The organism is Jannaschia sp. 2305UL9-9 (genome assembly GCF_041403465.1).
Taxonomy (GTDB): Bacteria; Pseudomonadota; Alphaproteobacteria; order Rhodobacterales; family Rhodobacteraceae; genus Jannaschia.
The window spans coordinates 169,263-225,350 of record NZ_JBGEHM010000002.1 but is presented as its reverse complement, the minus strand read 5'-3'; the positions used below and the strand labels follow the sequence as shown (position 1 = coordinate 225,350).

At 65.7% G+C, this 56,088-nt stretch carries 57 protein-coding genes (2 of these 57 running past the window's edge); 32 read left to right on the top strand and 25 right to left on the bottom strand.

Annotated features, from left to right (window positions below; all coding sequences use genetic code 11):
• From secA to V6N07_RS08900, 3 genes are all read left to right on the top strand, one after another.
• Positions 1-93: the 3' end of a preprotein translocase subunit SecA gene (gene secA / locus V6N07_RS08910; protein WP_371155740.1), read on the top strand. It extends 2,640 nt beyond the left edge of the window; 93 of the gene's 2,733 nt are visible here — the last part of the coding sequence; its start codon lies beyond the left edge, outside the window; its stop codon occupies positions 91-93.
• Positions 94-246: 153 nt separating this feature from the next.
• Positions 247-1,371, top strand: coding sequence for a hypothetical protein (locus V6N07_RS08905; protein WP_371155738.1), 1,125 nt, complete (start codon positions 247-249; stop codon positions 1,369-1,371).
• Between the two features lie 135 nt (positions 1,372-1,506).
• Positions 1,507-2,499 carry a DUF1835 domain-containing protein gene (locus tag V6N07_RS08900; protein WP_371155736.1) on the top strand — a complete coding sequence of 331 codons (993 nt, stop codon included), beginning with the start codon at positions 1,507-1,509 and terminating at the stop codon, positions 2,497-2,499.
• A 78-nt stretch (positions 2,500-2,577) separates the two neighbouring features.
• Here V6N07_RS08900 and leuC read toward each other — a convergent pair whose 3' ends face one another.
• Positions 2,578-3,981, bottom strand: coding sequence for a 3-isopropylmalate dehydratase large subunit (gene leuC, locus V6N07_RS08895; protein ID WP_371155735.1), 1,404 nt, complete (start codon positions 3,979-3,981; stop codon positions 2,578-2,580).
• Between the two features lie 261 nt (positions 3,982-4,242).
• Positions 4,243-4,752: a VPLPA-CTERM sorting domain-containing protein gene (locus V6N07_RS08890; RefSeq protein WP_371155733.1), complete on the bottom strand. Its 510-nt coding sequence runs from the start codon at positions 4,750-4,752 to the stop codon at positions 4,243-4,245.
• Between the two features lie 349 nt (positions 4,753-5,101).
• On the opposite strand from V6N07_RS08890, the gene V6N07_RS08885 reads away from it, so the two are divergent.
• The 8 genes from V6N07_RS08885 (at position 5,102) to V6N07_RS08850 (ending at position 12,660) form a co-directional block, all read left to right on the top strand.
• On the top strand, positions 5,102-6,436 hold the full coding sequence (locus V6N07_RS08885) for a mechanosensitive ion channel family protein (RefSeq protein ID WP_371155731.1): 1,335 nt from the start codon (positions 5,102-5,104) through the stop codon (positions 6,434-6,436).
• Between the two features lie 234 nt (positions 6,437-6,670).
• Positions 6,671-7,105 (top strand): ribosome silencing factor, encoded by a 435-nt coding sequence (rsfS, locus tag V6N07_RS08880; RefSeq protein ID WP_371155730.1) that lies wholly within the window; start codon positions 6,671-6,673, stop codon positions 7,103-7,105.
• A gap of 1 nt (position 7,106) precedes the next feature.
• Positions 7,107-7,565: a 23S rRNA (pseudouridine(1915)-N(3))-methyltransferase RlmH gene (rlmH, locus tag V6N07_RS08875; protein WP_371155728.1), complete on the top strand. Its 459-nt coding sequence runs from the start codon at positions 7,107-7,109 to the stop codon at positions 7,563-7,565.
• Between the two features lie 40 nt (positions 7,566-7,605).
• A complete protein-coding gene (gene gpmI, locus V6N07_RS08870) occupies positions 7,606-9,117 on the top strand; it encodes a 2,3-bisphosphoglycerate-independent phosphoglycerate mutase (protein ID WP_371155726.1) in 1,512 nt (503 codons plus the stop codon).
• Entirely contained in the window at positions 9,114-10,229 is a 1,116-nt protein-coding gene (locus V6N07_RS08865) for a murein hydrolase activator EnvC (RefSeq protein WP_371155725.1), read from the top strand. The genes gpmI and V6N07_RS08865 overlap by 4 nt, the downstream gene beginning before the upstream one ends.
• 9 nt (positions 10,230-10,238) lie before the next feature.
• Entirely contained in the window at positions 10,239-11,579 is a 1,341-nt protein-coding gene (locus tag V6N07_RS08860) for a S41 family peptidase (RefSeq protein ID WP_371155723.1), read from the top strand.
• A 42-nt stretch (positions 11,580-11,621) separates the two neighbouring features.
• Entirely contained in the window at positions 11,622-12,098 is a 477-nt protein-coding gene (locus tag V6N07_RS08855; RefSeq protein WP_371155721.1) for an RNA pyrophosphohydrolase, read from the top strand.
• Positions 12,099-12,168: 70 nt separating this feature from the next.
• Positions 12,169-12,660: a hypothetical protein gene (locus V6N07_RS08850; protein ID WP_371155719.1), complete on the top strand. Its 492-nt coding sequence runs from the start codon at positions 12,169-12,171 to the stop codon at positions 12,658-12,660.
• 22 nt (positions 12,661-12,682) lie between these two features.
• Here the strand turns inward: V6N07_RS08850 and V6N07_RS08845 are convergent, their stop codons facing one another.
• Entirely contained in the window at positions 12,683-13,936 is a 1,254-nt protein-coding gene (locus V6N07_RS08845) for an MFS transporter (protein ID WP_371155717.1), read from the bottom strand.
• Positions 13,937-14,066: 130 nt separating this feature from the next.
• Here V6N07_RS08845 and zapE point away from each other — a divergent pair, with 130 nt between their 5' ends.
• Positions 14,067-15,110, top strand: a complete 1,044-nt coding sequence (zapE, locus tag V6N07_RS08840) for a cell division protein ZapE (RefSeq protein WP_371155715.1) — start codon at positions 14,067-14,069, stop codon at positions 15,108-15,110.
• Between the two features lie 30 nt (positions 15,111-15,140).
• Here the strand turns inward: zapE and V6N07_RS08835 are convergent, their stop codons facing one another.
• From V6N07_RS08835 to V6N07_RS08820, 4 genes are all read right to left on the bottom strand, one after another.
• Entirely contained in the window at positions 15,141-15,665 is a 525-nt protein-coding gene (locus V6N07_RS08835) for a hypothetical protein (RefSeq protein WP_371155714.1), read from the bottom strand.
• A gap of 51 nt (positions 15,666-15,716) precedes the next feature.
• The gene (locus tag V6N07_RS08830; protein ID WP_371155712.1) at positions 15,717-16,982 is read right to left on the bottom strand and encodes a folylpolyglutamate synthase/dihydrofolate synthase family protein; all 1,266 of its coding nucleotides are present in this window, start codon (positions 16,980-16,982) and stop codon (positions 15,717-15,719) included.
• The gene (gene accD / locus V6N07_RS08825; RefSeq protein ID WP_371155710.1) at positions 16,979-17,971 is read right to left on the bottom strand and encodes an acetyl-CoA carboxylase, carboxyltransferase subunit beta; all 993 of its coding nucleotides are present in this window, start codon (positions 17,969-17,971) and stop codon (positions 16,979-16,981) included. The genes V6N07_RS08830 and accD overlap by 4 nt, the downstream gene beginning before the upstream one ends.
• Before the next feature lie 77 nt (positions 17,972-18,048).
• Complete coding sequence (locus V6N07_RS08820; RefSeq protein WP_371155709.1) at positions 18,049-18,951, bottom strand: lysostaphin resistance A-like protein; 903 nt, start codon at positions 18,949-18,951, stop codon at positions 18,049-18,051.
• Between the two features lie 118 nt (positions 18,952-19,069).
• Between V6N07_RS08820 and ilvD the strand changes: the two genes are divergently transcribed.
• The 4 genes from ilvD (at position 19,070) to V6N07_RS08800 (ending at position 24,671) form a co-directional block, all read left to right on the top strand.
• Entirely contained in the window at positions 19,070-20,803 is a 1,734-nt protein-coding gene (ilvD, locus tag V6N07_RS08815) for a dihydroxy-acid dehydratase (RefSeq protein WP_371155708.1), read from the top strand.
• Between the two features lie 9 nt (positions 20,804-20,812).
• Complete coding sequence (locus V6N07_RS08810) at positions 20,813-21,448, top strand: DUF6478 family protein (RefSeq protein WP_371155706.1); 636 nt, start codon at positions 20,813-20,815, stop codon at positions 21,446-21,448.
• A gap of 117 nt (positions 21,449-21,565) precedes the next feature.
• Positions 21,566-23,596, top strand: a complete 2,031-nt coding sequence (locus tag V6N07_RS08805; protein ID WP_371155704.1) for an FAD-dependent oxidoreductase — start codon at positions 21,566-21,568, stop codon at positions 23,594-23,596.
• Between the two features lie 169 nt (positions 23,597-23,765).
• Positions 23,766-24,671: a LysR family transcriptional regulator gene (locus V6N07_RS08800; protein WP_371155702.1), complete on the top strand. Its 906-nt coding sequence runs from the start codon at positions 23,766-23,768 to the stop codon at positions 24,669-24,671.
• Positions 24,672-24,739: 68 nt separating this feature from the next.
• On the opposite strand, the gene V6N07_RS08795 is transcribed toward V6N07_RS08800, so the two are convergent.
• Genes V6N07_RS08795 through V6N07_RS08780 form a run of 4 tightly spaced genes read right to left on the bottom strand, consistent with a single transcriptional unit; the run spans position 24,740 to position 27,694 of the window.
• Positions 24,740-25,675: an OmpA family protein gene (locus tag V6N07_RS08795; protein WP_371155700.1), complete on the bottom strand. Its 936-nt coding sequence runs from the start codon at positions 25,673-25,675 to the stop codon at positions 24,740-24,742.
• Between the two features lie 8 nt (positions 25,676-25,683).
• A complete protein-coding gene (locus tag V6N07_RS08790) occupies positions 25,684-26,250 on the bottom strand; it encodes a peroxidase-related enzyme (RefSeq protein WP_371155699.1) in 567 nt (188 codons plus the stop codon).
• Positions 26,247-26,963 carry a GNAT family N-acetyltransferase gene (locus V6N07_RS08785; protein ID WP_371155698.1) on the bottom strand — a complete coding sequence of 239 codons (717 nt, stop codon included), beginning with the start codon at positions 26,961-26,963 and terminating at the stop codon, positions 26,247-26,249. Before V6N07_RS08785 ends, V6N07_RS08790 begins: the two co-directional genes overlap by 4 nt.
• Entirely contained in the window at positions 26,960-27,694 is a 735-nt protein-coding gene (locus V6N07_RS08780) for a competence/damage-inducible protein A (RefSeq protein WP_371155696.1), read from the bottom strand. The genes V6N07_RS08785 and V6N07_RS08780 overlap by 4 nt, the downstream gene beginning before the upstream one ends.
• Before the next feature lie 108 nt (positions 27,695-27,802).
• On the opposite strand from V6N07_RS08780, the gene sfsA reads away from it, so the two are divergent.
• Genes sfsA through radC form a run of 3 tightly spaced genes read left to right on the top strand, consistent with a single transcriptional unit; the run spans position 27,803 to position 30,240 of the window.
• Entirely contained in the window at positions 27,803-28,510 is a 708-nt protein-coding gene (sfsA, locus tag V6N07_RS08775; protein WP_371155694.1) for a DNA/RNA nuclease SfsA, read from the top strand.
• Between the two features lie 50 nt (positions 28,511-28,560).
• Complete coding sequence (gene map, locus V6N07_RS08770; RefSeq protein WP_371155693.1) at positions 28,561-29,370, top strand: type I methionyl aminopeptidase; 810 nt, start codon at positions 28,561-28,563, stop codon at positions 29,368-29,370.
• A gap of 60 nt (positions 29,371-29,430) precedes the next feature.
• Positions 29,431-30,240 (top strand): DNA repair protein RadC, encoded by an 810-nt coding sequence (gene radC, locus V6N07_RS08765; protein ID WP_371155691.1) that lies wholly within the window; start codon positions 29,431-29,433, stop codon positions 30,238-30,240.
• Here the strand turns inward: radC and V6N07_RS08760 are convergent.
• The 4 genes from V6N07_RS08760 to mbfA all read right to left on the bottom strand — a co-directional run bounded on the left by V6N07_RS08760 (position 30,237) and on the right by mbfA (position 33,697).
• The gene (locus V6N07_RS08760; protein WP_371155689.1) at positions 30,237-30,860 is read right to left on the bottom strand and encodes an HAD family hydrolase; all 624 of its coding nucleotides are present in this window, start codon (positions 30,858-30,860) and stop codon (positions 30,237-30,239) included. The two genes, radC and V6N07_RS08760, sit on opposite strands and share 4 nt — an antisense overlap.
• Positions 30,857-31,663, bottom strand: coding sequence for an S-formylglutathione hydrolase (gene fghA, locus V6N07_RS08755; protein WP_371155687.1), 807 nt, complete (start codon positions 31,661-31,663; stop codon positions 30,857-30,859). The genes V6N07_RS08760 and fghA overlap by 4 nt, the downstream gene beginning before the upstream one ends.
• Positions 31,664-32,599, bottom strand: a complete 936-nt coding sequence (locus V6N07_RS08750; protein ID WP_371155685.1) for an AEC family transporter — start codon at positions 32,597-32,599, stop codon at positions 31,664-31,666.
• Between the two features lie 123 nt (positions 32,600-32,722).
• Complete coding sequence (gene mbfA, locus V6N07_RS08745) at positions 32,723-33,697, bottom strand: iron exporter MbfA (RefSeq protein WP_371155683.1); 975 nt, start codon at positions 33,695-33,697, stop codon at positions 32,723-32,725.
• 152 nt (positions 33,698-33,849) lie between these two features.
• Here mbfA and V6N07_RS08740 point away from each other — a divergent pair, with 152 nt between their 5' ends.
• Together V6N07_RS08740 and V6N07_RS08735 are read left to right on the top strand one after the other, a co-directional pair.
• Complete coding sequence (locus V6N07_RS08740; protein ID WP_371155681.1) at positions 33,850-34,155, top strand: hypothetical protein; 306 nt, start codon at positions 33,850-33,852, stop codon at positions 34,153-34,155.
• A gap of 140 nt (positions 34,156-34,295) precedes the next feature.
• Positions 34,296-34,922 carry a TetR/AcrR family transcriptional regulator gene (locus V6N07_RS08735; RefSeq protein WP_371155680.1) on the top strand — a complete coding sequence of 209 codons (627 nt, stop codon included), beginning with the start codon at positions 34,296-34,298 and terminating at the stop codon, positions 34,920-34,922.
• 9 nt (positions 34,923-34,931) lie between these two features.
• Here the strand turns inward: V6N07_RS08735 and ubiG are convergent, their stop codons facing one another.
• Positions 34,932-35,672 (bottom strand): bifunctional 2-polyprenyl-6-hydroxyphenol methylase/3-demethylubiquinol 3-O-methyltransferase UbiG, encoded by a 741-nt coding sequence (gene ubiG, locus V6N07_RS08730; protein WP_371155679.1) that lies wholly within the window; start codon positions 35,670-35,672, stop codon positions 34,932-34,934.
• Positions 35,673-35,735: 63 nt separating this feature from the next.
• On the opposite strand from ubiG, the gene pip reads away from it, so the two are divergent.
• On the top strand, positions 35,736-36,731 hold the full coding sequence (pip, locus tag V6N07_RS08725; RefSeq protein ID WP_371155678.1) for a prolyl aminopeptidase: 996 nt from the start codon (positions 35,736-35,738) through the stop codon (positions 36,729-36,731).
• 49 nt (positions 36,732-36,780) lie between these two features.
• On the opposite strand, the gene V6N07_RS08720 is transcribed toward pip, so the two are convergent.
• The gene (locus V6N07_RS08720; RefSeq protein ID WP_371155676.1) at positions 36,781-37,890 is read right to left on the bottom strand and encodes a polysaccharide biosynthesis/export family protein; all 1,110 of its coding nucleotides are present in this window, start codon (positions 37,888-37,890) and stop codon (positions 36,781-36,783) included.
• Positions 37,891-38,254: 364 nt separating this feature from the next.
• Here V6N07_RS08720 and V6N07_RS08715 point away from each other — a divergent pair, with 364 nt between their 5' ends.
• From V6N07_RS08715 to V6N07_RS08685, 7 genes are all read left to right on the top strand, one after another.
• Positions 38,255-40,162: a polysaccharide biosynthesis protein gene (locus tag V6N07_RS08715; RefSeq protein WP_371155675.1), complete on the top strand. Its 1,908-nt coding sequence runs from the start codon at positions 38,255-38,257 to the stop codon at positions 40,160-40,162.
• A 98-nt stretch (positions 40,163-40,260) separates the two neighbouring features.
• A complete protein-coding gene (locus V6N07_RS08710) occupies positions 40,261-40,956 on the top strand; it encodes a fumarylacetoacetate hydrolase family protein (protein ID WP_371155673.1) in 696 nt (231 codons plus the stop codon).
• A 429-nt stretch (positions 40,957-41,385) separates the two neighbouring features.
• On the top strand, positions 41,386-42,627 hold the full coding sequence (locus V6N07_RS08705) for a glycosyltransferase family 4 protein (RefSeq protein ID WP_371155671.1): 1,242 nt from the start codon (positions 41,386-41,388) through the stop codon (positions 42,625-42,627).
• Between the two features lie 49 nt (positions 42,628-42,676).
• On the top strand, positions 42,677-43,621 hold the full coding sequence (locus V6N07_RS08700) for an SIS domain-containing protein (protein ID WP_371155669.1): 945 nt from the start codon (positions 42,677-42,679) through the stop codon (positions 43,619-43,621).
• A gap of 13 nt (positions 43,622-43,634) precedes the next feature.
• On the top strand, positions 43,635-44,417 hold the full coding sequence (locus V6N07_RS08695) for a 3-deoxy-manno-octulosonate cytidylyltransferase (protein ID WP_371155667.1): 783 nt from the start codon (positions 43,635-43,637) through the stop codon (positions 44,415-44,417).
• Positions 44,417-45,253 carry a 3-deoxy-8-phosphooctulonate synthase gene (kdsA, locus tag V6N07_RS08690; RefSeq protein WP_371155666.1) on the top strand — a complete coding sequence of 279 codons (837 nt, stop codon included), beginning with the start codon at positions 44,417-44,419 and terminating at the stop codon, positions 45,251-45,253. Before V6N07_RS08695 ends, kdsA begins: the two co-directional genes overlap by 1 nt.
• A gap of 113 nt (positions 45,254-45,366) precedes the next feature.
• Positions 45,367-45,966 carry a DedA family protein gene (locus tag V6N07_RS08685; protein ID WP_371155665.1) on the top strand — a complete coding sequence of 200 codons (600 nt, stop codon included), beginning with the start codon at positions 45,367-45,369 and terminating at the stop codon, positions 45,964-45,966.
• Here the strand turns inward: V6N07_RS08685 and V6N07_RS08680 are convergent.
• Both V6N07_RS08680 and V6N07_RS08675 read right to left on the bottom strand, forming a co-directional pair.
• Positions 45,955-47,100, bottom strand: coding sequence for an alkane 1-monooxygenase (locus V6N07_RS08680; RefSeq protein WP_371155663.1), 1,146 nt, complete (start codon positions 47,098-47,100; stop codon positions 45,955-45,957). The genes V6N07_RS08685 and V6N07_RS08680 overlap by 12 nt on opposite strands.
• Before the next feature lie 54 nt (positions 47,101-47,154).
• Complete coding sequence (locus V6N07_RS08675; protein WP_371155662.1) at positions 47,155-48,186, bottom strand: A/G-specific adenine glycosylase; 1,032 nt, start codon at positions 48,184-48,186, stop codon at positions 47,155-47,157.
• A gap of 71 nt (positions 48,187-48,257) precedes the next feature.
• Here V6N07_RS08675 and V6N07_RS08670 point away from each other — a divergent pair, with 71 nt between their 5' ends.
• Together V6N07_RS08670 and V6N07_RS08665 are read left to right on the top strand one after the other, a co-directional pair.
• Positions 48,258-48,785 (top strand): DUF721 domain-containing protein, encoded by a 528-nt coding sequence (locus tag V6N07_RS08670; protein ID WP_371155660.1) that lies wholly within the window; start codon positions 48,258-48,260, stop codon positions 48,783-48,785.
• 19 nt (positions 48,786-48,804) lie between these two features.
• Complete coding sequence (locus tag V6N07_RS08665) at positions 48,805-49,422, top strand: thioredoxin domain-containing protein (RefSeq protein WP_371156795.1); 618 nt, start codon at positions 48,805-48,807, stop codon at positions 49,420-49,422.
• On the opposite strand, the gene lpxK is transcribed toward V6N07_RS08665, so the two are convergent.
• The 6 genes from lpxK to V6N07_RS08635 form a co-directional block, all read right to left on the bottom strand.
• Positions 49,419-50,387 carry a tetraacyldisaccharide 4'-kinase gene (lpxK, locus tag V6N07_RS08660; protein ID WP_371155658.1) on the bottom strand — a complete coding sequence of 323 codons (969 nt, stop codon included), beginning with the start codon at positions 50,385-50,387 and terminating at the stop codon, positions 49,419-49,421. The genes V6N07_RS08665 and lpxK overlap by 4 nt on opposite strands.
• Positions 50,387-51,673 (bottom strand): 3-deoxy-D-manno-octulosonic acid transferase, encoded by a 1,287-nt coding sequence (locus V6N07_RS08655; protein ID WP_371155656.1) that lies wholly within the window; start codon positions 51,671-51,673, stop codon positions 50,387-50,389. Before V6N07_RS08655 ends, lpxK begins: the two co-directional genes overlap by 1 nt.
• Before the next feature lie 5 nt (positions 51,674-51,678).
• Positions 51,679-51,921 (bottom strand): DUF4170 domain-containing protein, encoded by a 243-nt coding sequence (locus V6N07_RS08650; protein WP_371155654.1) that lies wholly within the window; start codon positions 51,919-51,921, stop codon positions 51,679-51,681.
• A gap of 85 nt (positions 51,922-52,006) precedes the next feature.
• Complete coding sequence (locus V6N07_RS08645) at positions 52,007-52,792, bottom strand: 3'(2'),5'-bisphosphate nucleotidase CysQ (protein ID WP_371155653.1); 786 nt, start codon at positions 52,790-52,792, stop codon at positions 52,007-52,009.
• Positions 52,779-54,131, bottom strand: coding sequence for a TldD/PmbA family protein (locus V6N07_RS08640; protein WP_371155652.1), 1,353 nt, complete (start codon positions 54,129-54,131; stop codon positions 52,779-52,781). Before V6N07_RS08640 ends, V6N07_RS08645 begins: the two co-directional genes overlap by 14 nt.
• A 226-nt stretch (positions 54,132-54,357) precedes the next feature.
• Positions 54,358-55,833, bottom strand: coding sequence for a hypothetical protein (locus tag V6N07_RS08635; RefSeq protein WP_371155651.1), 1,476 nt, complete (start codon positions 55,831-55,833; stop codon positions 54,358-54,360).
• 73 nt (positions 55,834-55,906) lie between these two features.
• Between V6N07_RS08635 and V6N07_RS08630 the strand changes: the two genes are divergently transcribed.
• Positions 55,907-56,088: the 5' end (the start) of an SDR family oxidoreductase gene (locus V6N07_RS08630; RefSeq protein WP_371155650.1), read on the top strand. 571 nt of this gene lie beyond the right edge of the window; only the first 182 of its 753 coding nucleotides appear in the window; the start codon lies at positions 55,907-55,909; the stop codon falls past the right edge of the window.

Here is a 56,088-nt window from a genome sequence, read left to right as displayed (position 1 = left end):
GATGATCCGACGACATGGGGCTCACCGGGTCGAAACGACCTTTGCCCTTGTGGGTCCGGCAAGAAGTTCAAGCACTGTCACGGCGCCTACTGATCCGGCGCGCCGATACGATGCCCTTGCCCTCGGCGGCGGGGGCATCAACCAATTCTACACATAATCGTCCGTATCTCGGCAGGGCGCTTCCCAAGATTTGCCTTGTTTCAGGGGCACGTCTCGGGAAACGATCTGTTCCCAAGGACGGTAGAAATGAGTGACGCATCCGAGACAGCCGCAGATCAGGCCCAACGCCCGATGGGGCCTGCAGCCAAGCGCCGTGCACAGCGGGCCGCCGCCAAGGCCCCGCAATCCATCACGGGTAAACTGGCCGCGCGCTTTCGCAGGCCGGACGTGCGTCGGCGGATGGCGATGATCACATTGCTGGCGATGGGGTCCGTCGTCGCTTGGAACCTGTTTGGGCAGAACGGGCCGACAGACGTCGCCCGCGGCCTGTCCGAGGTGACGGATGCCGCGATGGCGTCCCGCGGTCCGGACACGCAGATGGCCGGGGTTGCCGCGATGGTCGCCACGGGCACGCCGACCCCCGGCACCGACGCCGAAACCGTTCTGTCTGCGCCGCAGGAACCGATTGCCGTCGCAGCCCTTGAAACGCCGTCCATTCGCACGCTGACTGATGTCCGAGAGACGCAGGCCACCACGGGCGAGGGGCCCTGTGCCGTTTCGGTTCAGGCAATGCCACTGGCCGCCGCGACGATCGCCCTTGAAATCGCATCGCCCTGCGATGCCGGCGCTCGCGTCGATATCATTCAGGACGATCTTCAGGTTGCCATCGCGCTGGATGACGCGGGTCTTGCGACCGTCGAGGTGCCGTCCCTGTCCGATACACCTTCGGTCGCCGTTCTGGTCGAAGCGCGGGATCCGGTCGTCATCCAGTCGGAGACGGTCGATTTCGACCGCTACCATCGCGCCGTCCTGTTCTGGCAGGATGACGCCGGTCTTGAACTGCATGCCTTCGAGGGCGACGCCACCTACGGAGAGGAAGGGCACGTCGGCCCGTCCGGGGATCGCACGATTGCTCACGCGCTGAGCGGGAACGGGGGCTTTCTGACGACCGTTGGCGACCCCACGCTCGATGAAAGCCGTGCCGCGATGATCTATACGGTTCCTGCGGGCATGTCCGTCGACCTGAGCATCGAGGCCGCCGTGACCGAAACGAATTGCGAAAAGACGGTCTATGGCGGCACCATCCAGACGGGTCCGGGTATTGCCGCCATCACGCAGGACGTCACCCTGACGATGCCGACCTGCGAGGCCGTGGGCGACTACATCCTTCTGGGCAGCCTGCTGCGGCCGATCGCCGTGGCATCGAACTGATCGCCGCCCCGCACCGGGACTGAACGGGGCGCGGTGGTCCCCCGGGGCCGCGCGCCCCCATATCGCCGGATGCGTTGACGCAGCAGACCCGGCCAGCCTAGCGTCCCTCGGCAACGGGGTAATCGGGGTGCGCGCATGGCCGATCTGCATATCACGAACGGCGACGGCGCAGCCGGGATCCTGCGTCAAACGGGGCTGTGCGACAGGATCCTTCCGTGGCGCGACCCCATGCACCACGGCCCCTTTCCCGCCGGTCTGCCCCTGCCAGAGGCCAGCAAGCTGCGCGCGCGCTATCTTGCCGGTCCACAGGACGACGCGGCACAGGCCCAGTTCGAGGCGCGGGATGCAATCGTTCAGGGGATCGGCAGGGCGGATCATGTCATCCTGTGGTTCGAACATGACCTGCTGGACCAGTTGCAGATCCTGCAGATTCTCGACCATCTGTCAGCGGCCCCTCCAACCCGGTTGGAATTGATCTGTATCGACCGCTTTCCGGGGGTCGCAGCGTTCCGGGGCATCGGACAGCTGAGCGCGCCGCAGATGGCGTCCCTTTATGATGACCGACAGGCGATAACGGGCGACATGCTGGACCTTGCCCGATCGGGGTGGGCCGCGTTCCGATCGGCAGACCCTCGCGATCTGTTGGCGTTCACAAGGGGCGATCTTGCCGTGTTTCCGTTTCTGGCGCCGGCCCTTCTGCGCCATCTGGAGGATTACCCGGACCGGCAAACGGGCCTGACCCGGACCGAATGGCAGCTTCTGACACTGGTGGCGGGGGGCGTGCACGGGCCCCACGACCTGTTCGTGCGAAATATGGAAAGGGAAGAGGTGCTCTATATCGGGGACTGGACCACCTATGCCGTCCTGAGCCGTCTGTGCGACGCGGGCCTGTTGAGGTCTGCGCCCCATCCCTTCCGCTCGCCGCCGATGGATGACGTGGATGCGGCAACCTTTGCCGGACAGCGGCTGAACCTGACGGACGCGGGTCGGTCCATCCTGTCCGGAGACAGCGACGCGTTCACCCTGCTGCGCCGCGACGATTGGCTGGGCGGCGTCAGATTGCGATCGGAGCGGCCGATGTGGACGTGGGATGCGGGTGTCGGAACCCTTGCCCTGCGGGGCGGATAGCCGAAGGGGATATTCCGAACGCAAACGGCCCCGCGAAAAGCGGGGCCGTCGTGGTCGATACGCGATGAACCTTGCGCGTCACATCATGTCGCGCACATCCGTCAAGTGGCCCGTGACGGCGGCGGCGGCGGCCATCGCAGGCGACATCAGGTGCGTGCGACCGCCCTTGCCCTGACGGCCTTCGAAGTTGCGGTTCGACGTCGCGGCACAGCGTTCGCCGGGGGCCAGCTGATCGGGGTTCATGGCAAGACACATGGAACAACCGGCCATGCGCCACTCGAAGCCCGCTTCCTTGAAGATGTCAGCGAGGCCCTCTTCCTCGGCCTGGGCGCGCACGAGGCCCGAACCGGGTACGACCATGGCCCGCTTCACCGCGATCTTCTTGCCTTTCAGGATTGCGGCCGCAGCCCGCAGATCCTCGATCCGGCCATTGGTGCAGGAACCGATGAACACCGTGTCGATGGCGACCTCCGACAGGGGCGTGCCCGATGTCAGGCCCATGTAGTCGAGGGACCGCTTGGCCGCGTCGACCTTGCCGCCCTTGAAGTCGGCGGGGTCGGGGACGGTCGCAGTGATCGGCAGGACATCCTCGGGCGAGGTGCCCCATGTCACGACCGGGGCGATATCCTCGGCGGCGATGGTCACGACCATGTCCCAATGGGCATCATCGTCGGAATAGAGCGTTTTCCACCAGTTCAGCGCGGCCTCCCACTGGGCGCCCTTCGGCGCGTGGGGGCGGCCTTTGCAGTACTCGAAGGTCTTTTCGTCCGGCGCGATCAGGCCGGCACGCGCGCCCCCCTCGATCGCCATGTTGCAAACGGTCATCCGACCTTCCATCGACAGGTCGCGGATCGCTTCGCCGCAATATTCGATGACATAGCCGGTGCCACCGGCGGTGCCGGTCTTGCCGATCACGGACAGGGTGATGTCCTTGGCCGTCACACCGGGGCGTAGCTTGCCGGTGATCTCGACCTTCATGTTCTTGGATTTCTTCTGGATCAGGGTCTGGGTCGCCAGAACATGCTCCACCTCGGAGGTGCCGATGCCGTGGGCCAGCGCGCCGAAGGCACCATGCGTCGCCGTGTGGCTGTCACCGCAGACGACGGTCATGCCGGGCAGGGTCCAGCCCTGCTCGGGGCCGACGATGTGCACGATGCCCTGCCGGACGTCGGAGACTGGGTAGTAGTGGATGCCGAAGTCCTTGGCGTTCTTGTCCAGCGCCTCGACCTGCACGCGGCTGTCCTCGGTCATCGTGGCGGCGTTCGCACGGTCCAGCGTGGTCGGCACGTTGTGGTCGGGCACGGCGATGGTCTTGTCGGGCGCGCGCACGGTGCGGCCCGTCATGCGCAGGCCCTCGAAGGCCTGCGGGCTGGTCACTTCGTGAACCAGGTGGCGGTCGATATACAGCAGGCAGGTGCCGTCCTCGGCTTCGTGCGCCAGGTGGGCGTCCCAGATCTTGTCGTAGAGTGTCTTGGCGTTCATGTCGTGAAATCCTTCGTGGAAGAGCAGGGCAGGGGGGCAGACCTGCCGTCAAACCGCCTCTTCGTAGGCACGCCCGAAGAACCGCCAGGGCAGCAGGTCTTGATCGCTCAGGTCGTGAACGCGTGGCATGGCGCGGTGTCTAATTAGCGGCGCTGTCTTTCGCAAGACCCGCGGGGCAGCACCAAAACGTGAAGGGCCGCCTCGATTTCTCGAAGCGGCCCACCGTTCCGTTCCGGTCCCCTGTCGGGGGCCGTATGGGCCTCAGGCGGCCTTCTTGCGACGACGGGCCAGGCCCAGACCGCCCAGGGCCGTCAGCAGCAGGGCCGCACCGGCCGGCAGCGGAACTGCCGCGACGTTGAATGCCAGGCTGCCCGACACCGGCGAGGCGCTGTCGAAGAAGCCGATGCCATAGGTGCCGGCCTGCAGATCGGAGAACAGGACGCCAGACGAAGTGCTTGCCGTGATCAGGTCGCAATTTCCGGGGCTGCCCCAGACCGCGGAGTCACATGCGGTGGTGGACGTGGTCAGGCGCCCCAACGGACCGTCGAGGTAATAGCCGGTCTGTTCGCTGCCGGTGCCGCTGTAGGACGTCAACGAGAAGTCAAATGCAGTGTTCACGATGAACGTCGTTTCCGCAGAGGCGGGCGTTCCGTTCCAGCTGAACGTGAGGTCGAAGCCATCGGCCGTCGCGGTTTGAGCGACCGTGGTGGCGGCGCTGGCCATGGCCGGCAGTGCGACAGCCAATGCTGCGGCGACTGCAAGTTTCTTCATGAATGACATGTTCCAAGTCCTTTCGGGTTGCCGAATAAGGCTTTTTTAAGACTTTATTAACTTTGAGTCAATCCGACCGCTGCTGGCCAAGGCCATGTTTTCCGATTTCGGGAATCCTGCAAATGTCTCGAATAGAACGGAAATACGCTCTCTGCCCGCCCGCCGCAGGCGAGTCGGCGTGCATTCCGTCTCTTGCCTTGAGGTCCCGCCCGGCCTTGCAATGGCTTGTGCCCGATCTGCCATTGTCGCAGCAGAATCGCCTGGCGCGACATGATTGCGCTTTGCCGATTGGTGTTGCGGCCCTGTCCGGCTGTTGTGTCCGGCAGGCAATCCATCCCATAAGTTTTTAATGGAAGAGGATATTCTCGAAAGTCTGCCGCTGCGCGACGAGCTCCTGCTGATTTGGGCGCAGATCTCGAACTATGCGACCGAGATGCTGCAACCGGGATGGAAGTTGTGGCAGGTCCTGATCGTTCTTGGCCTGATGGCCTTTGCGTGGGTGTTGCGCCGTATAGCGGCCGACCGCATGACAGAATGGATGCGCGCGCAGACCGGGCGGCCAAAGTGGCAGTTGCGGGCGCTCGTGATCCTGCGCAATCGGCTGGGCCTGATCTTCTTCGCCGCCCTCGCCTGGGCGGTCTATCTGACGATGCAGGAAACGACCTGGCCATCGCGCAGCTACCTCGTTGGTCTTGCGGCGACCATGGGCACGGCGTGGATGGTGGTCAGTTTCGTGGCCCGCTTCGTGCGAAATCCCTTTCTGCGCAAACTGGTGACCTGGGGCCTGTGGGGCTATGTGACGGTCTTCTACCTCGGGATCTGGGATGAAACCCGCGCCACCCTCGATGCGCTGGCGGTCGATTTCGGGGCGTTCCGCCTGTCGGTTCTGGGCATTCTGACGGCCTGTGTCGTGATCGGCATCCTGTTCGCGGGCGCGCGCTTCGTGTCTACCACCACGGCCGCCCGCATTCAGAAGAACGAGGACATCAGCCCGTCGATGCGGGTGCTCGTCATCAAGTTGATGCAGGCGATCCTCTATGCCGGGGCGTTCTTTCTCGGGTTGAAGGCCGTCGGCTTCGATCTGACGGGGCTGGCCGTCCTGTCCGGCGCGATCGGCGTCGGGCTGGGCTTCGGGCTGCAGAAGGTGGTGTCGAACCTCGTGTCCGGCGTGATCATCCTGCTGGACAAGTCCATCAAGCCGGGGGACGTCATCTCGCTGGGCGAGACATTCGGCTGGATCAACTCGCTGACCGCGCGCTACGTGTCGATCACGACGCGGGACGGCAAGGAATACCTGATCCCGAACGAGGATCTGATCACGGGCCAGGTGGTGAACTGGTCCCATTCCAACAGTTTCGTGCGCCTCGACATCCATTTCGGCACGGCCTACGGCGACGACCCCCATCTCGTGCGGCGCGTCGCGGTCGAGGCCGCAAGCAGCGTGGACCGGGTTCTGTCGATAAAATCGCCGGTTTGTCACATCGTCGGGTTCGGGGACAGTTCGGTCGACTACATCCTGCGCTTCTGGATCAGCGATCCCACCGGGGGGCTGACCAATATTCGCGGCAATGTCTTTCTGGCCCTATGGGACAGCTTCAAGGAGCATGGGATCTCCATCCCCTTCCCGCAGCGTGAGGTGCGCCACCTGAACGACCCGTCGCAGGCGGGACATGGCGAGGATTGATTCATCGTTCGCGCCGGAGCCGCCGCACCCATCCGGCACGGATCGGCCCCAACCGACCGCGCGCCTCGTCCGGGCCCGGATTGGCGGGTTCCTGCCATGTTGTCCCGAGCCGGATGTCAAACACCGTGTCACAGGTGATTGACGTAAGCCGGCGCAGACCCCATCTGGCCCTTTCGCGGCGTTGCTGGACGCACCGCCTGATGATACCCTAAACTACCAATCGGAGGTCGCACCTTGCGCCCCACTCACATTTCGGAGGATCGGACGCTGGCTGCCGACACCATCACGGGCCAAGGGGCCCAGGATACTTCGCTCGGACAGGCCGGGCGCACGAACGAGATTCTGGACCTGATCCTGACATCTCTGGACGCCGACAAAGCAGAGGACATCGTGCAGATCGATCTGCGCGGCAAATCCTCGGTGGCCGACTGGATGGTCGTCTGCTCTGGTCGGTCTACCCGTCAGGTCGGGGCGATTGCCGAAAAGATGGCCGAAAAACTCAAGGACGTTCTTGGACGTTCTGCCCGGACAGAAGGCAAGTCGCAAGGCGACTGGGTGCTGCTGGATGCGGGTGACGTGATCGTCCACATCTTCCGCCCCGAAGTTCGGGAATTCTACCAACTTGAAAAGATGTGGCAGGATCCGGGCGCGGAACCTCAGCCTCACTAGGGTGAAGATTACGCTCATCGCCGTCGGGCGCCTGCGCAAGGGGCCCGAAAAGACACTGGTCGACGCGTATCTGGACAGGTTTGCCAAGACGGGGCGCGGGCTGGGCCTGCCCCCGGTTGCCTTGACCGAGGTCGAGGGCCGCGGTGCCCTGTCCGAGGCGGATGCCATTGTCCGCGCCCTGCCGGACGGGGCCGCTGTCGTCATGCTGGACGAGCGGGGGCAGATGCTCAGCTCACCCGATCTGGCCAGCCGCCTCGGCGCATGGCGGGATCAGGCAAGGGACATCGCCTTCGTGATCGGCGGGGCGGATGGCCTTGATGCGGCCCTGCGTGACCGGGCCGACCTTGCGATCAGTTTCGGGGCGATGGTCTGGCCGCATATGCTGGTGCGGGTCATGCTGACCGAACAACTCTACCGTGCGGCCAGTATCCTTGCCGGCTCCCCCTACCATCGGGCGTGATCGCATCCTAAGACGGGGGCAACGCGTTCGGAGGTCAGACATGAACAAGAAACCCGTCATCCTGTGCATCCTCGACGGCTGGGGCATTTCGGACCGGCCAGAGCAATCGGCGCCCGATTGCGCGCATACCCCCAATTTCGACCGGCTGATGGCGGAATGCCCGAACGCCACGCTGACGACCTTCGGCCCGGATGTTGGCCTGCCCGAGGGGCAGATGGGCAATTCCGAGGTGGGACACATGAACATCGGCGCCGGACGCGTCGTGCGCATGGATCTGGGCCTGATCGATCACGCCATCGAAACCGACACCTTCAAGGATGAAGCCGCGCTGACCGACTGGATCGGCACCTTGCGCGAAACGGGTGGCACCGCGCATCTGATCGGTGTCATCTCCGACGGCGGGGTGCATGGCCATATCGCGCATGTTCTTGCCGCCTGCCGTGCCGTGGCCGCCGCCGATGTTCCCGTCGTGCTGCATGCGATCACCGACGGGCGCGACGTGGCACCACGCTCCGCGGAAGGTTTCGTCGACACGCTGATGGCCGAACTGCCCGATGGTGTCACCGTCGGCACCCTGACGGGGCGGTACTTTGCCATGGACCGCGACAACCGCTGGGACCGGGTGCAGCGCGCATGGGCCGCGATGGTCTGGGGCGAGGGCGAGGTGTCGACCGACCCGCAGGCCGCCGTGACGGCCGCGCGCGACCGCGACGAAAGCGATGAGTTCATCCAGCCCACGGTTCTTGGCGACTACGAAGGGATGAAGGACGGCGACGGCGTCTTCTGCCTGAACTTCCGGGCCGACCGTGCGCGAGAGATCCTGTCCGCCCTTGCCGCGCCCGATTTCGACGGGTTCGACGTCGCGGCCCGGCCCGACCTGCACATGCTGGGGATGGTCGACTACTCGGTGCAGCACAACGCCTTCATGACCGCCGTTTTCCCAAAGAAGACGGTCGAGAACACGCTGGGTCACTGGGTTGCCGAACAGGGCCTGACCCAGTTCCACCTCGCCGAAACCGAGAAGTATCCGCATGTCACCTTCTTCCTGAATGGCGGCAAGGAGGATCCGGAGACGGGCGAGGATCGCCACATGCCGAAATCCCCCGACGTCGCCACCTATGACCTGCAACCCGAGATGTCGGCCGCCGAGGTGACGGAGCATTTCGTGGCCGCCATCGAGAAGGGCTATGACCTGATCGTGGTGAATTATGCCAACCCCGACATGGTCGGCCACACCGGCGATCTGCGCGCCGCTTCCGCCGCCTGCGAGGCAGTGGATGCGGGCCTTGGCGCGGTGATGGCCGCGCTGGACGGGACGGATGGTGCGATGATCGTCTGTGCCGACCATGGAAACTGCGAGACGATGATCGACCCGGAGACCGGCAAGGCGCATACCGCCCACACCCTGAACCCGGTTCCGGTCATCCTGCTGGGTGGTCCCGAGGGCGCGACCTTGCGCGACGGGCGTCTGGCCGACCTTGCACCCACGCTGTTGCAATTGATGGGCGTCGCCCCGCCGCCGCAGATGACGGGACAGACCCTCATCACATGACCGCACGCGCCGCATTTGGATGGCTGCTTGCGGCCGGGCTGACCGTGGCCGGGATGGCCGGGGCACAGGATGCGGGGGCGACCGCCCGCCGTGCGGCGGCCCTGCTGGCCGATGCCGCGACACAGCTGGACCGCGCCGACGACGCCAGCGATCGGGTCCGCGCCCTGACGGCCGTGGTGCGCGCCTACGAAGAGGGTCTTGCCGCCCTGCGCGACGGTCTGCGTCAGGTCATCATACGGGAACGCGCGTTGTCCGCCGATCTGGATGCGCGCGAGGATGAGATCGCACGGTTGCTTGGCGTGTTGACCAGCATCGAACGCGCACCCGCGCCCCTGCTGCTGCTGCATCCCTCCGGGGCGCTGGGCACGGCGCGCGCCTCGATGATGCTGGGACAGGTCGCTCCCGCCCTTCAGCAGGAGGCAGACGGCCTGCGCAGCGACATTGCCGACCTGACGGAATTGCGCCTGCTGGAGGAAGCCGCCGCCCAATCCCTTGCGGAAGGGTTGCTTGGTATCCAGGCCGCGCGCCTTGCCCTGTCCGAGGCGATTTCGGACCGGACGGACCTGCCGCGCCGCCTGACGGAGGACAGCGCGCAGATCGCGGCGCTCCTGAACCGCGTCGATACGCTGGAGGCCTTTGCGGACGGTCTGGGCCAGATGCCGGCGGCGGCGGGGCAGGCCATTCTGGACCTGCCCTTGCCATTGCCCGTGGCCGGCACGGTGCTGCGCGGGTTCAACCGGCCCGACGCCGCCGGGATTGCGCGCCCGGGCCTTGTGGTGGCGGCCACGCCGGGTGCGCTGGTTTCGGCCCCTGCGGCGGGCACCATTCGATATGCCGGACCCTTGTTGGATTACGGAAACGTGATTATTCAGGAGCCACGGTCAGGCGTGATGATGATATTTGCCGGTATCGCAGAGATTTACGTGGAGATTGGGGATGTTGTCGTGGCTGGCGCCCCCTTGGGCCTGATGGGCGGGACACAGCCGACCACGGTGGATTTCCTGCGCGACAGCGCCGCAGGAGGTGGCACATCGCGAACGGAAACGCTTTATGTAGAGGTGAGAGAGGCCGGCAGGCCCGTGGACCCGATCGCCTGGTTCGCCGAAGAGTAGGAAAAAGAGATGAAAAATTTCGCCATGGCCGCCGCGGGCGGTGTCATCGCCGGTATTGTGGCCACCACCCAGGTTGCGGGACCGCTGCTGGCGCAGGAAGCCAGCGAATCCAACGTCTACGAGCAACTGGACCTGTTCGGCATCGTATTCGAGCGCATTCGCAACCAATACGTCGAGGACGTGGACGAGGGCGAACTGATCGAAGCGGCCATCAACGGCATGCTGACCTCGCTCGACCCGCATTCGTCCTACCTGCCGCCGCGCGACTTCGAGGACATGCAGGTCGACACGCGGGGTGAATTCGGCGGCCTCGGCATCGAGGTCACGCAGGAGGAAGGCTACGTCAAGGTCATCACCCCCATGGACGGCACCCCCGCCTTCGAGGCCGGTGTCGAAGCGGGCGACTTCATCACCGCTGTCGACGGTGAGAACCTGCTGGGCCTGACGCTGGAGGAAGCGGTCGAACTGATGCGCGGTCCGATCGGGTCCGAGATCCTCGTGACCGTCGTGCGCGAAGGTCTGGAAGAGCCGCTGGACATCGCGATCACCCGCGACACCATCAAGCTGACGGCCGCACGCGTGCGACAGGAAGGCGACAGCATCGTCATCCGCGTGTCGACCTTCAACGACCAGACCATTCCCAATGTGATGTCCGGTCTCGAGACGACGCTGGAAGAAGTCGGCGGCCTGTCCGAGGTGAACGGCATCGTCCTCGACCTGCGCAACAACCCCGGCGGCCTTCTCAACGCCGGCGTCGATCTGGCCGATGCGTTCCTCGAACAGGGAGAGATCGTCTCGACCCGTGGGCGTGAATCCGGCAACGGCGACCGCTTTGGCGCCAGCGCGGGTGACGTGATCGAGGGTCTGCCGATGGTTGTCCTGATCAACGGCGGCTCCGCCTCCGCGTCGGAGATCGTTGCGGGCGCCCTGCAGGATCACCGCCGCGCCGTCGTCGTGGGCACCAAATCCTTCGGCAAGGGCAGCGTCCAGACCATCATGCCGGTGCAGGGCGATGGCGCGATCCGCCTGACGACCTCGCGCTACTACACGCCGTCGGGTCGGTCGATCCAGGCGCTCGGCATCTCGCCCGACATCGTCGTGGTTCAGCCCCCCCGCGTGCCGGAGCTGGAGGGAGAGGAGGAGGACACCGCCGCACGTCCCCGCCGCTCCGAGTCCAGCCTGCGCGGATCGCTCGACAACGACAGCCTGACCGACGACCAGCAGGAGCAGATCCGGCTGGAGCAGGAGGCCGCCGTCAAGGCCGCCGAACTGCGGGACGAGGATTACCAGCTGGCCTATGCCATCGACATCCTCAAGGGTCTGTCCGCCATCGACGTTGGCGGCGAATAAGGAGTGGCGGGCGGGCCTTCGTGCCCGCCTGCGGACATGCCCATGACACCTGATCAGATCGCCACACTGCCGTATCGCCCCTGTGCGGGCGTCTGCCTGATCAATCCGTCGGGGTTGATCTGGGCGGGGGAGCGGCTGGATTTCCCCGGTGCATGGCAGATGCCCCAGGGCGGGATCGACAAGGGGGAAGATCCGCAGGACGCCGCCTTTCGCGAGCTGACGGAGGAGACGGGCCTGCCCGCCTCTGCCGTGACGCTGGTATCGCGCCTGCCAGAGGCGGTGCCCTACGATCTGCCTTCCGATCTGGTCGGCAAGATGTGGAAGGGACGCTACCGCGGGCAGATGCAGGACTGGTTCCTGATGCGGTATGACGGCCCCGACAGCGCCGTAGACCTTGACCACCACGTGCGCGAATTCTCGCGCTGGTCATGGATGTCCGGGCAACAGGTTCTGGACAGCATCGTTCCGTTCAAGCGGGACATCTACCACCACGTCCTTGGCCATTTCGAGTTGCTGTAGCGGCTGTTATTGCCTGTCAGCCCCCCCGGAGGGCAGGGTTAGGGGATCTTTCGCCAACTCCGGAGGCGCCATGACCGCCCCTTTCGCCAGCCGTATCCATCTCGCGCTTGCGGTGCTTGCCGCGGGCATCGCCCAGCCTGCCTCCGCCCTGTCCTGTCTGAGCCCGACTGTTCAGACCAGCTTTGCCGCAGCTGACGATAGCGACGCGACTTATGTCATGGGAGTCGGGCGTCTGACCCCGGTGCCCGGCCAACGGATTCCGGCCGCCCCGGACAATCCGAACCATCGTGTGGGCTATAGCCTTGAAGCGACGTTCGAGGGGCATCTCGCCACGCGGAACGGGTTCGACCACGCCTATGCCGGGCCGGTCACGGTCGATGTGACCTGTGTCGCCGCCTGGTGCGGTCAGATCCCCGTCGGAGCGCATCTGCTGTTCCTCGAAAGGACCGCGGAGGGTGATCGGTTGACGGCGGGGCCGTGCCCCCGGTTCGCCTTGCCATCCACGCCAAGGAACCGGTCCGATGCGCTCTCATGCCTGGCTCGTGGGTGTGTCGCGCCCTAGGGCAGGCACGAAGATCTGCCGCCTATGCCCCGATGCGCACGCCCGTAAGACGCTTGCCCAGCGGCACCTCGTTGATCGGCAGGTGGACGATGGCCGACAGCAGGCCGACACCGACACCGACCCACCAGACCGCGACATAGGACCCGGTGCTGTCATACAGCGACCCGCCCAGCCAGACGCCGATGAACGACCCCAGCTGATGCGAAAAGAAGACGAGGCCATAGAGCGTGCCCATGTAGCGCAGACCGTAGATATGCGCGACAAGGCCGGAGGTCAGCGGCACGGTGGCCAGCCAGAGCGACCCCATCGCGACCGAGAACAGGATGACCGACAGGGGGGTGATCGGCATCATGATGAAGGCTGCGGCGACGATGGTTCGGCCAAGATAGATTCCGGCCAGCAGGTACTTGCGTGAATACCGCTTGCCCAGCCATCCGGCGTACAGCGTGCCCGCGATATTTGCCAACCCGATCAGCGAGATAGACACCGCGCCAAGTGCCGACGTCGTCGTGATGCCCATGGAATGAAGGGTGCTGCCGGGATCGATCGGGCCGCACATTTCGGTGACCAGCGCGGGGAAATGCGCCGTGATGAAGGCCAGCTGATAGCCGCAGGAAAAGAACCCGACGAAGATCAGCGCATAGGAGGGATCCCGTAAAGCGCGGCCGAGGATCGTGCCCATCGACTCCTCCAGTTCGGCTTTGCTGGCGGCAGGGGCCCGCATCATCGGCAGGGCGAACAGCGACAGGGCGACGACGCCGGCGAAGATCATGAACACCTCCTGCCATGAATACATCGACAGCAGGAATTCCGCCGCCGGCGCGCCAAAGACCTGACCCAGCGATCCGGCGGCCGTCGCGATGCCCAGTGCCATCGAGCGGTTCTCGTCCGACGCGGCGCGCCCGACGATGGCAAGGATTACGCCGAACCCCATCCCCGCGATGCCGAAGCCCACGAGGATCGACAGGGCCTGATGCCCGAAGGGCGTGACCGCCCCCGCCGACAGCAGCAGACCCGCAGCGTAGCAGATCACGCCCGCGATGATTGCCTTGCGATCCCCGAAGCGGTCCGCGATGGCGCCGAAGATCGGCTGTCCGATGCCCCAGGCCAGGTTCTGAATCGCAATGGCAAGGCTGAACTCCGCCCGGGGCCAGCCGAACTCCGTCGCGATGGGAAGCTGGAACACCCCATAGCTGGCGCGGATGGCAAAGCCGATCATCAGGACGATGCAGCCGGAGACGAGAACGGGTGTCACGAGACGGGAGCTGTGGGTCATGCAGACAGATGCGGCGATCCGCCTGTCCGCGTCAATTCAGCGTTTCTGAGGCGAGCCATGCATTTTCTTGATCGGTCCCCCTCCGCATCCCCCTTGCCACTGGGGACGTCTGCCGTGAAGGGTGCTGCCCATGACCCTGCATGACCTTTACGACGCGCGTGTCGCCGACGGCACCCTGACACCGGACCCCGCCCAGAAAGCCGCCCTCGACCCGCTGGAGGAGGTGCGCAAACTGTTGGAGCAGCCGCCGAAGCGGGGCCTGTTCGGGCGCAGGAAGGCCCCGGACGGGATCATGGGATGCTATCTCTGGGGCGGTGTCGGGCGCGGCAAGTCCATGTTGATGGATCTGTTCCACGAGGCATCACCGGTCCCGTCGCGGCGTGTCCACTTTCACGCCTTCATGCAACAGGCGCATGAGGCGATGCACGAAGCGCGCACGGCCGGAACCGTCGATGCCCTCGGCCCCTTTGCCGATGCGGTCATCGCCGATGTGCGTGTTCTGTGTTTCGACGAGATGCAGATCACGGACATCACCGATGCGATGATCGTCGGGCGGTTGTTCGAAAAGCTGTTCGCAGGCGGGGTCCGCGTCGTCACGACGTCGAACCGGGTGCCGGATGATCTGTACAAGGACGGATTGAACCGCGCCCTGTTCCTGCCGTTCATCGACATGCTGAAGGATCGGATGCTGGTTCATGAACTCGTCAGCCCCCGTGACTACCGTCAGGACCGGCTGTCGGGCGAGCCTCGGTATTTCGTCGGGGGCGGTGCGCTCGACGATGTCTGGGCGCGGCTGTCGGGAGGGCGCAGCGAGGGGCTGACCCTGCGCATCAAGGGGCGCGATCTGCAGCTGCGGGATTTTTCCTCGGGCGTGGCGCGGGCCTCGTTCGATCAACTGTGCGGGCGGCCACTGGGGGCGGGCGATTATCTTGCCCTTGCGCAGGCGGTGCGTGTCCTGATCCTGACCGATGTGCCGCGGCTGGACAGGGCGCATGGAAACGAGACGCGACGCTTTGTGACCCTTGTCGATGCCCTGTACGAGGCGGGCGTGAAACTGATCGTCAGCGCCGAGGCGGAGCCAGAGGACCTGTCCGGCCCGGATGTGTTCGAGTTCGAACGCACGGCCAGCCGCCTGCGGGAAATGCAGGCCGAAGGGTGGGGCGCCGAGGGTTGACGCGATGCGGTGGGGCCGGCGGCGGCCGCGTCACCCGAAATGACGCCCCTCGGGCAAGGCCGACATCGGCAGCGGACCGCAGGGGTTGTCCGGGTCGGGCGACACCGACAGCGGGGTATCCGGGTCGATCCCGCTTTCGTCGATAAACACCCCGTCGACACAGACATCCTGTGCCCGGTTGCCCCCGTTGAAGCCGAAGCCGGGATCGCCGCAATCATCCGCGAAGCCGCCGGCGTTCCATGCCTGATAGGTGCCGTCCTCGCGGTGTCCGCCCATCGGAAAGGACAGGGTCCGGCTGTCGAAGCGGAGCGTCCATGACGTGTCCGGCGTCACGTCCTTGCGCGACCATTGTCCCAGATAGACGTCATGCCGCCATCCGGTGATGCCAAAGCCGCTGACCGTGGTTTCGGTGATCAGCCAACCCTGTGCCGTATCCGGGTACGAAATGTAGCCCTCGATGCGATACCCATCGGCGCCGCGCCAGCAGAAGGTGTGCGTGATGGCCTGCGCAGGACAGGTCGTCGCCAGCAGGAGCAGAAGGGTGCGCGTCAACATGGGGAACTATTGAGCGCGCCTTGATCGCGGTGCAACAGGCAGTCGTGACGATCAGCCGTTATCGCGCAGGACGCGCCCTGCCAGATACAGCGATCCGCAGATCAGGATCCGGGCATCCGGTTCGGTGGCGACGATGCGGGCAATGGCCTCGGCGACGGACCGGTCCTCGGTCGCTGTCAGACCTGCGCGTTCCGCCGCGGCGCGCGTTTCGGCGGCCGACAGGGTATTCGCCTCGCCGGGGATGGAGACGGCGTGCAGATGCGTCGCCTGCGCCGCAAGGGGGCGCATGTATCCGGCAGCGTCCTTGGTGTTCAGCATCCCGCAGATCAGGTGCAGGGGGCGCGGCGGCAGGCGGGTCAGGGCCTCGGCCAGGGCTGCGCCTGCGGCGGGGTTGTGCCCCCCGTCAAGCCACAGCTCGCAGGTGCCCGCAGCCTCGACCAGCGGACCGTGGGACAGGCGCTGCATCCGCGCGGGCCACGTCGCATCGCGCATCGCCGCGGGGGCGCCTTGCGCGCGATCCAGAAGGCGCAGGGCGGCCACCGCCATGCCGGCATTCTGGATCTGGTGGGCCCCGATCAGGCGGGGTGGCGGCAGATCCATCAGACCGTTTTCGTCCTGGAACACCAGCGCGCCGTTTTCCTCGGATACATGCCAGTGCTGCCCGTGGATGTGCAGCGGAGCATTCAGGCGGGCGGCGCGATACTCGATCACGTCCAGCGCGGCGTCGTCCTGCGGGCCGACGATACAGGGCACGCCGGGCTTCAGGATGCCGGCCTTTTCGGCGGCGATCTTTTCGATCGTATCCCCGAGGAACCCCTCGTGGTCCATCGATACCGGAGTGATGACGGTCAGCGCCGGGTTGACCACGTTGGTCGCATCCAGCCGCCCGCCCAGCCCGACCTCCAGCAAGGTCCAGTCAGCGGGCGTGCGCGAAAACGCCAGAAGGGCCGCAACGGTCGTGATCTCGAAATAGGTGATCGGCGCGCCGCCATTGGCGGCTTCGCATTCGGCCAGCAGGTCCGACAGCCGATCTTCGGAGATCAGGGTCCCGGCCAGACGGATGCGCTCATGGAACCGCGCCAGATGCGGCGAGGTATAGGCATGACAGCGATCGCCTGCCCCCTCCAGCCCCGCGCGCAGCATCGCAAGGGTCGATCCCTTGCCATTGGTGCCCGCGATATGGATCACCGGAGGCAGCCGCGTTTCCGGGTGGTCCAACACCTCCAGCAGGCGGTGCACCCGGTCGAGGACAAGGTCGATGACCTTGGGATGCAATGTCATCAACCGATCGAGGACGACATCGGAAGTATCGGTCACTTTGACGGGTCCGACGGGGTGCTGGGGGCGTCGGATTCGACGATCGGGTCAGGCTCCGCAACGGGCAGGGGCGCCTCGGCCGGTGCCGCGTCGGGAACCGTCGTCTCGATCGGGCGCGGCAGGTCCCCGTGCACGACAGGGCCCTTGCCGGTCAGCATCCGCAGGATCGTCGCGATCTCGTCCCGGTGCTGTCCGCGCGGCGTGACGCGGTCGAGCATTCCGTGATCCAGCAGGTATTCGGCACGCTGGAACCCTTCGGGCAGTGTTTCCCGGATGGTCTGTTCGATGACGCGGGGGCCAGCAAAGCAGATAAGGGCATTCGGCTCCGCGATATGGACGTCGCCCAGCATCGCATAGGAGGCGGTGACCCCGCCCGTCGTCGGATGGGTCAGCACCACGATATATGGCAGCCCCGCTTCCTTGAGCATTTCGACCGCGACCGTCGTGCGCGGCATCTGCATCAGGGACAGGATCCCTTCCTGCATGCGGGCGCCACCGGCGGCGGAGAACAGGACCAGCGGCCGGTTCAGTTCGACCGCGCGTTCGGCGGCGGCGATGATCGCGTTGCCGACGTACATCCCCATGGATCCGGCCATGAAGCTGAAATCCTGTGCGGCGGCGACGATGGGGGTCTTGTGGACCTCGCCCTCGGCCACCAGCATCGCCTCGGCTTCGCCGCTGGCCTTCTGGGCGGCCTTCAGGCGGTCGGGATACCGTTTCTGATCGCGAAACTTCAGCGGATCCTCGATCGGGGCAGGCACGGACACGGGCGTGAAGATACCGCCGTCGAACAGCGCCTTGAACCGCTCGCGCGGCGTGATGTTCATGTGGTGGCCGCAGTTCGTGCAGACCTGCAGGTTGTCGCTCAATTCCCTGTGGAACAGCATCGTGCTGCACTCATCGCACTTGGTCCACAGGTTCTCCGGCACCTCGCGCCGGGAAAACAGCGAGTTGATGGTGGGTCGGACGTAGTTCGAGATCCAGTTCATCGCGGCTCTCCTCGGCAGGGGGTCATTGGGGCGAGATATGCGTCACGCGCGCGGAATGCAATTGACGCAACGCCCGATCAATTCGCGGCGGCCCGGCCCGTCCGTCTGGCAAGCCAGAGCCGGATCGCGGCCCAGATGATGATCGTGGTGATCAGGTCCTGCGCGATGAGCGGTCGCAGAATGTCGGTGTTCGTGGCGGTGAACGGTGTCTTCCACCACGACAGACCCGAAAGCGACCCGTCCAGCGCCACGATCAGGACGGCAAAGGCGTTGTTGACGAAATGCATGCCCCAGGCGGCGCCGATCGACCCGGTCACCCGGGTCAGGTCGGCGGCAACAAGGCCGAACAGGGTCGCCGCAGCCACCAGAAGCCACGCATTCGGCCCGGCGGTCGCGGGGTCGAGATGCAGCATGCCGAAAAGACAGGCAGGCAGCACCATCCAGACGAACGGGTGATCGAACCGCGCCGCGACCTGTTGTTGCAGATATCCCCGGAACAGCACCTCCTCCGCCCCCGTCTGCACCAGCAGGCCGAGGATCGCGAGCGGCAGAAAGGACAGGAACAGGTCGGCGGGCGTGTTGCGGATCAGCGTGAAGGGCGCGGGCAGGATCACCATGGTCATGATAAATACCACGGCCGCGATGATCCCCGCGACGGCAAAGCCGCGGGCGGTTCCGGCGCCCGACAACGTCGATGCCGCCCGCCCGTGCCATGCCCGCACGGCGAGGCCACAGCCGGCGGCCATGCCTGTGAAGGTAGCCAGCATCAGCAGGACCGCGGTTGGGGTGTCGGCCAGGGCGATGCGCTGCATCCAGCCGGTCAGGCCCGCGTTGCCCGCCAGGGCCCAGACCGCCAGAAGGATCGCGATGATGCCAAGCATGTAGACGCCCAGCACAGTGACAATGCCGAGAAGCAGGCGCCAGACCTGCGGTTTCGCGCGCGCGGGGGCCACGAAACTCTGGAATTCGGGGGTCCACATGCTCGATGCCCTCGATATGTTTTGTTCGGACCTTAGCGGGGGCCGTCCCGCGCGGCAATCGCGCTTGTCTGTAATTGCGGCCTTCTCTATCCCCGACCGGGACGGACAGGAGGACATCATGCTCAAGACGCCTACGGACAAATCCAAGCTGCCAAGCCGCCATGTGACCGAAGGGCCCGCGCGCGCGCCTCATCGCAGTTACTTCTACGCCATGGGTCTGGGCGAGGATGAGATCCATCAGCCATGGGTCGGCGTCGCCACCTGCTGGAACGAGGCGGCCCCCTGCAACATCTCGCTGAACCGTCAGGCACAGGCCGTCAAGCTGGGCGTCAAGCAGGGCAACGGCACGCCGCGCGAATTCACGACCATCACCGTCACCGACGGCATCGCCATGGGCCACGAAGGCATGCGCTCCTCGCTCGCCTCGCGCGAGGCGATTGCCGACACGGTCGAGTTGACGATGCGTGGCCACTGCTATGACGCGCTGGTCGGTCTGGCGGGGTGCGACAAGTCGCTGCCGGGCATGATGATGGCCATGGTGCGTCTGAACACCCCGTCGGTGTTCATCTACGGCGGCTCGATCCTGCCGGGCCGGTTGAACGGCAAGGACGTGACCGTCCAGGATGTCTTCGAGGCCGTGGGTCAGCACCAGGCCGGCAACATGTCCGATGCGGAGCTCGAGATCCTGGAGCGCGTCGCCTGTCCCTCCGCGGGGGCCTGCGGCGGTCAGTTCACCGCAAACACGATGGCCTGCGTGTCCGAGGCAATCGGTCTTGCGCTGATGAATTCCTCCGGCGCGCCTGCGCCCTACGAAAGCCGCGACCAGTATTCCATCGCCTCCGGTCAGGCGGTGATGAACCTGCTCGAAAGGAACATCCGCGCCCGCGACGTGGTCACGCGCAAGTCGCTGGAAAACGCGGCCCGCGTCGTGGCCTGCACCGGCGGGTCGACCAACGCCGGTCTGCACCTGCCCGCCATCGCGCACGAGGCCGGGATCGATTTCGATCTGGGCGACGTCTGCGACATCTTCCGCGATACGCCCTATTTCGTCGACCTGAAGCCCGGCGGTCAGTATGTTGCAAAGGACCTCTACGAGGCGGGCGGCGTGCCCGTCGTGATGAAGGAGCTGCGCCGCGCGGGCCTGATCCACGAGGATTGCATGACCGCCACCGGCCGCGAGATGGGCGAGGAGCTGGACCGGATCAAGGGTGAAGCCGACGGTCGTGTCATCTATCCGGTCGATACCCCCATCACCAAGACGGGCGGTGTTGTCGGCCTGAAGGGCAACGTCTGCCCCGACGGTGCCATCGTCAAGGTCGCGGGCATCGAGGCGCAGCATCAGCTGTTCACCGGCCCCGCGCGGGTGTTCGAGTGCGAGGAAGAGGCCTTCGAGGCCGTCAAGGCGCGCCAGTACGAGGAAGGCGAAGTCCTCGTCATCCGCAACGAGGGCCCCGCAGGCGGGCCGGGTATGCGCGAAATGCTGGCCACCACCGCCGCCCTGTCCGGTCAGGGCATGGGCAAGAAGGTCGCCCTGATCACCGACGGGCGGTTCTCGGGGGCCACGCGCGGGTTCTGCGTCGGACATGTCGGCCCGGAGGCCGCGCACGGTGGGCCCATCGCCCTGCTGCGGAATGGCGATGTCATCACCATCAACGCCATCGAGGGCACGCTGTCGGTCGACCTGACCGATGAGGAGCTGGAGGCCCGCAAGGCCGATTGGAAAGGCCCCCGCAAGACGATCTACGCGTCGGGTGCCCTGTGGAAGTTCGCACAGCTTGTCGGTTCGGCCAAGTACGGGGCCTGCACCCACCCCGGCGCCAAGTCCGAAGAGCATATCTACATGGACCTGTAGGGGGCCTCGATGCCCCCCCGTCTGATCGAACGACTGCGCCGCCGCCAACAGGCGGCGGTTGCCACCCCCGAGGTCGGTCAGGAAGGCATCGACCGTCCGGCGCAATGCGACTGGGCATGGCGCCCCGCCCCGTGGGCGGCGGGCATGACGCCATCGACGATCGATCATGTCGCGCCGGGCACCCGATTGGGCGTCGGCGTCGCATTGCACCACGATTGCGATCATGCGGATCTGTCGCTGTCACAGGCGGCGGGCGACGTGCCCCATGCGATCACTTTGCGGGTCGGTGCATTCGACGGCAGCTTTCTGTCGCTGGCGCTCGACCTGCCGGCCGACGGGGCCATGACCCTGCGGCGCCATCACGTCGTTATCCTTACCTTGCGGATGCTCGTGCCGCATCCGGGTCCGATGTTTGCCCGGCTGAACATCCGGCAGGGGCCGAACGTCGACCAGCTTGTCACGGGGGTCGCGCCGTCGGTGGACCCGACGACGCCCGTCCTTGCCGAGTTCGATCTTGGGTTCCTGCATGTCAAGCCGGCGCGCCTTGAAGGCGCGTGGGTCGACCTGACCTTCGATCCTCGTGGGGATACGTCGATCCGGATCGAGGATCTGACGGTGACCCGGCGGCCGCGCGCCGACCTGTAACCCCCCGCGCGTGCCTCGCGCATCCGCCCCCATCGGGCGCGAACGGCATTCTGACGCAGCGTTCCTGCGTGACATGCGCCCCGCGTCTGGGCAGGAAGTCGGGCAGGAGGATTTGCCATGACCGATTATCCGCACCTGCTTGCGCCCCTCGACCTCGGGTTCACGACCCTCAAGAACCGGGTGCTGATGGGGTCCATGCACACCGGGCTGGAGGAGACGAAGGACTGGAACCGCGTGGCCACCTTCTATGCGGAACGTGCCGCCGGAGGTGTCGGCCTGATGGTCACGGGGGGCATGGCGCCCAACCGCGAAGGCGGTGTCTTTCCCGGCGCGGCAGGTCTGTTCACCCCCGACGACATCGCCAACCACCGCATCGTCACCGACCGGGTGCATGATGCGGGCGGCAGGATCGCGATGCAGATCCTGCACGCGGGACGCTATGCCTACGGGCCCGAATGCGTGGCACCCAGCCCGATCAAGTCCCCCATCTCGCCCTTCGCACCCAAGGAGCTGGACGAGGAGGGGATCGAGAAACAGATCGCCGATATCGTGACCGCCGCCGTACGGGCCCGCGAGGCGGGCTACGATGGCGTCGAGGTGATGGGATCCGAAGGCTATTTCCTGAACCAGTTTCTGGTCGAACACACCAACCGCCGCACGGACCGCTGGGGCGGCAGCGTCGAAAACCGTCAGAGATTGCCGGTAGAGGTCGTGCGCCGGGTGCGCGCGGCGGTCGGCGAGGATTTCATCGTCATCTACCGGCTGTCCATGATCGACCTGATCCCCAAGGGCCAGACATGGGAGGAAGTCGTGAGCCTTGCCCGCCAGATCGAGGCGGCGGGCGCCAACATTCTGAACACCGGGATCGGCTGGCACGAGGCGCGGATCCCGACCATCGCCACCAGCGTGCCGCGCCGCGCCTTTACCTGGGTTACCAGTAAGCTGATGGGGGAAGTGTCCATCCCGATCATCACGTCGAACCGCATCAACACCCCCGAGGTGGCCGAGGCGGTGCTTGCCGATGGCTGCGCCGACATGGTGTCGATGGCCCGCCCCTTCCTTGCGGATGCGGATTTCGTCCGAAAGGCCGCCGAGGGGCGCGCGGCGGATATCGCGCCCTGCATCGCCTGCAACCAGGCCTGTCTGGACCACACCTTCAGCGGCAAGATCAGCAGCTGCCTCGTGAACCCGCGCGCCTGTCACGAGACGGAGCTGTCCTATGCCCCCGCCGACACGCCGCGCCATATCGCCGTGGTCGGCGCCGGGGCGGCTGGGGCGACCGTCGCGATGATCGCCGCCGAACGCGGACACCGCGTCACCCTGTGGGACAAGGCCGACGCGGTCGGCGGTCAGTTGAACATGGCCAAGGTCATTCCCGGCAAGGAGGAGTTCGTGGGCCTCGTCGACTGGATGACGCGAATGGTCGACCACCCCTCGATCGATCTGCGCCTTGGCGTGGCCCCGTCTGTCGACGACCTGTCGGGGGCCGATGAAATCGTGATCGCCACCGGCGTCATGCCGCGCGATCCGGGGATCGCCGGGCAGGACGGACCGAACGTGGTCGACTACATCGATGTTCTGCGCGGCGGGGCCAAGGTCGGCAAGCGTGTCGCCATCGTGGGGGCCGGGGGGATCGGGTTCGATACCGCCGACTATCTGGCCCATGGCGACGGTCCCTCCACCACCGAGGACGTGGAGGCCTGGCTGGCCGAATGGGGCGTGGCCGATCCCGGTGCGCACCGCGGCGGTATCGACCCGGAAGGCCCGCAGCCGGAACCCGCATCGCGCGAGGTGACCCTGCTTCAGCGCAAGGCCGAAAAGGTCGGCAAGCGTCTGGGCAAGACGACCGGCTGGATTCACCGTGCAGGCCTTCAGATGAAGGGCGTCAGGATGGTGCCCGGGGTGAATTACGAGCGCATCACACCCGAAGGGTTGCAGATAAGTTTCGGCGAGGCGCGGGAGCGTCCGACCCTTGTCGCATGCGACACGGTGGTTCTGTGCGCGGGACAATTGCCGGACCGGACGCTGGCCGATGCCCTGACCGAAGCGGGCGTTGCCTGTCACGTCATCGGTGGCGCGGATGTGGCCGCCGAACTGGATGCCAAGCGCGCCATCGACCAGGGCGCGCGGCTGGCCGCGACGCTTTGAAGGGCAATCGGTATCGGGGGGAAACGGCGAAAACCTTAACTGTTTCCCTGTTTCCCGCCCCAGTCTAATCCAGAAACGAACCCGGCATTGGCGCAGGTGGGGCACGGTCTTGCCGCATTCCGCGGGCATCAACCTTGCAACAGTTTAACAGTGCAAGGGTCTGCCCCCAATGGATCGTCTCTCGGAAATGGAAGCCTTCGCCACGGTCGTCGACCAGGGCGGGTTCACCGATGCCGCCAAGAAGCTCGGCATCTCGAAGTCGGCGGTATCCAAGCATGTCTCCTCGCTCGAAACGCGCCTCGGGGCCCGTCTTCTGAACCGGACGACACGTCGGGTCAGCCCGACGGAGATCGGTCTCGCCTATTACGACCGTGCCCGTCGGGTCCTGAACGATGCAGGCGAGGCGGACGCCTTGGTTACGGCCATGCAATCGGCACCATCCGGCGTATTGCGCGTGTCGGTGGCGACGGATTTCGGGGTCAATCACCTGTCGCCGATCCTTGGGTCCTTCCTGCATGAATACCCCGACATCACGGTCAACATGGTGCTCAACAACCGCTTCGTGGAGCTGATCTCCGAAGGGTTCGATCTTGCCGTCCGCATCGGTGAGCTCGAGGACAGCTCGCTCCGCGCACGCAAACTGGCCGAGACGCAGAAGATGATGATCGCCTCGCCCGAATACCTCGAGGAATACGGCCGCCCCCAGCGGATCGATGACCTGAACGAGCACAAGCTGCTGCATTATTCGAACCAGGCCAACGGATCGGTCTGGAAGCTGACGGCGCCGTCTGGCGAAAAGCGTCAGGTGCGGTCCGCCGGTTGGTTGACGGTGAATGACGGGCAATCCTTGTTGAATGCCGCCTGCAATGGCCTCGGCATCGCGTTCCTGCCGTCGTTCCTCTATGCCGAAGCGCTCAAGGACGGACGCCTCGTGCCCGCGATCGAAGGCATGTCCCCCGAGACCCAGGGCATCTACGCGGTCTATCCGCCCGGCCGCTATACGCAGCCAAAGGTGCGCGCCTTCATCGATTTCCTTGTCGAGAGCTTTCGCGACAAGGGCGCCGGGGACTGGTAGGCCCCCCCCCCCCTCTTTCCGCAGGGCGCCCCCGGTTTTCATGGTCCGGGGGCGTCTTGCGTTCAGGCCTACTCCGTGGAGGTGATCACCACCTCGACCCGGCGGTTCACTTCCCGTCCGTCCAGCGTGTCATTGCGCGCAAGGGGGGCAAAAAAGCCGACGCCGTGAGTTTCCACCCGGTTTGCGGCAATTCCGTGGGTGCCGGTCAGCAGGGCGCGCGCGCTGTCGGCACGGCTGCGCGAGATGGCCATGTTTCCGGCCGCCCCGCCTTCGGCATCCGTATGGCCGACCAGCGCGATGGTGACCCGTGGGTTCGCCTCGAGGAAGTCGGCAAGGACCGACAGCGACGCGTAATCCGACCGTGTCAGCGTCGTGGACCCCGTGTCGAATTCCAGATCCGCGAGGACGGCCCGGCCGGTCGTCGTCAGTGCGGCAAGAATGTCCCCCTCTGCCACCGGGGTGATCATCGGGGTCGGCGTCGGGTTCGACGCGCTCTTGGTGACGGGGGCAAGGCTGCCCTCCGGTGCGACGGTCGTCTGCTGGACATAACCGATGCCGGCTGATGTGCTGACGACAAGGTCGACCCAGGCATCGTCCTTGCGGACCGACAGGTATCGATAGGCGGCAAGGTCGACGAACATTTCGGGCGCTGCGGTCACGTCGATGTCGAAGCGGAAGTCATAGCCACCGCACCCCCGCGTCTCGCAATCCAACAGCACCTCGTAGCCGTCCGCGACCAGCTGTTCGCGCAGGGGGGCGAGGATCTGCAAAGGCGTCATGTCCGGTGCCGACAACTGCCAGACCTGGCGTTGCACGGCGCCCTCGACCGCCTCGAACGGTGTGGTTTGCGCCCAGGGTCCCGTCGCGACGCGATGGGTGGCCAAGGGGCGGGTGTCGACATGGGTCAGGGTGGCGGGGGCCGGCAGGGTCAGTTCGGCGGCGGTGGCGGGTGCGGTCCCCATGGGGCCGGTCGCCACGACCCCGGCAAGGGCCAGACCTGCCACCGCCCGGTTCACCGCGCCTGACCGTGGTATTCGGGGTTCGGCGTCATCGCGATGGCCGAAGCGACGCGGTTCGACATGTTGAAGAACCCCGCGACCGAGGCAAGATCGAAGATATCCCGCTCCGACAGGCCATGACTGCGCAGGGTGGCGCGATCCGCCTCCTTGATCGTGGCCGAGGCCCGGGTCATCAGGACGGCAAAATCGAGCATTGCCTTCTGTCGGTCGGTCAGGGGAGCCACGCGGTAATTCATGGCAATCATCTCGCCCAGTGCCGGGTCCCCCGACAGGGCGCGCACGGCGGCGCCATGGGCCACGAGGCAATAGAAGCACCGATTTTCCGCGCTGACCGCGACGGCGATCATCTCGCGCTCCAGCTTGGACAGGCCCGACGGCGCCAGCATCAGATCGTTGTACATGGCGGTAAAGGCGTTCAGCTTGTCGACGTCGAAGGCATAGGCGCGCAGGACATTCGGCACGAAGCCCAGCTTTTCGACGCAGATGTCGAAATAGCGCTGCGTCGCATCGGGCAGCGGGTCCATCTGTGGCAGGTCGAGGGCGGTCGGGCGATCTGTCATTGTCTTCTCCAATAGCGGTATCCGCCCTGCCGGACGAGTCCCGCCCGTGCGTAAAGCGTCGTGGCGGCGATGTTGTCCGCCTCGACCGGCAGGACGATGTGGTCCGCGCCATGGTCCCGCGCCCAGTTCGCGGCGTGGCGGATCCCCAGAAGGCCCACGCCCTGACGGCGATGCGCCGGAAGGGTCAGCACCATGTGCAGCACGGCAAGGCCATCGTGGATGCCGACGAACAGGGCGCCTGCCGCCCGGTCATTGGCCCGCAGCAGGATCGCGGTGCGCGGCTCGGGGGCCAGATGCATCGGGACACGGCGGGGGGGCGGGTTTCCATGCGCCTCCCACAGGGCGTCGCAGATCGCGAGGGGGGGCCAATGGGCAAAGCCGCTGACCCTTGGAAGATCGCCGACGAGGGGCGCGACGGGGCCGGCCATCAGGTCCGATATCCCCTCGTCGCGATAGCCTTCGGCGGCAAGCGTTCGGGCCAGATCATCCTCCACCCCATCCGTCGTGCCGAAGATCGTGCCGGGGCGCAGAGCCTCGACCGCTGCGATATCGGCGACGGTCGCCGTCGCACCGGGGCGCAAACGGGCCGAGGTGGCGCGGCGGCTGCCCGACGTCTCGGCCGGCAGATCGAAGGGGCCGGAGTGGAGCAGCGCCGAAGGCGGCCAGGTGACGCGGATGGCCGCCTGGATACGTTCGGCGCCCGGCAGGGTCATGGGAACAGTGTCTCGAGCTGTGCGGTCGCGGTTGCGACGCGGTCCGGGTCCTGCCCGCGTATCACGATGTTCGCGCCGAACTTGCCGTCCTTCTGGAACGGATAGGATCCCATGGACAGGTCCGGGAATTGTGCCGCCAGATCGCCCAGAGGGCCGGCAATGTCGCCTTCGCCCTTGTCGATGCGGGTCGAGGTGGAGGTCAGCGGCACACCCCCCGTCAGGGTCGGCAGAACGCTGGCCACCATGGCCTGGAATACCTTGGGCACACCCGCCATGACGTGGACGTTGCCCAGTGTGAAACCCGGTGCGATGGACACGGGGTTTTCGATCAGCGTCGCGCCATCCGGGATCCGCGCCATGCGCAGCCGTGCGGCGTTCAGGTCCGACCCCTGCCGGTCGTAATGGGCCTGCAGCAGGGCGCGCGCATCGTCGCGCACATCCACCGTGACGCCAAAGGCCGCACCGATGGCATCCGCCGTGATGTCGTCGTGGGTCGGCCCGATGCCACCGGAGGTGAACACCGTGTCCCACTTATCCGACAGGGCGCGCACCGCGGCCACGATGGCATCGTGATCGTCGCTGACGATGCGGACCTCCGACAGGGTGATCCCGGCTTCGGTCAGGGCACCGGCTAGGTGATGCATGTTGGCGTCGCGCGTGCGTCCTGACAGGATTTCATCCCCGATGACGAGCATGGCTGCGGTGGGCATGGTGTCGGTGGGGTCTGTCATCTGGGGCTCCGGGGGGACTGCGTGTCCACAAGGGTATAGGGCGCCGGTGGGGGCTGTGCCAGCACGCCGGTCATGGTCGTCCGCGGGAACCGCGCGTATATGCCGGTCATGCGCTTTGCCACGCCCCTGATCCCCGCCACCCTCGTGCGTCGCTACAAGCGGTTCCTTGCGGATGCCGTTCTGGATGACGGGCGCGAGGTGACGGCCCACTGCCCCAACCCCGGTGCCATGCTGGGTCTGAACAGCCCCGGCAGCCGCATCTGGCTGGAGCCGAACGACGACCCCCGCAAGAAGCTGAAATTCGGATGGCGCCTCAGCGAATTGCCCGGCGGGCACATGGCGGGCATCGACACCGCCGTGCCCAACCGCGTGGTGGGGGAGGCCTTGCGCGCGCGGGACGTGCCGGGGCTGGAGGCCTATGGCGGGGTCCGGCCCGAGGTGAAGTATGGCGACCGGAGCCGCGTCGACTTCCTGCTGACCGAGGCGGGCCTGCCCGACGCCTACGTCGAGGTGAAGAACGTCCATCTGCGGCGGACAGGCGATCTTGCCGAGTTCCCCGATTGCGTGACGCTGCGGGGGGCGAGGCATCTGGTGGATCTGTCGAAGATGGTCGCGCGAGGACACCGCGCCGTCATGCTGTATCTGGTGCAGCGTACGGATTGCGGGCGGCTGGCGATGGCCGCGGATCTGGACCCCGGCTATGCGGCCGCCTTCGAAAAGGCGCGTGCCGCCGGTGTCGAGGTCATCTGCCTGTCCACGCGAATAACCACCGAAGGTGTCTGGGCCGGCCCCCCTCTGCCGCTGGCGGGTGGATAGTCGCGCCGCGATATCCTATGTGACGATCAAGTGAGAGCGGAGGCGAGACCTTGGACGAACATCGTGGCCGATTGACCCGTGACGGAATTCGCATCCATGAGGACGCGGATTTCGCGGGTATGCACGCGGCGGGCAGACTGGCCGCCGAGATCCTCGACCGTATCGCCGAACATGTCGTGCCCGGTGCGACGACCGGTGCCCTGAACGATCTGATCACCACATGGGTCGAGGAGGCGGGCGCCAAGTCTGCCACCATCGGCTACAAGGGGTATCAGCACGCAAGCTGCATCAGCGTGAACCATGTCGTCTGCCACGGCATCCCCGGCGACAAGGTTCTCAAGAACGGCGATATCCTGAACATAGATGTCACCGTGATCGTCGACGGCTGGTTTGGCGACACCTCGCGGATGTATGTGGCCGGCAGCCTGTCGCGCAAGACGGAACGGCTGATCCAGGTCACGCACGATGCCCTTATGAAGGGGATCGAGGCGGTCAAGCCGGGCAATACCTTCGGCGACATCGGTTTTGCGATTCAGGCCTATGTCGAGGCGCATCGCATGTCGGTGGTGCGCGATTTCTGCGGGCACGGTCTGGGCCGTGTCTTTCATGCGCCGCCCAATGTTCTGCACTATGGTCGTCCCGGAACCGCCGCCGTACTGGAGGAGGGGATGTTCTTCACCATCGAACCGATGGTCAACCTCGGCCGTCCCGAGACCAAGGTTCTGGCCGACGACTGGACCGCCGTGACACGCGACAAATCGCTGTCGGCGCAGTTCGAGCATTCGATCGGTGTGACCGCCACCGGGGCCGAGATCTTCACCCTGTCACCGGCGGGCAAGTTTCACCCGACCTATGGCTAGTCGCGCGCCGGGTTGAGGGCCTTCAGGCTTTCTTAACCATTTTTGTCCGAAGTGGGCGGCATGACCCAGCCGCCCCATGACCCCCGCCCACAGTCCAGCTTTGCCGAAGCCTCGGCCATAGACCTGTTCACGCGTGCCCCGGTCGATGCACCCGTGCCGCCGCCTTCGGCGAACGATCCCGACCTGATGGTGGGAAACAGGGATCACCGGCTGGACCACCGCGCCCGCCTGCGGCACCGGTTCATGACGGGCGGTGCAACCGCCATGCCGGACTACGAATTGCTGGAAATGATCCTGTTCCGGGCCCTGCCGCGCGGCGATACCAAGCCGCTGGCCAAGCGCCTGCTGGCTGCGTTCGGCGATCTGAACCGCGTGATGGCCGCCCCCACGGCGCGCCTGTCCGAGGTCAAGGGCGCAGGGCCGGCAGTCGTGGAGCAGATCAAGATCATGGAGGCCGTGGGGCACCGCATGGCACGCGCCAAGGTGATCGGGCGGCCCGTCCTGTCGTCGTGGGACGCCCTGCTCGACTATCTTCAGACCGCCATGTCCCATCAGGAGGTGGAGCAGTTCCGCACCCTGTACCTCGACCGCAAGAACGTTCTCATCGCGGATGAGCAGCTGGCTGAGGGAACCGTCGACCATGTTCCGGTCTATCCGCGCGAAGTGATGAAGCGCGCGCTCGAACTCAATGCCTCGGCGCTGATCCTCGTGCACAACCACCCGTCCGGCGATCCGACCCCGTCGGAGGCCGATATCACCATGACCTACGCGATCCGGGACGCGTCCAAGGTCCTGGGCATCGTGCTGCATGACCATCTGATCATCGGCAAGGCGCGGGAACTGTCGTTCCGGTCCGAAGGGATCCTCTAGCCCGCCTCCTCCGGCGACAGAAGGCCTTCGGCAACCAGCCTGTCGGCCCATCCCTGCGGTTCGGCGAACAGGTGCGTTCGCCATCCGCGTGCATCGGCGGCGGCGATGTTGTCCGCCCGGTCGTCGGCAAAGATCAGGTCGCCACCCTTCAGGCCGGTCGCGTCTTCCAGCATTTCGTAAATGCGGGCGGCGGGTTTGATGACCTTCATGTGGCCCGAGACGAAGGCCTTGTCGAACTCGTCCAGAAATTCATACCGGGTTCTGGCAAGGGCAAACGTCTCGACCCCGAAATTGGTCAGCGCAAAGACCGGCACCCGCTTGGCGCGCAGGGCCCGCAGAAGGCGGATCGAATGGTCGATGCGCGGTGTCGCCAGATCCAGCCAGCGATCGTGCCACATCCGGATTTCGGCAGCGAACTCGGGCGTGGCCTCCGCCTCGGCGTAGACGACATCGCGAAAGCTCTCGCCCATGTCCACGCGGTCGTTCATCGCATGCAGGTCGACGGCTTCGAACATGGCGCGGCGGCGGGCCTCACCGACTTCGGCATCGAAGAAGCGCTCTGGCTGCCATTCGATCAGGACGTTGCCGATGTCGAAGACGACTGCACGGGGGGCGCTCATGCCAGATGGTCCGCATGGAAGGCCACGTGATCCGGCACGAAGGTCGAGACGAAGAAATAGCTGTGATCGTATCCTTTTTGCAGGCGGATCTGTGCCTCGGCCCGGTGTTCGGCGACGGCCCCCGCGAAGGCGGCGGTGCCCAGCTTGTCGTAGAACTGATCCGCGGTGCCCGTATCGATCAGGCAGGGCGGCAGGGTGGCGCCCCCCGCCAGAAGGTGCGTTGCATCGTGGGCGGCGGGATCGCCGGTATAGGCCGTCAATTGGGGGGTGCCCCAATCGCTGGCCGACGGATTGCAGATCGGCGCAAAGGCCGAGACGCTGCGATATTGGCCCGGATGCTTCAACGCCAGGGTCAGCGCCCCGTGCCCGCCCATGGAATGCCCTGTGATCGCCTGTCGCGTGTCATCGAGGTCGAAGGCGGCAAACACCGTTTCGGGCAGATCGTTGGTGATGTAGCGTTCCATGCGGAAATGCGGTGCCCACGGTGCCTCATCCGCATCGACGTAGAAGCCCGCCCCTTGGCCCATGTCGTAATTGTCGTCGTCCGCGACGGCGTCGCCGCGCGGGGACGTGTCGGGGAAAACCACGGTCAGGCCCGCCTCGGCCGCCCAGACCTGAAGGCCCGCCTTGGTCATGGCATTTTCATGCGTGCAGGTCAGGCCGGACAGATACCACAGCACCGCGCCCGTGGGGTCAGGGGGCAGGAACAGGCCGAAGGTCATTTCGGTTCCCGTCGCGTCGGAGGCATGGGCATAGACGCCCTGGGTGCCACCAAAGCAGCGATTTTCGGACAGGGTCTTCATTCAGGATCCTCCGGTGAACAGGGAAATGACCGCCGACAGGGTCACGATGGACACGGCCGTCGATACGAGGATGGCGGCGCTGACCCGTTGGGGGGCCACGCCATAGTGCTGCGCCAGCATGTAGACATTGCCCGCCACGGGCATGGCCGCCGCCGAGACCATGACGGTCACGGCAAAGGGGTCCGCGACGGGAAAGATGTAGATCGCAGAGATGCCGACCGCGACGGGATGGATGACGAGCTTGCAGAAGGTCAGCCAGCCCGCGATCGACAACCGCTCGGCCGTCTTGCCCGCAAGCGATGCCCCGATGGCGAACAGGGCCCCGGGCGTGGCGGCGGCCCCGAGGATCGTCAGGAATTCGTTGACGGGCGTCCAGAGGGTCCGGCCTGTCGAGGACCACGCAATGCCAAGGGTGATCGAGACGATCATGGGGTTCTTTACGAGGCCAAGGCCCACGGTGCGCAGCGTCCGCATCGTGATGCGACCTTCGCGTGACCCGGTGATCAGGATCACGATCAGCGACGAAAAGACGATCAGGTCGGTCGCCAGGATCATCAGCATCGGTCCCGCGCTTTCGGGCCCAAGGATCAGGACGAACATCGGTATCCCGAGAAAGCCGACGTTGCCGATGGTCGCGACCTGCGCCTCGACCGCGGATTCCGCGACGGTCAGGCCGCGCAGGAACCCAACCGCGGTTGCGATCAGATAGACGATGCCGCACCCCCAGAGGTAGGCGATGATGAACCGTCCGTCGAAGATCTCTGCCAGGGTCAGATTGGCCGCGAAATTGAACAACAGCGCCGACAACGCGAAGTAGAACACGAACTTCGTCAGGTAGGCGGTGGCTTCCTCGTTGAAGAATTTCGTGCGTCCCGCGAAATAGCCGAGGCCGATCAAGGCGAAGAAGGGGACGGTTTTCAGGAAGATCGCCAGCATGGCTGCATCGCTATCCCTCGGCGCGGGGGGTGTCTAGCGGCACTGGCGCACAAGGCGTGGCCGCCGTGGTCCTGTCCAGCCGGGGGCGGGGTGCGATGCGGCGGAATGGCCGCTGCTGCGGCGTCACCCGGATCCGATCAGGATGCCCGCGGCAAGGACCAGTGCGCCACCTGCCACGACCTGCAGGGCGGCGCGCCAGAAGGGCGTTTCCATCCAGCGGTTCTGAATCCACGCGATGGCCCAGAGTTCGACGAACACGACGCCGATCGCGATTGTCGTTGCCAAGGTGAAATCCGGGATCAGATAGGGCAGGGCATGGCCCAGCCCGCCCACGGTCGTCATGATCCCCGAGGCGAAGCCGCGCTTGATCGGAGAGCCGCGCCCGGACAGCTGGCCGTCATCCGATGCCGCTTCGGTAAAGCCCATCGAGATACCCGCGCCGACCGAGGCCGCAAGACCCACGACGAATGTCGTCCACGTGTCCCCCGTGGCAAAGGCCGCGGCAAAGATCGGGGCGAGGGTCGAGACGGAGCCGTCCATCAGACCCGCGAGGCCCGGTTGCACCCAGACGAGGATGAACTGTCGCTTGGCGTGGTCCGCCTCGCGGGTGCGCGCGGTGTCGTCCAACCCGGCCGTCATTTCATCGGCGCGGCGTTCGTGCCCGGCCTCGGCGGCCGCCAGATCCCCCAGCACCTTGCGCGTTGCGGCATCGGATGTCGCCTGTGCGGCACGCATGTAGAACGCATGCGCATCGCGTTCCATCGCGGCGGCCTCGGCCCTTATGCGATCCAGCCCGAGGCTTTCGATCAGCCAGATCGGGCGACGTGCGTGATAACCGGCCACGTGCTCCCGCCGGATCAGGGGAATGACCCGGCCGAACCGGTCCGCATGCAGGTCGATCAGCCGCCTGCGATGGCTGTCTTCCTCCTCGGCCATGGTGTCGAACACCTTTGCGGTGTCCGGATACTCGGCCCGCAGATGTTCGGCGTAGGTGCGATAGATGCGGGCATCGTCCTCCTCGGCCGAGATGGCGAGTGCCAGCACTTCCTGTTCGGAAAGATCGCGGAAACGGCGACGGAAGGCGAACCGGGTCAGCATGCCGAAAACATGATCGCGGGCGATGCGTGAACGCAAGCACGGAAAAGTGAACCAAACGGTTCAGTTTATGTATTGCGTGGCGCTACTGATGATGTATTTAGCAGATTATGAACTGAACGGTTCGGTTCAAAATGATACGGAGACCGCACGCCATGACCAAGATTATCTTCGCCGCCCTGACCGCCTCGCTCGTTGCCATGCCGGCTCTCGCTCAGAACATCGACATCGACGATGACGGTTGGCGTTTCGTCGACGCCCCCGCCGCCGCCACGATGACCGTCGACATCGACGACGATGGCTGGACCCGCGTGGATGCCCCCGTCGTTCGGTCCGGCCGCTCCGGTCTGAGCGCCGATGGGACCTGCACCCAGCTGGAGCTGTCTGCCGGGATCTCCGGCGATGCCTGTGGCACCGTCAGCCTCTCGTCCATTGCCACGATCATGGGTTCCGGCAACTGAGCCGTTCGCCCATTATCGACGGATCGCGCGGGCGCCCGCCCCTCCCACGGGTGGCCCGCGTCGATTCCGTCGGGCGTCCTTTACGTGATGCTTGTGCCGCTGGCGCCTCAGCCTATATTTCGGGCGCAGAGGGGTGCGGGATGAATGACGTGATGCCGATCAAGAAGGGCCGGAAGTTCGACCAGGTCCTCGACGGGGCCCGGACCGTGTTCATGTCCGATGGCTACGAAGGCGCCAGCGTCGATGCGATCGCGCGCGCCGCCGGCGTGTCCAAGGCCACCCTCTACAGCTATTTCGCGGACAAACGCCTGTTGTTCATGGAAGTTGCCAAGGCGGAATGCAGCCTTCAGATCGAGGAGGCGGACACGATCCTGACCGTCGACGCCAACCCGCGAGAGGTGCTGTGCACCGCCGCCGACCGGATGTTGTCGTTCTTCCTGTCGTCCTTCGGTCAGTCGATCTTTCGCATCTGTGTCGCCGAATCCGATCGCTTTCCGGAACTGGGCCGGGAGTTCTACGAAACGGGCCCCAAGCTGTTCCGCGCCAAGATGGTCGAGTATCTGCGCGAAGCCGTCGCCGATGGCGAGCTTGTCATCGACGATCTTGCGCTGGCCGCGGATCAGTTCAGCGAGCTGTGCAAGGCGACGCTGTTTTCGGAGTTGATGTTCGGGATCCGGAAATCCGTGTCCGAAGCCGAAAAGACACGCGTCATCGAAGGCGCGGTCGAGACGTTCCTCGCCCGCTACGGCGTCAAGGAACATCTCTGACCGGTGTGTTCAGGCCGGTTTGACGCTGGCCGTCACGTAATTCACGGACAGGTCCCGGTCGGACAATTTCCATGACCACAGGACCGGGTTGAAGACGAAGCCCATGCGATCCTCGGGGCGCAGCCCCGCCTGTTCGATCAACGCGAACAATTCGTCCGGGGTGATGAACTTGGACCATTCGTGGGTCCCCTTCGGCAGCCAGCGCATGACGTGCTCTGCGCCGATGATCGCCATCAGGTAGGATTTTGGGTTCCGGTTGATCGTCGAGCAGATCATCAGGCCTCCGGGACGCAAGAGGCGCTGACAGGCCGTCAGATAGGCGAGCGGGTCGGAGACATGTTCGACGACTTCCATGTTCAGGACGACGTCGAACGGTGCCTCGTCGGTTTCCAGAAGCGCCTCGGCGGACGTATGGCGATAGTCGATCTCCAGGCCGGACTGGGCGGCGTGGGCCTGGGCCACCGGGATATTGCGTTCCGCCGCATCGACGCCGACCACGGTCGCGCCCAGACGGGCCATCGGTTCCGACAGAAGGCCACCGCCGCAACCGATATCGAGGATACGCAGTCCGGCGAATGGCGCGTTGGTCGACAGGTCCCGGTCGAACTCGCCCGCGATCTGTCGTGTGATGTAGTCCAGCCTGCACGGGTTCAGCATGTGCAACGGCTTGAACTTGCCTTCCGGGTCCCACCACTCGGCGGCCATGGCCTGGAACTTCGCGATTTCTGCGTCGTCGATGGTGGTGGTCATTGGATTGATCCTTTCGTCCGATATCCATGGTGCGGCGCGCTGTCTGACCTATATAGGTCGACGATGGATAGAAATACGTCACAAGGCCCGGCTGCGGCACTGTATCCCCCGATCGACCCCTTCGATCAGCGCATGGTCGACGTGGGCGATGGGCATCGGTTGTATGTCGAGCAATGCGGCAATCCCGATGGGTTGCCGGTCGTCGTCCTGCACGGGGGGCCGGGTGGCGGGTGCAGCCCGATGATGCGGCGTTTCTTCGATCCGGCAATCTACCGCGTGGTACTGTTCGATCAGCGCGGCTGTGGCCGGTCCCGCCCCCATGCCAGCGTGCGCGACAACACGACATGGCACCTCGTCGCGGATATCGAGCATATCCGCAATCTGCTGGCGATCGACCGTTGGGCCGTTTTCGGGGGCAGTTGGGGGGCGACCCTTTCCCTGATCTACGGAATCACCCATCCGGACCGGACGGCCCGCCTGATCCTGCGCGGTGTCTTCCTGATGGAGCAGCGGGAGCTGAACTGGTTCTACGGCGGTGGCGCGGGCCAATTCTGGCCGGATCAGTGGAATCGGTTCACCAGCCTCATTCCGCCGGAGGAGCATGACGACCTGATCGCGGCGTACAAGCGCCGCCTGTTCGATACCCCCGCGCATGAACAGGTCCGCTACGCCCGCGCATGGGCCTCCTGGGAGAACGCGCTCGCCTCCGTGCGCAGTCAGGGCCAGAGCGGAGAGCCCAATGGCGAATACGCCCGCGCCTTCGCGCGGCTGGAGAATCATTATTTCAGCAATGCCGGTTTTCTGGAGCACGACGGCTGGATCCGACAGAACCTGCACCGGCTGACCGGCGTCCCGACCGTCATCGTGCAGGGGCGCTATGACATGATATGTCCGCCCCTGTCGGCCCAGCTTCTGGCCAGTGCATTGGATGCGGCGACGCTGCACATGATCCCGTTTGCCGGCCACGCCCTGTCGGAGCCGGGTATCTCCGAGCAGTTGGTGCGGTCCCTCGACCGGATCGCGCAGACCCGAACGGACACCCTCAGGTTCGACGACTGACAGTCATGGGCCGAGGTCGGGCAGATGCTGCCCGACGTTCCGTCGTAGATCAGTCGCCCGGCACGGCTGCCACGAGGCCGAAGGCGGAGCCGATGATGCTGAACACCGTGCGGGTCGCGACGACCGGACTTTCGGTGACATAGATCAGGTCGCCGGGGGCGATCCGCATGTTCCGGGCCGAAAACACGCCGTCCGCCGAAGTCAGATCAAGGGTGAAGACGACGCGCTGATTGCGCGGACCCCTCACCCCGGCGCTGAGTGCGGAGGTGGGATATTCCCGCAAGATCAGGATGCCCTGAGGATTGGCGCGTGAATCGCTGATGCCGCCGATGATGGATATGGCGTCCATCGCCGTGACGACATCCTTGGTAAACGGGTGCAGGGCTTCGGTCCCGGCGGCGCCGACGGACAGGAAATACCGGTCGTCTTCCTGAACGATGACCTGATCGCCACCGGTCAGAAGGGTGTCGAGACGCGGCTCGCTATATAGGCGATCGATCGAGGTGCCATAGAGACGACCGCCCCGCTTGAGCCGGATCTGCGGATTGGTCAGCCCCTGTGACACGCCGCCGCCCGCCGCGATCAGGCTGAGCACGGTATAATTCCGGTCAGGCATGGGATAGCTGCCGGGCGCGCCGACACCCCCGACGAGGTCGACGGAGTTTCCGCGTCCTTCCGTCAGGCTGATCTGCACCTGCGCCGACGGGGCGATCGGCACCAGCGCTTCCTGCACGCGGTTGCGCGCCCGATCGGGGCTGAGCCCGGCGACGCGCACGTCGCCGAGATATGGCAGGAAGATCGAACCACCGGGTGAGACGCGCACGCCCTGAAGCTCCACCTGGCGAGAGCCTTGTGTCGTCAGCAGCGAATTCTCGCTGTTGTCCCAGATGACCACGTCGAGGTTGTCGCCTGCCCGGATCAGCTGTCCATTCGATCCTGCACTGGCGGATACCCAGCTCAGATGCTCCTCTCCGACCAGCGGCCATTGCTGAACCGACGGCAGGAAGGCACGGGTGACGGGATAGACCGCGAACTCGGCTATATCGGAGTCCTGACCCCTGAGAAGTTCGGATTGACCGGCGCTTCCACGGGGCAGGGTGCAGCCCGTGATCAGGCTGATACCAGCGATGACGAGTAGTAGTCGAAGCAAGGTGCTCATGTCAGCTCGCGCCTCCTCAGACGGTCCAATCGTTCTGGCAGGGGCAATATCCCGACCCGCGTGAGGAGGTTACATTTGCGGCCGTTGCCGTCAACGCAGAGCATCTTGCGCGAGCCTCTGTTGTTGCGAGGTGGCATCGGGTAGAAGGCGGGAAGCTGCCTATCCGTCTGAGGGCGCCGCAGGAATGTTGTGCTGCGGTGCAGCATGAGGTAGCTACAGACTACATTTCAAGTTGCCGGAACCGGGGGGTGGGCATGACTTTTGTTGTCGGTCGCTTCGGCAGGTTCGATGGATCTGCCCGGTTCCCACGATTTCGCGTTTCCGCCCGGACCCGGCATCCGATTTTTCGCAAAGGGTCGAGCGAATGAAAGCCCTTCTCAAGATCATCAAGTTTCTGGACAGGCGCCAGAAATCATATGTCTTTCTGTTTCTCGATCTGCTTCTGATCTGCGGTGCGCTGCTGTTCACTCTGGTGGTTCAACCGCTGCCGGAGGGGACGCTCGACGTGTCGACCGTTCTGGTCGTGGGCCTGCCCTACGTAAGCATACTCGGCGTCGCGCTTCTGATCCTGCTGAACATTCCGAACATGCGGTTGGCCGATTTCGACGCCTCGGCCCTCGGGCGTGTCGCGTCCATGGCGACCTTCCTCGCCGCGGGCTCCATGCTGTTGGCGATCCTGCTCGGCTATCGTCTGCCGGTGCCGTTTCACCTGATGTTCGGGATCAGCGTGTTCCTGTTCATGACGATCGCGCGCGTCGTCCTGTTGCAGATCGTCCTCGCGATCTACCGGCGGGGTGACGAAGTCTGCCGTGTCCTCATCTACGGGGCCGGGACCACGGGCATGCAGCTGGTGCAGGCCTTCAAGGCACACCAGGACATCGACCCCGTCGCCTTTGTCGATGACAACCGGGCAATCCAGGGCCTGACCATAGCGGGCCTGCCGGTGCTTACCCCCGTCAGGATCCGCGAAATCGTGGAGAAGCGGGACATTGACCGCGTTCTGCTGGCCATGCCCTCGCTCAGCCCGCCCAAGCAGGCGCAGATCGCGCGGCGCCTGCAGAAGATGGGGCTGGAAGTGCAGATGCTGCCGTCCTTCAGTCAGTTGATCGGACAGGAAGCTCTGATCGACAAGCTGCGGACCGTGAATCCGCAGATGTTCCTTGGCCGTGCCGAAGTGGAAACACCGCTGGGCAAGGGGTCGGAGCATTATACCGGCAAATCCGTTCTCGTCTCCGGCGCGGGCGGTTCGATCGGGTCCGAGCTTTGCCGGCAGCTGATCGAATGTCGGCCCCGCCGTCTGGTGATGTTCGAGTTGAGCGAACTGGCCCTGTTCAACGTGGAAACATCGCTGCGCACGCTTGCGCGGGACGCCGGCGTGGAACTCGTGCTCGTGCTGGGGTCCGTCACCGATGCGCGACAGGTGCGCCACGTCCTGTCGGAACACGGTGTTCAGGTCGTTCTGCATGCCGCCGCCTACAAGCACGTCTCCCTCGTGCAGCAGAACCCGCTCGCCGGGATGGCGAACAACGTTCTGGGCACGCATACCCTTGCCACGGCGGCCATCGCGGCGGGTGTGGAACGGTTCACCCTGATTTCCTCCGACAAGGCGGTCCGGCCCAAGGGGGTCATGGGGGCCTCCAAGCGTTTTGCCGAAATGGTCATTCAGGATCTCGCCTCTCGTGTTCCCGAGAACGGGGCGCCCATCTTCTCGATGGTGCGTTTCGGCAATGTCCTCGGGTCCTCCGGGTCGGTTGTGCCCATCTTCCATGACCAGATTCAGAAGGGCGGGCCCGTCACGGTCACGCATCCGCACGTGACCCGCTTTTTCATGACCATTCAGGAGGCGGCGCGCCTTGTCCTGAAAGCGGGGGCCCTTGCCGAAGGTGGTGAGGTTTTCCTGCTCGACATGGGCGAGCCCGTGCGAATCTTCGACCTCGCGGTTCAGGCCATCGAAGCGACGGGCTACTCCGTCAAGTCCGAGGACAACCCCGATGGCGACATCGAGATCGTGTTCACCGGTCTCAGCCAGGGCGAAAAGCTCGAGGAGGAGCTGTTCCTCGACGGCTCCGAAAAGCCGACGGCCCACCGCAAGATTTTCCGCGTCCGCGAGGCATCGCTTTCCGAGATCGAGATGGCCAGCACCCTGCGGGCGCTGCGCGCGGGGCTGGCGGCGGGCGACCGGACACAGGTTCTCGACATCATCGCGCGCCGGTTGGACAGCTTCGAGACCATCCCGCCGAAAGCCGCCAACATCGGAACCCGGCCCGTGTGACCCGTGGCGGTCGACGGCCGTGAAAACGGGACTGCACCGGGCGGCCCCTTGGGGCATGATTGCGAAGACTCACCCTTTCCCTACCTGCGAGGTTCCGAATGTCCCCCCTGTTTGACCTGGCCCCCGTCCCGACCTTGCCCGTCGTCGGTGAGGACGCTTCCTATCCCGTCGCGCGGATCTTCTGCGTCGGGCGCAACTATGCGGCGCATGCGGCCGAAATGGGAAACGAGGTCGACCGCGAGGCGCCATTCTACTTCACCAAGTCCCCGCGCCATATCGTGCAATCCGGCGCGACGATCCCCTATCCGCCGGGGACAGAAGACTACCATCATGAGATGGAGCTGGTCTTCGCGATCGGCACACCCCTGTTTCGCGCATCGCGCGAGGAGGCGCAGGCGGGCATCTTCGGCTTCGGGTGCGGTCTCGACATGACGCGCCGCGACCTTCAGGGCGCGTCCAAGGCAAAGCGGCGGCCGTGGGATACCGCCAAGGATTTCGAGCAATCCGCCATTCTCGGCGCGCTGACGCGCGCGGACGCCGTCGGTGACCTCGCGGATCTGGCCATTCGCCTCGATGTGAACGGCGAACGCCGCCAGGATGCGGTGCTTGGGGACATGATTCACTCGGTCGTCGACGTCGTGGTCGATCTGTCCCGACTCTATCATCTCGCGCCCGGCGATATCGTCATGACGGGGACGCCCGCCGGGGTTGGCGCGGTGGCGCCGGGCGATCATCTTGTAGGCAGAATCGACGGTCTTTCCGATATAGATCTGACCATTGCGGCGTCGGAATAGGCAGGCAGGACTTCTGTGTGGCGAAAGACTGGGCAAACCGAAAAAAGCGCGATAACGTATGCGTGACTTCGCATTGCCCTTGGGAGGGTGGCGGTGCGAAGGGCACTCCCGGCAGGTGCGTCCGTTTGGTGAAGCACCGCCACAGGAAATGTGACCCGAACCATGGGCGCCCTGTCGGTTGAGTGCGGTGGATCCCCTGTATTCCGGCATGTCGGCAAAGCGGCGGCAGATCTCTGTCATCGCCACCATTTTATCGACAAGATGCTGGTGCAGTCGGGGTTCCTGCTTGCACGGTAAGCGTGGCCACCCATTACATTCGGCCAAAACCCATGAGGATGGGGCATCGTCCGGCCCCGCTGCCGGTGATCGCTCCGACAACCGTCAGGGCAATTGCCTGCCCTCGGCGCAGCACCACGAGACGAGGGTCACATGAATTTCCTGATCGTTCATCAGAACATGCCGGGCCAGTATCGCGAATTGCTGGACTGGCTGGTCGAGCGGGGCGGGCATCAGATCGTATTCCTGACGCAGCGCCGCAATTACCCCGACACGCCGGGGGTCACCAAGGTCGTGTACAAGCCCCATCACACGCCTGCGAAGGACGCCTACGGCCTGTCGCGCGTGTGGGAAGAGGCGGCCGGCATGGGCTATGGTGCGGCACTGGCCGCGCGCGGATTGAAGGAACGCGGTTTCGTGCCGGACATCATCCTTGGCCATACGGGCTGGGGTGAGCTGCTGTTCATGAAGCACATATACCCGGATGTTCCGATCCTCGGGTTCTTCGAATATTTCTACCTTGAGAAGGGTGGCCCGGTCGGGTTCGACCCGGAGGACCCCGCCAACGAAACCGCGCCTTTCCTGCTGCAGGCGCGCAATGCGGTGCCCTACACGAACATCAATGTCGTGGACCGCGGCCTTTGCCCGACCCGTTGGCAACGGGATTGCTTTCCCGAAACCTTCCACGACAAACTGTATGTCTGTCACGACGGTATCCGCACCGACAAGCTCAAGCCCAAGGCAGACGTCTCGCTGCAACTGGGCCGCATCGGCCGGATCACCCGCGACGACGAGATCTTCACCTATGTCGCGCGCAACATGGAACGCACGCGTGGCTTTCACCTGTTCATGAGGGCGCTGCCGAAGATACAGGCCGCGCGTCCGAATGCCCGCGTCCTGATCGTCGGGGGCAACGATACGTCATACGGCAAGAAAAGCGAATCAGAGGGCGGTTTCCGTGCCGAGATGGAGGCCGAGGTCGGTCATCTGATCGACTGGGACCGGACGCATTTCCTGGGCCAGGTGCCCTACAACGATTTCCAGAAGATCATTCAGATCAGCCGGTGCCACATCTACCTGACCATGCCTTTCGTACTGTCGTGGTCGTTGCTGGAATCAATGGCCATGCAGGCGACCATCGTGGCCAGCGACGTCGCCCCGGTGCGCGAGGCGATCACGGATGGGGAAACGGGTCTGCTGACCGATTTCTTCGACCCTCAGGGGCTGGCCGACAAGGTTTCCGCCGTTCTGTCCGATCCGGCGCGGTTTGCCCATCTCGGACGTGCCGCGCGCAAACATGTCGTCGAGACCTATGATTTCCTGAACGTTTGCCTGCCGCAGCACATTGCGCAGATCAACGACATGGTCCCGGCGGACAAACGGATCATCATGTGATCGGCACGACAGTTGCGCGAAGGCGTCCAGCCGCCTATCTGCCGAAACCATGACGGATGACGCATCACAAAGCGGCCGAGAGGTTCTGCTGACCGAGGCCGCGGCGCTGAACGCGCTTGCGAACGCAATTCCGGCCGACTTCGACGCGGTCGTCGACCTGATCAAGGGGGCAAGCGGGCGGGTCATCGTGACCGGCATTGGCAAATCGGGCCATATCGCGCGCAAGATCGCGGCGACGCTGGCATCGACGGGGACGCCGGCCCTGTTCGTGCATCCCGCCGAAGCCAGCCATGGCGACATGGGCATGATCGGGCATGACGATGTCGTCCTGATGCTGTCCAATTCCGGCGAGGCGGCGGAACTGCGCGACATGATCGAACATACGCGGCGGTTCTCGGTGCCTCTTGTGGGCCTGTCCTCACGCCCCGAAAGCACTCTGATGCGTGCGGCCGATCACCACCTGCTGATCCCCGCCCTGCCCGAGGCCTGCGGCCTTGGCGTGGTGCCGACGACGTCCACGACGATGACCCTCGCGCTGGGGGATGCCCTTGCGGTGGCCCTGCTGCGCAAGCGCGGTTTTCGGGCCGAAGATTTCGGCGTCTTCCACCCCGGTGGCAAACTGGGGGCGCAGATGGCGAAAGTGTCCCGCCTGATGCACACCGACGTTCCGCAAGTCAGCGCCGAGACACCGATGTCGGAGGTATTGCTGACCATGACATCGGCGGGCTTTGGCATCGCGGCCATCGTATCCGGCGGCGCGTTGACAGGCGTCATCACTGACGGCGACTTGCGCCGCAACATGGCCGACCTTATGGGGCGTTCGGCGGGCGATGTCGCCACGCGCAACCCCCTGACGGTGCCGCCCGACATGCTCGCGGCCAAGGCATTGGCGGTTCTGAACGCGCGCAAGCTGAACGTCACGATCGTCTGCGAGGGGCACACCCCGGTCGGTGTCCTGCACATTCATGATCTGCTGCGCGCGGGCGTCGCATGACAAGGGGTCTGACATGAAGACGGCAATCCTCATCCCGGCGCGCTATGCCTCCAGCCGCTATCCCGGCAAGCCGCTGGCCGCATTGCGTCAGGCGGACGGCACGACGAAGACGCTGATACAGATGACGTGGGAGGCGGCGCAGACGGTGTCCGGCGACCACGCGATCCATGTCGCGACAGATGATGAACGCATCGCCGAGGCGGCGCGGGCCTTCGGCGCCTCCGTCCTGATGACGTCGTCAGCCGCCCGCAACGGCACCGAACGCTGCGCCGAGGCTTTGGCCCAGATCGACGCCGATCTCGTCGTCAACCTGCAGGGCGATGCGCCGCTGACCCCGCCTTGGTTCATCGAGGCGCTGATCGACCGCATGGCGACCGATCCGAACGCTCAGGTCGCCACGCCGGTCCTGCGCTGCGACCGGCAGACCTACGAGATGTTTACCGAAGACCGCCGCAATGGCCGTGTCGGCGGGACGACGGCTGTCTTCGATCGCCAGATGCATGGGCTCTACTTCTCCAAGGAAGTGATCCCCTACATCGATCCCGGCAAGCTGCCCGACCCGATTCCCGTGTTTCACCACGTCGGCGTCTATGCGTACCGCCCAGATGCGCTGCGCGCCTACATGTCATGGCCCGAGGGCGTGCTTGAACAACGCGAGGGTCTCGAACAGCTTCGCTTCCTCGAGAACGGCGCGACCCTCGCCTGCGTCGAGGTCGACGCCCGGGGCCGCCTGTTCTGGGAGTTGAACAACCCCGCCGACGTCCCCCGTATCGAAGCCGTGTTAGGAGCCGCGTGATGGACCCCCTCAAATCCAAGGTGATCGACGTCAGCGGCATCCCGGTCGGCGGGGCGGAACCCTTCGCCCTGATCACCGGTCCGTGCCAGTTGGAAAGCCACGACCACGCCCGCATGATGGCCACGCGCATCGCCGAGGCCTGCGCTCCGACGGGCACGCGCTTCGTGTTCAAGGCCAGCTATGACAAGGCCAACCGTTCCTCCCTCGGCACCGAGCGTGGTCTGGGCATGGAGGAAGGCCTGCGGATTCTCGACGAAATCCGCCGCGAATTCGGCTGTCCCGTCCTGACGGATGTGCATGAGCCGGGCCATTGCGCCCCCGCGGGCGAGGTCTGCGATATCCTCCAGATCCCCGCCTTCCTGTCGCGACAGACCGATCTTCTTCTGGCTGCCGGGCGCACCGGCCGGACGATCAACATCAAGAAGGGGCAGTTTCTTGCCCCGTGGGACATGCCCAACGTCGCCGCCAAGGTCGCCAGCACGGGCAATGAGAACATCCTGCTCTGTGATCGTGGGACAAGCTTCGGCTACAATACCCTCGTCAGCGATTTTCGCGGCCTGCCCACGATGGATGCGACGGGCTACCCGGTTGTCTTCGATGCCACCCACTCGGTGCAGCAACCCGGCGGGCAGGGGGGAACCTCCGGCGGGCAACGCGAATTCGCCCCCGTGCTGGCCCGAGCGGCCTGTGCCGTGGGCATCAGTGCGCTGTTCATCGAAACGCACGAAGACCCCGACAATGCCCCGTCGGACGGCCCCAACATGATCCCGATCGACCGCATGGCGGACCTTGTCGCCGAGCTGCGCGCCTTCGACGCCCTTCGAAAGGGCCTCTAGGCTTTATCGCCCGTTAACCATTTTCCCGCCCCTTCCTCTGGCTGAAAATACCTCGGGGGGGCCCGTAGGGCCGGGGGCGGCGCCCCCTCCCTCGCTCGCAAAAGGGCTGACCGATGTTTGACTGGATCGCCTCTCTCCTCGCACGCGGCGGCTACCTCGCCTTCGGCTGGCTCATGTTTCTCGAAACGGTCTTCCCTCCGATTCCATCGGAGGTGGTCGTCCCCCTCGCGGGGTTCCTTGCGGCCGAGGGGACGTTCCGCCTGCCGCTCGTGATCATCGTGGGCACCCTCGGGGCCACGCTCGGGGCGATCTTCTGGTATTGGGTGGGTATGCGCATCGGGGAACGCCGCCTCCGCAAGTTGGCGGGCAAATACGGTCGCTGGTTCACCATCTCGCCCAAGGACATCGACAAGACCGGCGAATGGTTCCGCAGGCGCGGCCTCTGGGCGGTGTTCCTCGCGCGGATGCTGCCCGGTCCCCGGTCCATGATTTCCGTCCCGGCCGGGGTCGCGCGGATGGCATTCCTGCCGTTCCTGATCGCCACAACGGCGGGCACGGCGATCTGGACGGCGTTTCTGGCAATCCTCGGCTATACGCTGCAATCGCAGTATGACCGGGTGGCGGATTATCTCGATCCTATCCTCTGGGTGCTGCTGGCGCTTGCCGTCGGATACTACGTCCTGCGGCTGATCCGGCAGCGGTCAACGGGGTAGCGGATTGCTCGCCGCCTTGTAGGCCGACCAGTCGGTGATGTCCGGATACCATGTCCGCCGCCACTCCCGCACGCGCGGGTTCATCATCCGCCGCCAGATCGGGGGCACCATCGCCGCCGCCGTCATCACCGGGTATCCGGCGGGCAGTTGCGGCGCCTCGTCCGCCTCGTAGGTCTGCAACAGGGGAAAGGGCCTGTCGGGCTTGTAATGGTGGTCCGAATGCCGTTGCAGGTTGATCAGCAGCCAGTTGGACGCCTTCTGCGCGGAATTCCACGAGTGATGCGGCCGCACAGGTTCATACTTGCCATCGCCAAGGTGCCGGCGCGTCAGGCCATAGTGCTCGACATAGTTCACAAGCTCCAACTGCCAGACGGCGACGCCCGCCTGCACGGCGAACAGGGCCAGCCCGCCCCAGCCCCCCAGCATCAGCGCCAGCGCGGCAAACCCCGCCTGCAAGGCCCAGTAGCGCCAGAACGGATTGCTGCGATGCCATAGCGTCAGGCCCTTGCGCGCCAGCATCGCGGCTTCGGCATTCCAAGCGGAGTGCCAGCATTCGCGCAGCACGCGCGGATAGAAGCGATGAAACCCTTCGTTATAGCGCGCGGTCACCGGGTCGCGGGGTGTCGCGACATAGCGGTGATGTACCAGCAGGTGTTCGGACCGGAAGTGCGAGTAGAGAACCATCGCCAGCAGCAGATCGGCCAGCCAGCGGTCGAGCCGTGGTTTCTGGTGCATCAGTTCGTGTGCATAGTTGATGCCGATGGTCCCCGACACGACGCCCATCCCGAAGAACAGGCCCAGTGCTTCCCACGGCCCGAGGTGGTCGGCGCGGGTGACGTAGAAGATCAGGCCGAACAGGGTCGCCCCTTGGACCGGCGCCCAGATCAAGGTGATCGCGCGATACCAGCCAAGGCCCGACCGCTCCATCAACGGGTCGGCATTGCCTTCCTCCAGCCCGGCGAGGGCATCGAGCAGCGAATAGGTGCCCCAGGCATAAAGCGGCACCAGCAGCACCCACCATCCGCCCAGAACCGCGCTCAGCCAGATCACGGGGATCATCGTCAGGGAGGACCAGAACGGCAGCGCGCGCAAAGGGCTGCGGACGGTGGCATCTGGCAGGGTGTGGGTGGTCATATGAGCGTAGCCCCATTCGGTTCGCGGCACCCTAGCAGCCGCGGGGCGCACCGCTCAACGTTTGCTGCTGCGACCTTGCGTCACCAGCGTATGCGCCTTGCGAAACACCGTCGGAAGGGTGCCGGGGTCCAGCGGCGCGAACTCTCCGCGTGACGGCGGGCCGGGCGCCTCGGACAGCATCACGCGCAGGATCAGGTGGAAATGGGTGAAGGTATGTCGCACCTCGCCCGCGTCTTTCCAATCGGCCAGCGCGGGGGGCGCGGGTTTCGGGTCGTCGCCCCAGTCGGAGGTCGGAAAGGCCAGCATCCCGCCCAAAAGGCCGCTGTCGGGTCGCTGTTCCAGCAGCCACAGGTCCCCGCGGCGGGCGACATACAGGATGCCGCGCCGCACCGGTTTGACCTTTTTCGGCATCTTGCGGGGCAGGGTCTCGGCCACGCCGGCCAGCCGCGCTGCGCAGCCGTCCCGCCACGGGCACAGCATGCACAAGGGTTTGCGCGGGGTGCAGACGGTGGCGCCCAGATCCATGACCGCCTGCGCATAGTCGCCGGGCCGCGCGCTCGGGGTCAGCGTCTCGGCCACCGCCCGGATCTCGGGCTTGGCGGCGGGCAGGGGCGTCTCGATGTGATGCAGGCGCGACATCACGCGCTCCACGTTGCCGTCCACCACGGTTGCGGGGCGGTCGAAGGCGATCGCGGCAACGGCGGCGGCGGTGTAGGGGCCGATGCCGGGCAAGGCCAGCAGGCCCTCCTCCGTATCGGGAAAGGCGCCAAGTTCGGCCACGGCCCGCGCGCATTTCAACAGGTTCCGGGCGCGGGCGTAGTACCCGAGGCCCGCCCATTCCCCCATGACCTCCGCGTCCTCGGCGGCGGCCAGCGCCTGCACGGTGGGCCAGCGCGCCGTAAACCGCTCATGATAGGCGCGCACGGCGGCGACGGTTGTCTGCTGCAGCATCACCTCGGACAGCCAGACGCGATAGGGGTCCGGACGCACCCCGGCACGCCGGTCGGCGGGCGAGACGCGCCACGGCATGACGCGGGCATTCGCATCATACCACGACAGTAGCGCATCGCTCAGCGTGTCACGCATCCGTGAAGCCTTCCTTGTTCCCCGCAGCAGCGCGTGATGTAGAGTGACCCAAGGATTGAAGGAAGCCCCGAATGGCGACGTTCCGCAAAGGCCCCCGCCGCGTGTCGGCCCTCGTCGACCGCGATATCAAGCGGTTGAGCGAGAAACGTGGCTTTTCCGAATCCCGCCTTCTGACCCATTGGGCCGAAATCGCAGGGCCCGAGATTGCGGCCATCTGCCGACCGGTCAAGGTCGGCTACCCGCGTGGGCGTGCCGGGCGGGGTGGCCATGGGCAGGACAGTTTCGGGGCCGTCTTGACGGTTCTGACGACGGGCGCGCAGGCACAGATGCTGCAGATGCAATTGCCCAAGCTGGAGGAGCGGGTGAACGCCTGCTACGGCTACAAGGCGATCAGCCGCATCGCCATCACCCAGACCGCGCCCATCGGCTTTGCCGAAGGTCAGGCCGAATTCGCCCCCCGCCCCAAACGCGCGCCCGCCGCGCCGCCCCCCGAAATCGTGGCGGAAGCGCGCGAGACCACCAAGGCCGTCGGTGACGCCGGATTGCGCCAGTCGCTTGAACGGCTGGCGACAAACATCATATCGAAACAACGCCATTGAGCAGTCGGAGACCTACATGCTGAGCCGTCGTAACCTTCTTTCCCTCGTTGCCGCAGGCACCGCCCTTGGTGGTCTGGGCCTCACCGTCACATCGCCGGCCCGGGCTCAGGCGGCGGTCCCGGACATGACGCTGGGTGATCCGAACGCGCCGGTGACGGTCGTGGAATACGCAAGCTTCACCTGCCCGCATTGCGCGGATTTCCATTCCGACACCTTCAAGGCGTTCAAGGCCGACTACATCGACACCGGCAAGGTGCATTTCATCTACCGCGAGGTGTATTTCGATCGCTACGGCCTCTGGGCGTCGATGGTTGCCCGGTGTGCCGGGCCGGATCGCTTCTTCGGGGTGTCGGAGCTTCTGTATCAGTCGCAGGGCGAATGGGCCCGTCAGGGTGATCCGGCCGCCGTCGCCGAAAGCCTCAAGCGTGTCGGCCTGCAGGCCGGGTTGGAACAGGCCGAAGTCGACGCCTGCTTCCAGGATGCCGCGCAGGCCGAGGGTCTGTATGCCTGGTATCAGATGAACGCCGAGCGCGATGGCGTGCGGTCCACGCCGTCCTTCCTGATCAACGGTGAGATGCATTCCGGCAACATGAGCCTGTCGCAGATCGGCCGCCTCGTCGACGACGCGGCAAGCTAGAGCCCGATCCTGTCGAGGGCCGCGTCCAGCGGCCCCCAATCGTCCAGTTGCAGGCGGACGGGCACCGTCATGACACGACCCCTGAGGGACGCGGGCAAACGCACCGCGTCCTTTTCCGTCGTGACGGGTTGTGCGGACAGGCGCGCGGCGCGGTCGCCCAGACGGTGCAGCAACGCAGGCGTCAGCGGCTGATGATCGGCCAGCGCCTCGGTGCCCTTCAGGTCGACGCCCAGATCGCGCAGGGTATCGAAGAACTTTTCCGGCCGACCGATCCCCGCAAAAGCAAAGACCGGCAAGTCCTTCCACGGCATGCCCGTCGCAAGCGGGGCCAGGTGCCCGCGGATCCGGGGGGGCGGCTCGGGCAGGGTCAGGTGGGCCTGCTGCTGCGGATTGCCGATCGACAGGGTCAGGTCCGCACGGGCCAGACCCACCCGGACAGGCTCTCGCAGGGGGCCGGACGGGATGACGCGGCCATTGCCGAAACCCGCACCGGCATCGACCACCACGATCGACAGGTCCTTGACGAGGGCCGGGTTCTGAAAGCCGTCGTCCAGAACGATCGCCCTTGCCCCGTCGGATATCGCGGCCTGTGCTCCGGCCAACCTGTCCCGCGCGACCCATGTCGGCGCGAAAGCCGACAGAAGTAGCGGCTCATCCCCGACATCGGCGGCCCCATGCCGGGCCGGATCGACGCGCAGGGGCCCTTCCTGCGAGCCACCGTAACCACGCGACACGATATGTGGTGTCACGCCCCGCGCGATCAGGCGCTCCACCAGGGCCATGACGGTCGGCGTCTTGCCCGTGCCCCCCGCCGTCAGGTTTCCGACGCAGATCACCGGCACATCGACGCGCGTGCCGGGGCGCGCGACCCGGCGCGCCGTGGCCGCGCCATAGATCGCCCCCAATGGGGACAGAAGGGTCGACAGAACACCCGGACGATCGGACCAGAACCCCGGCGCGCGCATCAGTCTACGCCGTCCAGCATCGCAAACAGCAGGTCCATGGCCTTTTCGGTCACATCCGCACCAGACGAGCATACCTCCCACGCGGCGTGGGCCATGCGCGCGGCCTCGTCCGGTTCCAGCACATGGGCCAGCGTCCTGCCCAGGTCGGCCCAGTCGCTGACCTCGCAGGTCGCGTTGCCATTGGTGAGGCGTGCAAAGATATCGGCGAAATTCTCGACGTGGGGGCCGTGCAGGATGGCACTGCCAAGGGCCGCAGGTTCGAACGGGTTGTGCCCGCCGATGGGGACGAGCGATCCGCCCATGAACGACACCGGGCACAGGCGGAACCACAGACCCATCTCTCCGACCGTGTCGGCGACATAGATTTCGGTTTCGGTCGTGATCGGTTCATCCGCCGACCGTTGCGCCACCCGCCAGCCATCCAGCCGCAGACCGCTGACGATCTCGTCCCCGCGGTCGGGGTGGCGGGGCGCGATCACCAGCAACAGCTTCTGCCACGACCGGCGGGCCTGGGCATGGGCCTCGGCGGCGCCGGCCTCCTCCCCCTCGTGGGTCGATGCCGCAAGCCAGCAGGGCCGCCCCTGCAGCGCACGGGCCAGTGCGACGCGCTCGGCCTCATCATGCGGCAAGGCCTTCGATCCTTCCTTGAGGGTGCCCGTAACCTCCAGCCTCTCGGGTGGCAGGCCCAGCGACATCAGGCGTCCCGCTGTCTCCCCCTCCTGTGCCTGCACATGGGCGATGCGATGCAGAAGCGATCGCGCGGCCCCACGGGCGAAGCGGCGCCATTTACGGTGCGCCGCCGCCGTCATGCGCGCGTTGATCAGGGCCACGGGGATGTCGCGCAGCGACGCCTCGTGCAACAGGGCGGGCCAGATCTCGGCCTCGGCCAACACGATCAGGTCGGGTGCCCAATGATCGAGAAACCGTCGCACCCAAGGCCGCACATCCAAGGGCACATACTGGTGAAAGGATCGCGGCGGCAGGCGCGAGGCAAGGATTTCCGCGCTGGTGATCGTCCCGGAGGTGATGAGGAACGACACGTCCGGTCGCTCCTCTCCCATGCGGCGGATCATCTCCAGAAGCGAGACGCTCTCGCCCACACTGGCGGCATGGAACCAGATCAGCGGGCCATCCGGCCTGTCGATCGACGGTATGCCCCTGCGTTCGCCAAGACGTTCGGCGTCTTCCTTGCCGGCGTCCAGACGCTGCTGCAGCTTGCGGGTGCCATAGCGTTCGGCCCGGTTGGACCAGGCAAGATAGGCCGCCAGCAGAACCGAACGGGGCATATGCGTCAGCCCAGCTCTTCGGTTGGCGAGGCCGCCGTCTCTTCGTCGCGCAGACGGTGCAGATGGGCGATGAAATACCGCGCGTGGGCGTCGTCGACGGTCCGCTGGGCCGCACCTTTCCATGCGTCATAGGCGGTGGCGTAGTCGGGATACATGCCGACGATATCGATCTTGGAGACATCGGCAAACTGGGTGGAGCTGGGATTGACCAGCTCGCCGCCGAAGACGAGGTGAAGGCGTTGAACCATGAGGTCCTCCTGTTGGGGTTGGGCGTTGTCCTGTTCCCCTCTAGCGGGAACTGATGTCAGGGTGAACGGGTCACGTATGCGTCGCTCAGGCCAACCGCTGTATCAACGCCGATTGCACGGCTGCTGTTCCTGCGACGACGCCATCGACCTGTGGGTGGGCATTGTTGAAGCGCAGGTCCCCACCGCGCCGCGTCTGGGCCAGACCGCCCGCTTCGGTCACCAGCAGGGCACCGGCCGCGATGTCCCATTCCCAAGCGTCCCGCAGGGTGATCATCGCATCGAACGCCCCTTCGGCTGCAAGCGCCATTCGAAAGGCCAGCGATGATATGAACCGCTGTTCGACCGGGGGCGAGCCGCCCTTCCAGTGGCGGGCGTCGAAATTCGGGCGCGCGCCCAGAACGACGGCCCCCGTCAGGTCGATGCGCCCCGACGGTGTGATGGGGGCACCATCACGCGTGGCGCCGAGATCGCGCGCGGCCGCATACAGGCGGTCCTTCATCGGCAGATGCACGGCCGCCGCAAAGGGTTCGCCATCGTCCACGATGGCCAGCGAATGGCTGAACGAATCCTCGCCCGCGATAAAGGCGCGGGTTCCGTCGATCGGGTCGACGATGAAGGTGCGCCGCGGGCCGTGACGAAAGGGGGTATCGGCGCTTTCTTCCGACAGCCAGCCGTAGTCGGGCCGCGCCGCCATCAGCATCTCGCGCAGCATGGCGTCGATTTCCAGATCGGCGGCCGTTACCGGGCCCTGTCCGTCGCCCTTGTCCCAGACCTCGGGCCCCTGACCGAAATGCCGGCGCGCGATGCAGCCTGCCTCGCGCGCCGCATCGATCAGCAGGTCGCGATCCGCCGCCGCGTCAGCCGCCGGCAATCGTCAATCCTTCGACCAGAAGCGACGGCACCTGTCGCCCGACATGCAGCCGCGCGTCGTTCGCGGGGACGATCGACATCAGCATCTCGCGCAGGTTTCCTGCAACGGTGCATTCGTTGACGGGACGGATGATTTCGCCGTTCTCCACCCAGAAGCCGGAGGCCCCGCGCGAATAATCGCCCGTGGTCGCATTGATCGACGATCCGATCATCGAGGTGATGAGCAGCCCGGTGCCCATCTGCGCCAGAAGATCCTCGCGGCTGGCCGCACCTTGGGTCAGGCGCACGTTGCCAACCGAGGGGGAGGGCGGGGCCGAGGTGCCGCGCGCGCCGTTGCCCGTCGACGGCATGCCCAGCTTGCGCCCCGTGGCCAGATCGAGGACCCAGCCGGTCAGCACGCCGTCGGCCACGAGGTCGCGGGTCCGCACCGGCAGGCCTTCGCCGTCGAACGGACGGCTGCCCGAGATGCGCGGCATCGCCGGATCCTCGGTCAGGGTCAGGCCGCGGGGCAGCACGGCCTGACCCAGGGCATCCCGCAGGAAGGTCGCGCCGCGCGCCACCGATCCGCCGTTGATGGCGCCCAGCAGGTGGCCGATCAGCATTCCCGACACGCGCTCGTCATAGAGGACGGGATAGGCGCCGGTCGGCGGTTTGGTCGCGCCACGCCGCGCCACGGTCCGTTCGGCGGCGATGCGCCCCACGGTTTCGGGGCTGTCCATGTCGCTGGCATGGATGCGGCTGTCGCCGTAGTAGTCGCGCTCCATCCCGGTGCCCGTCCCGGTGATCGCCACGCAGGACAGCGAGGTTCCGGTGCGCCGATACCCCCCCGAGAACCCGTTCGTCGCCGCCAGATGGATGCGGCGGTCGCCGTGGCCTGCACCGGCGGAGCCGACCTGCGCGATGCCGTCCACCGCCAGCGCCGCCGCCTCGGCCCGTGCGGCCATGTCCTGCAACTCGGCGGGGGTGGGGGCTTCTGCCGCGTCGGCAAGGTCGAGCCGCGCCACGTCCCAGTCGCGGGCCAGCTGGTCGGGATCGGCCAGGCCGATGTGGGGGTCTTCGGGCGCTTCGCGGGCCATCGCGACGGCCCGTTCGGCCATCTGCGCCATGGTGTCGGGTCGAATGTCGCTGGCCGAGACGCAGGCCTGCCGCTTTCCGATCAGGACGCGCAGGCCGATCTCGATGCCTTCCGAACGTTCCGCCTGTTCCAGTTTTCCACGCAGGACGTCGACCGACAGGGATGTGCCGTCGATGGCCAGCGCATCCGCCGCCTCGGCCCCCGCGCGGGTCGCGGTATGAAGCAGGGCGTCGGTGAGGTGGGACAGATCGGGGGGCTGGGACATCGGAGGCTCGCGCTGTTGGGACGTGTGGCAGGTAGCCCTGCGCACGCCCGGTCTCAACCCCGGCGGCGCAGGTCCCTTGTATGATCGCGGCCGCAAACCGCCGCCGCACCGGTCGCCGGGCAGGGGCGGGCGGTGGTGGTCATGGGCGGTTCGCGCGACCACGCTGGCTTTGTTCCGGGGAAAGGGGGCGCCATGTGCCACGCCCCCTATCGTGGTCAGCGGCGTGTCATTGCAGAGGAAGGCCGTTCGCCGTGATGCCGCCATCGGGGGTGAAGACGATCTCGGACTCCAGCTGATCCTCGCCCACGGGGCGCGCGACGACACCGGCCATCCCCTTTGCAAAGGCGACCTGTTCGGCGGGCAGGAAACCCAGTGCGACCAGCTTGTCGGCCAGCGCAAGCCCCCCGTCGAGCGACAGGTTCAGCGTGCCGACCGGTTGCGGGACCGGGCCGGGCGTCGGGAATTCCAGCATGCCGTTGCCCTGCAACATGGCCCCGGCCAGCGCGATGTTCAGCTGTGTCAGGTCCAGCGTCCGCAATTCACCCGGCGCCCCGTTCATCGCCGCCATGGCCGCCGGATCGCCGCCGAAGATATCCGCCTTCATCAGGGCAGTGCCCGATACGTTCAGAAGGATCGTGGCGGGATCGCGCGGCAATTGTCCGGTCGGGTCGAACATGCCCCAGATCGCATCATCGATCGCCACGTCCCGCCAGGCGAGGGACAGGGCATAGGGCTTCGGCTCGTCCGAGACGCCAAGCGGCAGGGCGAGTCCGGTCGACAACTCGGACATCGTCAGGTTCAGCGGCACGGGAAAGGCCGACAACGTCAGGGTCATCTGCGCATCGGTCGATCCGAGGGTATAGCCAAGGGTGTCCTCGCTGATGTCGATGCCGATCCGTCCGCCGCCCGAGGTGCCGTTGATCGACACCGGGCCGCTGTCCGATGCGGCGGTGACGGCCAGCGTGCTGCCTTCGTGGGTGGCATCCCCGCTCAGCAGAAGGCCCATGGACGACAGGGTGGGCGTCACGGGCGTGGCCGCCAGATCGATCGTGCCGGCAAAGACCGATGCGATCGCATCGAGGGTATAGGTCATCTCGAACCCGGCGTCCGGGGATGCGGCGGTGATGACCGCGCCATCGGCCGACAGCGTCTGATCGGTGGCCAGAACGTCCCCCGACGCCACGTTCGTGTAGGTCGTCGCCATGTTGGACAGGGTCATCCGGCCGGTCACGTCCTCACCCTCGTTGCCCGAACCGCCGGTCATGCCGTCGAAGACATAGGCAAGCGTCGCGGCCGAGATGTCGTAGACGCGGCCTGCCCCGTCTTCGCGCACGACGGCGTCCCAGCCGGTCGTCTCCAGCGCGAGGGTCTGGGTCTGTTCGGTGTTCATGACGGTCGTGGCCGACGTGATGTCAAGCCGCGCGGGGATCTCGATCCGCACGCTGCCGTCCGGTTGCTCCACAAGGGTCAGCCCGCTGTAGGTCGAAATCGTGTCGACCTCGCCAAGGGTCGCGGTGGCGACGATGTCCGTCAGGGTCAGCGTGCCGTCTTCGTAGGTTTCGGACGCGGCCGAGACAGTGCTGCCAAGCGCGCCGTAGCCGCGCTGCCAGTCGGCCCAGACCTGCGGCGCCGTCAGGTCTGCAAGAACGGGGGTTGCACAGAACGCAAGTGCGACGCCCGCTGAAATCGCGTGTTTCGGCATGGTCAACCTTTCTGTATCGAATGCTTGGACCTACCATTTCCGACCCCATCATCCGGGTCAACAGGAGGCAGACATGACAGACCTGACATCCAGAACCGTCCTGATCACCGGCGCATCCCGCGGGATCGGGGCCGCCGCCGCCCGTGCCTTTGCCAGTGCGGGGGCGAATGTCGCCCTGCTGGCGCGGTCGACCGGCGAAATTGCGGACCTTGCCGGAGAGATCGGGGAAAAGGCGCTGGCCATTCCATGCGACGT

Coding starts and splice junctions, on each gene's coding strand:
- V6N07_RS08670 (WP_371155660.1), top strand. CDS start 48,258: ATGGCGACGTTCCGCAAAGGCCCCCGCCGCGTGTCGGCCCTCGTCGAC.
- lpxK (WP_371155658.1), bottom strand. CDS start 50,387: ATGCGCGCGCCGGGGTTCTGGTCCGATCGTCCGGGTGTTCTGTCGACC.
- zapE (WP_371155715.1), top strand. CDS start 14,067: ATGACCCTGCATGACCTTTACGACGCGCGTGTCGCCGACGGCACCCTG.
- sfsA (WP_371155694.1), top strand. CDS start 27,803: ATGCGCTTTGCCACGCCCCTGATCCCCGCCACCCTCGTGCGTCGCTAC.
- V6N07_RS08715 (WP_371155675.1), top strand. CDS start 38,255: ATGAAAGCCCTTCTCAAGATCATCAAGTTTCTGGACAGGCGCCAGAAA.
- V6N07_RS08905 (WP_371155738.1), top strand. CDS start 247: ATGAGTGACGCATCCGAGACAGCCGCAGATCAGGCCCAACGCCCGATG.
- V6N07_RS08720 (WP_371155676.1), bottom strand. CDS start 37,890: ATGAGCACCTTGCTTCGACTACTACTCGTCATCGCTGGTATCAGCCTG.
- V6N07_RS08655 (WP_371155656.1), bottom strand. CDS start 51,673: ATGCCCCGTTCGGTTCTGCTGGCGGCCTATCTTGCCTGGTCCAACCGG.
- ubiG (WP_371155679.1), bottom strand. CDS start 35,672: ATGACCACCACCATCGACGACGCAGAAATCGCGAAGTTCCAGGCCATG.
- V6N07_RS08740 (WP_371155681.1), top strand. CDS start 33,850: ATGACCAAGATTATCTTCGCCGCCCTGACCGCCTCGCTCGTTGCCATG.
- kdsA (WP_371155666.1), top strand. CDS start 44,417: ATGGACCCCCTCAAATCCAAGGTGATCGACGTCAGCGGCATCCCGGTC.
- fghA (WP_371155687.1), bottom strand. CDS start 31,663: ATGAAGACCCTGTCCGAAAATCGCTGCTTTGGTGGCACCCAGGGCGTC.
- V6N07_RS08685 (WP_371155665.1), top strand. CDS start 45,367: ATGTTTGACTGGATCGCCTCTCTCCTCGCACGCGGCGGCTACCTCGCC.
- V6N07_RS08850 (WP_371155719.1), top strand. CDS start 12,169: ATGACCGCCCCTTTCGCCAGCCGTATCCATCTCGCGCTTGCGGTGCTT.
- V6N07_RS08710 (WP_371155673.1), top strand. CDS start 40,261: ATGTCCCCCCTGTTTGACCTGGCCCCCGTCCCGACCTTGCCCGTCGTC.
- V6N07_RS08680 (WP_371155663.1), bottom strand. CDS start 47,100: ATGACCACCCACACCCTGCCAGATGCCACCGTCCGCAGCCCTTTGCGC.
- V6N07_RS08695 (WP_371155667.1), top strand. CDS start 43,635: ATGAAGACGGCAATCCTCATCCCGGCGCGCTATGCCTCCAGCCGCTAT.
- V6N07_RS08635 (WP_371155651.1), bottom strand. CDS start 55,833: ATGCCGAAACACGCGATTTCAGCGGGCGTCGCACTTGCGTTCTGTGCA.
- V6N07_RS08845 (WP_371155717.1), bottom strand. CDS start 13,936: ATGACCCACAGCTCCCGTCTCGTGACACCCGTTCTCGTCTCCGGCTGC.
- V6N07_RS08750 (WP_371155685.1), bottom strand. CDS start 32,599: ATGCTGGCGATCTTCCTGAAAACCGTCCCCTTCTTCGCCTTGATCGGC.
- V6N07_RS08705 (WP_371155671.1), top strand. CDS start 41,386: ATGAATTTCCTGATCGTTCATCAGAACATGCCGGGCCAGTATCGCGAA.
- leuC (WP_371155735.1), bottom strand. CDS start 3,981: ATGAACGCCAAGACACTCTACGACAAGATCTGGGACGCCCACCTGGCG.
- V6N07_RS08890 (WP_371155733.1), bottom strand. CDS start 4,752: ATGAAGAAACTTGCAGTCGCCGCAGCATTGGCTGTCGCACTGCCGGCC.
- V6N07_RS08780 (WP_371155696.1), bottom strand. CDS start 27,694: ATGACAGACCCCACCGACACCATGCCCACCGCAGCCATGCTCGTCATC.
- V6N07_RS08885 (WP_371155731.1), top strand. CDS start 5,102: ATGGAAGAGGATATTCTCGAAAGTCTGCCGCTGCGCGACGAGCTCCTG.
- V6N07_RS08650 (WP_371155654.1), bottom strand. CDS start 51,921: ATGGTTCAACGCCTTCACCTCGTCTTCGGCGGCGAGCTGGTCAATCCC.
- V6N07_RS08735 (WP_371155680.1), top strand. CDS start 34,296: ATGAATGACGTGATGCCGATCAAGAAGGGCCGGAAGTTCGACCAGGTC.
- pip (WP_371155678.1), top strand. CDS start 35,736: ATGGATAGAAATACGTCACAAGGCCCGGCTGCGGCACTGTATCCCCCG.
- V6N07_RS08805 (WP_371155704.1), top strand. CDS start 21,566: ATGACCGATTATCCGCACCTGCTTGCGCCCCTCGACCTCGGGTTCACG.
- V6N07_RS08820 (WP_371155709.1), bottom strand. CDS start 18,951: ATGTGGACCCCCGAATTCCAGAGTTTCGTGGCCCCCGCGCGCGCGAAA.
- V6N07_RS08810 (WP_371155706.1), top strand. CDS start 20,813: ATGCCCCCCCGTCTGATCGAACGACTGCGCCGCCGCCAACAGGCGGCG.
- gpmI (WP_371155726.1), top strand. CDS start 7,606: ATGAACAAGAAACCCGTCATCCTGTGCATCCTCGACGGCTGGGGCATT.
- V6N07_RS08865 (WP_371155725.1), top strand. CDS start 9,114: ATGACCGCACGCGCCGCATTTGGATGGCTGCTTGCGGCCGGGCTGACC.
- V6N07_RS08760 (WP_371155689.1), bottom strand. CDS start 30,860: ATGAGCGCCCCCCGTGCAGTCGTCTTCGACATCGGCAACGTCCTGATC.
- V6N07_RS08835 (WP_371155714.1), bottom strand. CDS start 15,665: ATGTTGACGCGCACCCTTCTGCTCCTGCTGGCGACGACCTGTCCTGCG.
- V6N07_RS08640 (WP_371155652.1), bottom strand. CDS start 54,131: ATGTCCCAGCCCCCCGATCTGTCCCACCTCACCGACGCCCTGCTTCAT.
- V6N07_RS08785 (WP_371155698.1), bottom strand. CDS start 26,963: ATGACCCTGCCGGGCGCCGAACGTATCCAGGCGGCCATCCGCGTCACC.
- mbfA (WP_371155683.1), bottom strand. CDS start 33,697: ATGCTGACCCGGTTCGCCTTCCGTCGCCGTTTCCGCGATCTTTCCGAA.
- ilvD (WP_371155708.1), top strand. CDS start 19,070: ATGCTCAAGACGCCTACGGACAAATCCAAGCTGCCAAGCCGCCATGTG.
- V6N07_RS08855 (WP_371155721.1), top strand. CDS start 11,622: ATGACACCTGATCAGATCGCCACACTGCCGTATCGCCCCTGTGCGGGC.
- V6N07_RS08900 (WP_371155736.1), top strand. CDS start 1,507: ATGGCCGATCTGCATATCACGAACGGCGACGGCGCAGCCGGGATCCTG.
- V6N07_RS08700 (WP_371155669.1), top strand. CDS start 42,677: ATGACGGATGACGCATCACAAAGCGGCCGAGAGGTTCTGCTGACCGAG.
- V6N07_RS08790 (WP_371155699.1), bottom strand. CDS start 26,250: ATGACAGATCGCCCGACCGCCCTCGACCTGCCACAGATGGACCCGCTG.
- V6N07_RS08675 (WP_371155662.1), bottom strand. CDS start 48,186: ATGCGTGACACGCTGAGCGATGCGCTACTGTCGTGGTATGATGCGAAT.
- radC (WP_371155691.1), top strand. CDS start 29,431: ATGACCCAGCCGCCCCATGACCCCCGCCCACAGTCCAGCTTTGCCGAA.
- V6N07_RS08860 (WP_371155723.1), top strand. CDS start 10,239: ATGAAAAATTTCGCCATGGCCGCCGCGGGCGGTGTCATCGCCGGTATT.
- accD (WP_371155710.1), bottom strand. CDS start 17,971: ATGAACTGGATCTCGAACTACGTCCGACCCACCATCAACTCGCTGTTT.
- V6N07_RS08800 (WP_371155702.1), top strand. CDS start 23,766: ATGGATCGTCTCTCGGAAATGGAAGCCTTCGCCACGGTCGTCGACCAG.